This window comes from Vibrio sp. 10N.222.52.C3, assembly GCF_041474195.1.
Taxonomy (GTDB): Bacteria; Pseudomonadota; Gammaproteobacteria; order Enterobacterales; family Vibrionaceae; genus Vibrio; species Vibrio crassostreae_C.
In genome coordinates this window covers 1-55,184 of record NZ_JBFRTQ010000073.1, presented here as the reverse complement: position 1 = coordinate 55,184, position 55,184 = coordinate 1, and the positions used below count along the sequence as shown (strand labels likewise).

46 protein-coding genes are annotated in these 55,184 nt (G+C 46.0%); 16 read left to right on the top strand and 30 right to left on the bottom strand.

What is annotated here, in order from left to right; genetic code table 11:
* Window positions 1-103 precede the first annotated feature (103 nt).
* From AB4517_RS11945 to pilM, 18 genes are all read right to left on the bottom strand, one after another.
* A complete protein-coding gene (locus tag AB4517_RS11945) occupies window positions 104-895 on the bottom strand; it encodes a DUF1338 domain-containing protein (RefSeq protein WP_004729652.1) in 792 nt (263 codons plus the stop codon).
* A 257-nt stretch (window positions 896-1,152) separates the two neighbouring features.
* Window positions 1,153-2,610, bottom strand: a complete 1,458-nt coding sequence (gene astD / locus AB4517_RS11940) for a succinylglutamate-semialdehyde dehydrogenase (RefSeq protein WP_017071310.1) — start codon at window positions 2,608-2,610, stop codon at window positions 1,153-1,155.
* A 39-nt stretch (window positions 2,611-2,649) separates the two neighbouring features.
* Window positions 2,650-3,669 (bottom strand): arginine N-succinyltransferase, encoded by a 1,020-nt coding sequence (astA, locus tag AB4517_RS11935; RefSeq protein ID WP_017061116.1) that lies wholly within the window; start codon window positions 3,667-3,669, stop codon window positions 2,650-2,652.
* A 107-nt stretch (window positions 3,670-3,776) separates the two neighbouring features.
* The gene (locus AB4517_RS11930; protein ID WP_372148399.1) at window positions 3,777-4,988 is read right to left on the bottom strand and encodes an aspartate aminotransferase family protein; all 1,212 of its coding nucleotides are present in this window, start codon (window positions 4,986-4,988) and stop codon (window positions 3,777-3,779) included.
* Window positions 4,989-5,452: 464 nt separating this feature from the next.
* Complete coding sequence (locus AB4517_RS11925) at window positions 5,453-6,031, bottom strand: aminodeoxychorismate/anthranilate synthase component II (protein ID WP_009848915.1); 579 nt, start codon at window positions 6,029-6,031, stop codon at window positions 5,453-5,455.
* Between the two features lie 200 nt (window positions 6,032-6,231).
* Complete coding sequence (locus AB4517_RS11920) at window positions 6,232-8,826, bottom strand: ExeM/NucH family extracellular endonuclease (protein WP_372148398.1); 2,595 nt, start codon at window positions 8,824-8,826, stop codon at window positions 6,232-6,234.
* A 385-nt stretch (window positions 8,827-9,211) separates the two neighbouring features.
* The gene (trpS, locus tag AB4517_RS11915) at window positions 9,212-10,228 is read right to left on the bottom strand and encodes a tryptophan--tRNA ligase (protein WP_016796005.1); all 1,017 of its coding nucleotides are present in this window, start codon (window positions 10,226-10,228) and stop codon (window positions 9,212-9,214) included.
* A gap of 150 nt (window positions 10,229-10,378) precedes the next feature.
* Window positions 10,379-11,065, bottom strand: coding sequence for a phosphoglycolate phosphatase (locus tag AB4517_RS11910; RefSeq protein ID WP_017061120.1), 687 nt, complete (start codon window positions 11,063-11,065; stop codon window positions 10,379-10,381).
* Window positions 11,066-11,167: 102 nt separating this feature from the next.
* Window positions 11,168-11,842 (bottom strand): ribulose-phosphate 3-epimerase, encoded by a 675-nt coding sequence (rpe, locus tag AB4517_RS11905; protein ID WP_010435263.1) that lies wholly within the window; start codon window positions 11,840-11,842, stop codon window positions 11,168-11,170.
* Window positions 11,843-12,043: 201 nt separating this feature from the next.
* Window positions 12,044-12,892 (bottom strand): Dam family site-specific DNA-(adenine-N6)-methyltransferase, encoded by an 849-nt coding sequence (locus AB4517_RS11900; protein ID WP_048605377.1) that lies wholly within the window; start codon window positions 12,890-12,892, stop codon window positions 12,044-12,046.
* A 69-nt stretch (window positions 12,893-12,961) separates the two neighbouring features.
* The gene (locus tag AB4517_RS11895) at window positions 12,962-14,479 is read right to left on the bottom strand and encodes an AAA family ATPase (RefSeq protein WP_372148397.1); all 1,518 of its coding nucleotides are present in this window, start codon (window positions 14,477-14,479) and stop codon (window positions 12,962-12,964) included.
* 79 nt (window positions 14,480-14,558) lie between these two features.
* The gene (gene aroB, locus AB4517_RS11890) at window positions 14,559-15,647 is read right to left on the bottom strand and encodes a 3-dehydroquinate synthase (protein ID WP_017061124.1); all 1,089 of its coding nucleotides are present in this window, start codon (window positions 15,645-15,647) and stop codon (window positions 14,559-14,561) included.
* A gap of 25 nt (window positions 15,648-15,672) precedes the next feature.
* Entirely contained in the window at window positions 15,673-16,191 is a 519-nt protein-coding gene (aroK, locus tag AB4517_RS11885; protein ID WP_017061125.1) for a shikimate kinase AroK, read from the bottom strand.
* Window positions 16,192-16,367: 176 nt separating this feature from the next.
* The gene (locus AB4517_RS11880) at window positions 16,368-18,086 is read right to left on the bottom strand and encodes a type IV pilus secretin PilQ (protein ID WP_032545762.1); all 1,719 of its coding nucleotides are present in this window, start codon (window positions 18,084-18,086) and stop codon (window positions 16,368-16,370) included.
* Between the two features lie 35 nt (window positions 18,087-18,121).
* A complete protein-coding gene (locus AB4517_RS11875; protein WP_371724729.1) occupies window positions 18,122-18,640 on the bottom strand; it encodes a pilus assembly protein PilP in 519 nt (172 codons plus the stop codon).
* Window positions 18,627-19,256, bottom strand: coding sequence for a type 4a pilus biogenesis protein PilO (locus tag AB4517_RS11870; RefSeq protein ID WP_372148396.1), 630 nt, complete (start codon window positions 19,254-19,256; stop codon window positions 18,627-18,629). Before AB4517_RS11870 ends, AB4517_RS11875 begins: the two co-directional genes overlap by 14 nt.
* On the bottom strand, window positions 19,249-19,848 hold the full coding sequence (locus AB4517_RS11865) for a PilN domain-containing protein (protein WP_017061129.1): 600 nt from the start codon (window positions 19,846-19,848) through the stop codon (window positions 19,249-19,251). Before AB4517_RS11865 ends, AB4517_RS11870 begins: the two co-directional genes overlap by 8 nt.
* Window positions 19,832-20,857: a type IV pilus assembly protein PilM gene (gene pilM, locus AB4517_RS11860; RefSeq protein WP_017061130.1), complete on the bottom strand. Its 1,026-nt coding sequence runs from the start codon at window positions 20,855-20,857 to the stop codon at window positions 19,832-19,834. Before pilM ends, AB4517_RS11865 begins: the two co-directional genes overlap by 17 nt.
* 151 nt (window positions 20,858-21,008) lie before the next feature.
* Between pilM and AB4517_RS11855 the strand changes: the two genes are divergently transcribed.
* Window positions 21,009-23,570 (top strand): penicillin-binding protein 1A, encoded by a 2,562-nt coding sequence (locus AB4517_RS11855; protein WP_032546261.1) that lies wholly within the window; start codon window positions 21,009-21,011, stop codon window positions 23,568-23,570.
* Window positions 23,571-23,681: 111 nt separating this feature from the next.
* Here AB4517_RS11855 and oxyR read toward each other — a convergent pair whose 3' ends face one another.
* The gene (gene oxyR / locus AB4517_RS11850; protein ID WP_017061132.1) at window positions 23,682-24,575 is read right to left on the bottom strand and encodes a DNA-binding transcriptional regulator OxyR; all 894 of its coding nucleotides are present in this window, start codon (window positions 24,573-24,575) and stop codon (window positions 23,682-23,684) included.
* On the opposite strand from oxyR, the gene AB4517_RS11845 reads away from it, so the two are divergent.
* From AB4517_RS11845 to AB4517_RS11835, 3 genes are all read left to right on the top strand, one after another.
* On the top strand, window positions 24,574-24,753 hold the full coding sequence (locus AB4517_RS11845; RefSeq protein ID WP_372148395.1) for a hypothetical protein: 180 nt from the start codon (window positions 24,574-24,576) through the stop codon (window positions 24,751-24,753). The genes oxyR and AB4517_RS11845 overlap by 2 nt on opposite strands.
* A gap of 44 nt (window positions 24,754-24,797) precedes the next feature.
* Window positions 24,798-25,526, top strand: coding sequence for a glutathione peroxidase (locus AB4517_RS11840; RefSeq protein WP_372148394.1), 729 nt, complete (start codon window positions 24,798-24,800; stop codon window positions 25,524-25,526).
* A gap of 275 nt (window positions 25,527-25,801) precedes the next feature.
* Window positions 25,802-27,268 carry a dihydrolipoyl dehydrogenase gene (locus AB4517_RS11835; protein ID WP_102370803.1) on the top strand — a complete coding sequence of 489 codons (1,467 nt, stop codon included), beginning with the start codon at window positions 25,802-25,804 and terminating at the stop codon, window positions 27,266-27,268.
* 323 nt (window positions 27,269-27,591) lie between these two features.
* Here the strand turns inward: AB4517_RS11835 and AB4517_RS11830 are convergent, their stop codons facing one another.
* Window positions 27,592-27,939, bottom strand: a complete 348-nt coding sequence (locus tag AB4517_RS11830) for a RidA family protein (protein WP_004729674.1) — start codon at window positions 27,937-27,939, stop codon at window positions 27,592-27,594.
* Window positions 27,940-28,026: 87 nt separating this feature from the next.
* On the opposite strand from AB4517_RS11830, the gene AB4517_RS11825 reads away from it, so the two are divergent.
* Window positions 28,027-28,275 carry a DUF3624 domain-containing protein gene (locus AB4517_RS11825; protein ID WP_029235423.1) on the top strand — a complete coding sequence of 83 codons (249 nt, stop codon included), beginning with the start codon at window positions 28,027-28,029 and terminating at the stop codon, window positions 28,273-28,275.
* Between the two features lie 255 nt (window positions 28,276-28,530).
* Here AB4517_RS11825 and argH read toward each other — a convergent pair whose 3' ends face one another.
* From argH to argC, 4 genes are all read right to left on the bottom strand, one after another.
* A complete protein-coding gene (argH, locus tag AB4517_RS11820) occupies window positions 28,531-30,405 on the bottom strand; it encodes an argininosuccinate lyase (RefSeq protein ID WP_017068842.1) in 1,875 nt (624 codons plus the stop codon).
* A 347-nt stretch (window positions 30,406-30,752) separates the two neighbouring features.
* The gene (locus AB4517_RS11815; protein WP_017061137.1) at window positions 30,753-31,964 is read right to left on the bottom strand and encodes an argininosuccinate synthase; all 1,212 of its coding nucleotides are present in this window, start codon (window positions 31,962-31,964) and stop codon (window positions 30,753-30,755) included.
* A 113-nt stretch (window positions 31,965-32,077) separates the two neighbouring features.
* Entirely contained in the window at window positions 32,078-32,866 is a 789-nt protein-coding gene (gene argB, locus AB4517_RS11810; RefSeq protein ID WP_372148393.1) for an acetylglutamate kinase, read from the bottom strand.
* A 12-nt stretch (window positions 32,867-32,878) separates the two neighbouring features.
* Complete coding sequence (gene argC / locus AB4517_RS11805) at window positions 32,879-33,883, bottom strand: N-acetyl-gamma-glutamyl-phosphate reductase (RefSeq protein ID WP_017063685.1); 1,005 nt, start codon at window positions 33,881-33,883, stop codon at window positions 32,879-32,881.
* Between the two features lie 153 nt (window positions 33,884-34,036).
* On the opposite strand from argC, the gene argE reads away from it, so the two are divergent.
* The 3 genes from argE to AB4517_RS11790 all read left to right on the top strand — a co-directional run bounded on the left by argE (window position 34,037) and on the right by AB4517_RS11790 (window position 38,950).
* Window positions 34,037-35,173, top strand: coding sequence for an acetylornithine deacetylase (gene argE, locus AB4517_RS11800; protein ID WP_372148392.1), 1,137 nt, complete (start codon window positions 34,037-34,039; stop codon window positions 35,171-35,173).
* A gap of 252 nt (window positions 35,174-35,425) precedes the next feature.
* Window positions 35,426-38,062, top strand: coding sequence for a phosphoenolpyruvate carboxylase (gene ppc / locus AB4517_RS11795; RefSeq protein ID WP_017071318.1), 2,637 nt, complete (start codon window positions 35,426-35,428; stop codon window positions 38,060-38,062).
* A gap of 348 nt (window positions 38,063-38,410) precedes the next feature.
* The gene (locus AB4517_RS11790; protein WP_017061141.1) at window positions 38,411-38,950 is read left to right on the top strand and encodes a PadR family transcriptional regulator; all 540 of its coding nucleotides are present in this window, start codon (window positions 38,411-38,413) and stop codon (window positions 38,948-38,950) included.
* 124 nt (window positions 38,951-39,074) lie between these two features.
* Here AB4517_RS11790 and metF read toward each other — a convergent pair whose 3' ends face one another.
* The 3 genes from metF to AB4517_RS11775 form a co-directional block, all read right to left on the bottom strand.
* Window positions 39,075-39,974: a methylenetetrahydrofolate reductase gene (gene metF, locus AB4517_RS11785; RefSeq protein WP_004729683.1), complete on the bottom strand. Its 900-nt coding sequence runs from the start codon at window positions 39,972-39,974 to the stop codon at window positions 39,075-39,077.
* Between the two features lie 297 nt (window positions 39,975-40,271).
* Window positions 40,272-42,683: a bifunctional aspartate kinase/homoserine dehydrogenase II gene (locus AB4517_RS11780; protein WP_372148391.1), complete on the bottom strand. Its 2,412-nt coding sequence runs from the start codon at window positions 42,681-42,683 to the stop codon at window positions 40,272-40,274.
* A 2-nt stretch (window positions 42,684-42,685) separates the two neighbouring features.
* Window positions 42,686-43,867 (bottom strand): O-succinylhomoserine (thiol)-lyase, encoded by a 1,182-nt coding sequence (locus AB4517_RS11775; protein ID WP_017063681.1) that lies wholly within the window; start codon window positions 43,865-43,867, stop codon window positions 42,686-42,688.
* A 208-nt stretch (window positions 43,868-44,075) separates the two neighbouring features.
* On the opposite strand from AB4517_RS11775, the gene metJ reads away from it, so the two are divergent.
* The gene (gene metJ, locus AB4517_RS11770; RefSeq protein ID WP_004415993.1) at window positions 44,076-44,396 is read left to right on the top strand and encodes a met regulon transcriptional regulator MetJ; all 321 of its coding nucleotides are present in this window, start codon (window positions 44,076-44,078) and stop codon (window positions 44,394-44,396) included.
* A 166-nt stretch (window positions 44,397-44,562) separates the two neighbouring features.
* Here metJ and AB4517_RS11765 read toward each other — a convergent pair whose 3' ends face one another.
* On the bottom strand, window positions 44,563-45,852 hold the full coding sequence (locus tag AB4517_RS11765; protein ID WP_017061144.1) for a malic enzyme-like NAD(P)-binding protein: 1,290 nt from the start codon (window positions 45,850-45,852) through the stop codon (window positions 44,563-44,565).
* Between the two features lie 334 nt (window positions 45,853-46,186).
* On the bottom strand, window positions 46,187-46,405 hold the full coding sequence (gene rpmE, locus AB4517_RS11760) for a 50S ribosomal protein L31 (protein WP_004737142.1): 219 nt from the start codon (window positions 46,403-46,405) through the stop codon (window positions 46,187-46,189).
* Between the two features lie 332 nt (window positions 46,406-46,737).
* Here rpmE and priA point away from each other — a divergent pair, with 332 nt between their 5' ends.
* From priA to AB4517_RS11745, 3 genes are all read left to right on the top strand, one after another.
* Window positions 46,738-48,939: a primosomal protein N' gene (gene priA / locus AB4517_RS11755; RefSeq protein WP_372083260.1), complete on the top strand. Its 2,202-nt coding sequence runs from the start codon at window positions 46,738-46,740 to the stop codon at window positions 48,937-48,939.
* 240 nt (window positions 48,940-49,179) lie between these two features.
* Window positions 49,180-50,184 carry a DNA-binding transcriptional regulator CytR gene (gene cytR, locus AB4517_RS11750; protein WP_017061147.1) on the top strand — a complete coding sequence of 335 codons (1,005 nt, stop codon included), beginning with the start codon at window positions 49,180-49,182 and terminating at the stop codon, window positions 50,182-50,184.
* Window positions 50,185-50,306: 122 nt separating this feature from the next.
* A complete protein-coding gene (locus AB4517_RS11745; protein WP_017061148.1) occupies window positions 50,307-50,846 on the top strand; it encodes an SPOR domain-containing protein in 540 nt (179 codons plus the stop codon).
* A gap of 108 nt (window positions 50,847-50,954) precedes the next feature.
* Here the strand turns inward: AB4517_RS11745 and AB4517_RS11740 are convergent, their stop codons facing one another.
* Window positions 50,955-51,215: a hypothetical protein gene (locus tag AB4517_RS11740; protein ID WP_017061149.1), complete on the bottom strand. Its 261-nt coding sequence runs from the start codon at window positions 51,213-51,215 to the stop codon at window positions 50,955-50,957.
* A 298-nt stretch (window positions 51,216-51,513) separates the two neighbouring features.
* Here AB4517_RS11740 and hslV point away from each other — a divergent pair, with 298 nt between their 5' ends.
* The 4 genes from hslV (at window position 51,514) to rraA (ending at window position 55,126) form a co-directional block, all read left to right on the top strand.
* Window positions 51,514-52,062, top strand: a complete 549-nt coding sequence (gene hslV / locus AB4517_RS11735) for an ATP-dependent protease subunit HslV (protein ID WP_004729692.1) — start codon at window positions 51,514-51,516, stop codon at window positions 52,060-52,062.
* 58 nt (window positions 52,063-52,120) lie between these two features.
* Entirely contained in the window at window positions 52,121-53,461 is a 1,341-nt protein-coding gene (gene hslU, locus AB4517_RS11730) for an HslU--HslV peptidase ATPase subunit (RefSeq protein ID WP_017061150.1), read from the top strand.
* A 155-nt stretch (window positions 53,462-53,616) separates the two neighbouring features.
* Window positions 53,617-54,534, top strand: coding sequence for a 1,4-dihydroxy-2-naphthoate polyprenyltransferase (locus tag AB4517_RS11725; protein ID WP_017061151.1), 918 nt, complete (start codon window positions 53,617-53,619; stop codon window positions 54,532-54,534).
* A 73-nt stretch (window positions 54,535-54,607) separates the two neighbouring features.
* Window positions 54,608-55,126 carry a ribonuclease E activity regulator RraA gene (gene rraA, locus AB4517_RS11720; RefSeq protein ID WP_017061152.1) on the top strand — a complete coding sequence of 173 codons (519 nt, stop codon included), beginning with the start codon at window positions 54,608-54,610 and terminating at the stop codon, window positions 55,124-55,126.
* Window positions 55,127-55,184: the final 58 nt, after the last annotated feature.

Sequence of the window (55,184 nt, the reverse complement as noted above, 5' to 3'; positions counted from 1 at the left end):
CGAGATACGAGATACGAGAAGAACTCACAAAATCCTATTTGTAAACTTCCTCGAAGCGAAGCGTACTCGCATATCTAGGATAAGTCCGTTCTCGTAACTTTTATTAACCGTTGGTGCTCTCAAAGATCTTGTCAGCCGATGCTGCAACAAATCCTGTATAAAGCTCACCATTCGCCATCGCATAACGCTTAGCGAACTCGTAGAAGCCACCAGGAATCACCTCGTTGCCTTCAACAAATGAAACTGGGACTTTGTCTGCCATTGTAGATGATTGCTCTAATAAGACCTCTGGAGAGCCTTTAACCTGACCGCCAGATGCATTGATAGTGAAACCTGAATCACTCAAATAGTCATTCACAGTCTGTACTTCATCGAACTCATTGAGCTGGTTCACACTCACCGTAAAGTGGTTTGCACCGTAACCATGAGCCGCTAGCCAAGACGCGTATTCACTCTCTTTTGCTAGAACTTGGAAATCCGCGAAGCTCAGATCCCAAAGGCGACCACCAAATAAGAACTCATGACCTTGAAGCTTGCTTGCGTCCACTTGCTCAACCAACTTAGCAACGATCTGTTGTAAGTCACTTGAACACTCTTCTACCTTCAACTCACTAATGAACACTTTCGGTTGGTTTGGGTCTGGGTGCTCGTAGTGCTTAGCCACTAACTTCTTGCTCTCAAACAAGTAGTCGCCACAAGCCTTGTAGCCTAATTCAAGGAAAGGCTTAGCCAGTGTTTCAATACCCAGCGGCGCAACATTGAAAGTTCGCAGTGCAATGTGATCATTAATCAGGGCTTCGTCTTCTTTCAGCAGATGATGAACTTTCTCAGCCGATGGGCAAAGCCTGTGAATGTAATCGTCCCATAGTGATTTAAAGAGTAGATCGGGCGTCATGGTGACTCCTTGTCAGAGGTTCTAGCAAGCTAGTAATTTGGATTAGAGAGGGAGAGGCTGGACTCAGAGTCAGCAGCCATCAGCCTGTGACATACTTGTTCTATTATTATCTACCGCCCAATCTAGGTGTCGGACGTGATGGAAAAAGGAAGCGATAACACCACTTCCTTATTACACAATTAACCAATGAACCTGTTATTCATGAACCTAGAGCTCATAAGCTTGTGATTCATCAAGTTATAGCTTAAAAGCCAAAACTACAGCTCAATACCTGGACTAAACGTAGCCGGCAGTTGAGTTTCACCACCTTCCATTGACGCCATAGGGTAAGCACAGTAATCAGCTGCATAGTACGCACTTGGACGCAGGTTACCTGAAGCACCTGGGCCACCAAATGGTGCATCACCACTTGCGCCTGTTAGCTGGCGGTTACGGTTAACAATACCCGCACGGATATGGTCAACGAAGTATTCCCATTCAGAATCATCTGTTGATACAAGACCCGCAGACAAACCAAAACGAGTGTCGTTAGCTAGCTCAACCGCTTGCTTTAGCGATTGGTAACGAACCACTTGTAGCAGTGGACCGAAGTACTCTTCATCCGGCAGCTCAGCAATGTTGGTTGCGTCGATAATACCCGGAGAAACAAACGCCGCTTGACCCGCTTTTGCTTCTACTAGGCTGACGCCGCCTAACGATTGTAGATTCGCTTGCGCGTCCAGAATGAACTTAGCCGCAGCTTCAGAGATCTGAGGACCCATGAAGGGTGCAGGTTCAGCGAATGGCTGATCAACACGAATCTTTTGCGTCGCTGCAACCAGTTTGTCGAGTAGCAGATCGCCCTTCTCGCCAACTGGAACATACAAGCGACGAGCACATGTACAACGTTGACCCGCACTGATGAACGCCGATTGGATAATGGTGTATACCGTTGCGTCTGCGTCACCATATTGGTCACTGATCACCATAGGGTTATTGCCACCCATCTCTAGTGCCAGCATCTTGCCCGGTTGGCCCGCGAATTGACGGTGAAGGATATGCCCAGTATTAGCGCTACCTGTGAACAGCACGCCATCAAGACCTTTAGCATCGGCCAGTGCGATACCTGTCTCTTTAGCGCCTTGTACTAGGTTGATTACGCCAGCAGGAAGACCCGCTTCTTGCCATAATTTCATCGCAAACTCACCCGTCCAAGGTGTCTGCTCTGAAGGCTTAAATACCACGGTATTACCCGATAGCAGTGCAGGAACAATATGACCGTTAGGTAGGTGACCAGGGAAGTTATAAGGACCAAATACTGCCATCACGCCTAATGGACGGTGACGCAGTACAATCTGGTTGCCTGCCGCTTCACGAGAAGCTTCACCGGTACGCTCATGGTAAGCACGAATTGAAATAGCAATCTTGCCCGCCATTGCGCCCGCTTCAGTGCGAGTTTCCCAAATCGGTTTACCCGTCTCTTTCGCGATGATTTGCGCGATTTCTTCGCTGTTCTCTTTAACTTTCTCAGCAAAGTTCAACACGATCGCTTCACGCTCTGCAAAGCTCAGTTTTTTCCAAACCAAGAAGGCTTCACGAGCTGCTGCTACTGCAGATTCAACCTGTGCTGGTGTCGCGCTATCACCCTGCCACACTACTTCATTGTTGTATGGGCTTACTGATGTCATGGCGTCACCTTGACCTGCCACCCACTGTCCTGCTATCCACTGAGTCATACTTCTATCCTTAAAATCTTCGACAGATAATCGCCGCTCTTATTGAGCCAACATGCGAACGAATTCGCCTTCTTTTACTTCAAGAGCGCTTGCTACTTCAGATGATAAAATCACTGTGTCGCTTGCTTGGTCATACGCACCTTTCGCGGCTACTGCGCGGAAGTTCTCAAACGAGGTATTACCAATTAGGAAGTCTTTAGAGCTAGAGTGCTCTGCAATTTGAACCTGTGCTCGAATTGAGTGACGCACAGATTCGATGTTTCTTAGATCACACTCAACCGTTGGGCCTGCATCAAAGATGTCGACATAACCACGGTTGGTGAAACCTTCACGTTCCAGCAACTTAAGTGCAGGGCGCGTATTGTCATGTACCTCTCCGATCACCGCTTGAGCTTCTTTGCTCAGTAGGTTCACGTAGATAGGTAGCTTAGGCATTAGGTCAGCAATGAAGCCTTTCTTACCAATACCGGTTAGGTAATCGGCAAGCGTGAAGTCAATCGAGAAGAAATGTTCTTGCAGCCATTGCCAGAAAGGAGAATTGCCTTCCGCATCTGATACACCACGCATCTCAGCAAAGATCGTTTTTGAGAAACGCTCTGGGTGCTCAGCCATCAGTAGGAAACGACACTTAGACATCAGTCGACCGTTTAAGCCTTTGCGGTAATCAGGACGTAAGAACAGCGTACAAATTTCGCTGCAGCCTGTGTAGTTATTACCAAACGTCAACAGCTTAACCACGTTATTCACTTTAAGGCGCTGTGAAGAGTGAACCACTTTACTGATGTGGTACGAGTAAAAAGGCACATCCCAGCCAATGGAAGCTTCGATACCCGTTGTACCAGCAACTTCGCCAGTTTCAGCGTCGAAACCCACCATTAGATAGCCTTCATCACCGGGTTCGGTCACGTCTGCTTTCGCAAAGCTGTATTCAGAATGGGTAATTCGGTTAGTTAACAATTCTTCGTTAACCGGAAGAGATGTGAATCCATGACCTGATTCAACTGCACAGGTGTGCAGCGCATCGTAATCAGACAGTTTTATTGGGCGAACAACTAGCATCAATATTCCCTCCAGATGCAAAATAGGCCCAAAACCAGAAGCTTGGGCCTTTAGCAGTACGTCATGAGATCGCTCTAATGGCGATCATTCCTATGACGCCGCTCAGGCTAAACTAGCGTAGCGATTGCTTTGTCTAGTTTTGATAAACCTTCTTCAATTTCTTGTTTAGTGATAACCAGTGATGGAGTAAAACGAACCACGTTTGCACCCGCAACCAGTACCATTAGGCCTTGCTCGCCTGCTGCTACTAATACGTCACGCGCACGCCCTTGCCATTCGTCATTCAGTGCAGTACCTAACAATAGGCCTTTACCACGAATCTCACTGAAAATTTGGTATTTGTCGTTAATCTTAGTTAGACCATCACGGAATAGCGCTTCACGCTCTTTTACGCCTTCTAGAGTCTCAGGTTGGCTAACTACGTCAACCACTGCTTCAGCTACCGCACACGCCAGTGGGTTACCACCGTATGTAGAACCGTGCGTACCAACCTTAAGGTGTGTAGCCAGTTCAGACGTCGTCAGCATTGCGCCGATAGGGAAACCGCCACCTAGAGACTTCGCTGTGCTTAGAATGTCTGGCGTCACGCCCAGACCTTGGTAAGCATAGAAGTTACCAGTACGACCATTACCTGTTTGTACTTCATCAAAAATCAACAATGCATTGTGCTTGTTACACAGCTCACGAACCGTGTTCACAAACTCAGAGGTTGGAGAGATGATGCCACCCTCACCTTGCAGAGGTTCCATCATGATTGCACATGTGCGATCAGAGATGTGCGCTTCTAGCGCGGCAATATCATTGTAAGGCAGGTGAGTTACATCGCCCGGTTTAGGACCGAAGCCGTCAGAATAAGCTTCTTGACCACCTACAGTTACAGTAAAGAAAGTACGACCGTGGAAACCTTGTTTGAATGCAATGATTTCAGATTTCTCAGGACCGTGAACATCCGCAGCCCAACGACGAGCTAGCTTAAGTGCTGCTTCGTTCGCTTCTGCACCAGAGTTCGCAAAGAATACTTTTTCTGCAAAACATACGTCAGTTAGCTTCTTCGCTAGACGCAGTGCAGGTTCGTTAGTCATTACATTACTTAGGTGCCAAATCTTGTTTGCTTGCTCGGTAACAGCATTAACCATTGCTGGGTGACAGTGACCCAAACAGCTCACAGCGATACCACCAGCAAAGTCGATATACTCTCGGCCTTGTTGGTCCCAAACGCGTGCGCCTTCCCCTTTTACCGGGATCATTTCCATTGGGTTATAACAAGGCACCATCACCTCATTAAAAAGACTACGTTCTACATTATTTTCCACTGTCATCGTACATTCCTTCTCGATACCGCAAGCTTCGCAAATAAGCGTAATGGTTCATAAGTGAGATAAAGATATTTTGTCCCGCCATAATCCCGCTGCAGCATTATATTTACATTTAATTAACCTTTTCAATAGTAGATTATTCTTTAGCCATCCCTAACAACCAGCTAAACGTCACTACCTATGACTATTTATGCATCAAACAATCTGTTTTATGAAGCTTTTTTTAACTAAACGTCTATCCATCAACAGCAAAGCCTTACTGGTACAGCGGTATAAGGGGGTCGAGAGGAAATAAGGCGAATAATATTGCATAGACTAAAAACTTAGCCTGAAGAGGGAGAAATGTTATAAAAAGTGATCGGCGTCAGAGGGATGAAGACGCGGCGCGCCCGAATTAAAACGCTTAACGAACGAGGTAATACGTTTAACTGGCTTATTTGAACGAATGAAAAGCCAAATTTAAACACTCAACGCGCTAAGAAGTTAGCAAGAAGCTGGTGTCCTTGCTCTGTTTTAATCGATTCAGGGTGAAATTGGACGGCATCAATCGGCAAGGTTTTGTGTTGATAACCCATGATCTCATCCATGCTGCCATCTTCAAATTCCGTCCAAGACGTCAGTTCAAAGCAGTCAGGAAGCGTGCCATTTTTCACCACTAGGGAATGGTAACGTGTCACAGTTAGAGGGTTATTAAGCCCTTGAAAAACGCTCTTACCATTGTGGCGTATTGGAGAGGTTTTACCGTGCATCACTTGTCTGGCTCGCACTACTTCACCACCAAACACTTGAGCAATGGCTTGATGACCAAGACACACACCTAAGATCGGCAGTTTACCCACGAAGTGTTCAATGACTTGCAGAGAGATTCCCGCATCATCAGGCGTACAAGGGCCTGGCGAGATAACAAGATGGCTAGGATTCAGCGCTTCAATACCGGCAATATCAATCTCATCGTTGCGAACAACTTTTACAGTTACCCCTAACTCACAGAAATACTGATACAAGTTATAGGTAAAAGAGTCGTAGTTATCGATGATAAGTAACATGGGTCGAAATCGTTTGCTAAATACTAAATGATTGGGAGATATAGGGGCGGTATTGTGCAATACCCATGGCGAAAGGCAAGTGGAAACTGCATTTCGTCAACAATTAAGGCCAACCTAAGTTGACCTTAATTATTTACAGATAGCCTTAAGTTATCTGCATTGGCTTGCTTGTATAGCAAGCCAATCTATTTGTGATTGAGCTACTTGCGACGACGCCACATTGCTAAACCAAATAGTGACATCAGAGCACCGAAGCCAAATGAACCACCTACTCGCAGTTCAAGAACAGCAGGATCATGATCCGATGAACGGAAGTGATCTTGGTACTTAGGTAGGTCACCTTTGAACTCTTCGTTGTAGTCAAACAACGTCGACTCACCACCATTGATGTGCCAATCGGTCGCATCGACAACCCTATCTTTCAGGCTGTCACTGATCAACAAATGATCCAAGGCACCAACTTCATCATTGTATGAGTAGCTCCAGCTGTCCGGGTGCTTTTGAGCCACAGCATTAATGTAGCCGTAGTTCTTAGTAATCACCGCACCGTTATCACCAAACTGCTCGACGCCGTCAATGTAAGTGTTACGCGCCGCTTTGATTTGCTTACCGTATTTCTCTTCAGAGTAATCCGTAAGCACCAGCATTGGATCTTCCATGCCGTACGAGTTCATATCCCCCAGAATCACTTTATGGCCTTTGATGCCGTCTAGCGCTTCACCCAAAGCAACTGCTGCAGCAACACGGAAGTTCTCACATGAGCCTTGCTTGTCGGCATCAACACCACCTTGACCGCCCTGTTCAACCGGTGCTGCATCTTCCCAACACTTAGAGCCTTTCGATTTAAAGTGGTTAATCGCTACGGTGAGTTTCTCTTTGGTACCTTTAACCTTGAAGGTTGGCGCTAACGAGTCACGCTGGTAGTTCTTACCATCTTCAATCACCTTACCTGAATCGTCTAACACTTCTGGTGCTTGTTGGCTTGGCATAGCTATAACACGGCTGTCTTTAAGCTTAACTACTTTCTTACGGTAGATAACACCTGTTGTAATGACATCAGTACCAATCGAGTCCATCTCGTCGGTCACACCATCTTCGTTCGAATCGACAGCTACAAAGGTATAGCGGTCTTTCTTACGCTCAATGCGATCATTCAGTTGGATAACGAGCTGGTGAATGGCAGAGCCTTCACCAAAGCCGTTGTTCTCAATTTCCATCAAACCAATAATGTCAGCGTCTAAGCGAAGAATCGCATTCACAATCTTCTCTTGCTGCATCTCAAACTCGGTGATGGTGTTCGCACCACGGTTGTTGCCGTGTTGGTTCGCGTCACCGCCAAATGGAGAGTTGAAGTAGTTCAAAACATTGAAAGTCGCGATGCGAAGGTCGCCTTCGTCCATGTCTGGTTTATCGGTACGCGGATCGTTACGAACAAAGTTTTCAGCCGAGATCTGGTTAGTTGTCACTAAGCGGTACTCACCGTAGCTGTAGGTAAGTACGCCTTCTAGACCAACAATGGTGTCATCAATACGAATATAGTCTTCTGTTGAACCATCTTGATCAATATCGGTACGGCCAAAGTCTGGATAGAAAGGAACTTGTCCATCACCCGCTTTTTGATCGGTTTCAACGAAAAGACGACGGTCTGCGTTATCTTCCGTTTGTTGTTTCGCGTCTTCAGAACCTGCTGCGAAAAGCTGGTTCGGTTGCATGTTAATACGCTCATGCACCAGTACCATGTTGTTACGACGACCTGAGTAGTCATAGCCAAAGGTACGAGTCACACGCATATCAAGCGCTTCGGTCGTTTTCACCAACATGCCTTCGTAGCGTTCAAGCGTTGCAGCAAAGTTCTCATCACTGTCTAGCGCTTCTATCGCCGTTGCTTCAGGTGCTTGTTGTTCGCCCTGTTTTAGCCATTGGTTGTTTTCAACTTTAAGCTGAGTATGGCTGTAATATTCTTGAACCTTACCTTTCACACACACTACGTCGCCCGCAGCCAGTTCTGAGCTCGATTGATTCGTGTGGATAAATAGACCTTCAGAAGTACTTGAATTGAAGTCATCATCAAGTGCTTGCAGGTAGAAACCTTTGGTTATGCCTGTAGTCACCGCACTCACAACACCTTTGACGAAATACTCATCGTCAGTGATGTAAGGATAGCCATCAATGAACGGCGATGTTGCACCCTCGCCTTGGATCTCTTGAATGGTTGTGAATACTGGGTCAGAGCCATCTTGTGTACAAGTGAACGCTTCTGGCAGTTCAACACTGTCTAATGAACCTAAGCCTTCAATGCTGTCTTTTGGTAACGACACCCACTGTGAAGCATCGAATGTCGCAGAAGGTGTTTGTGTCGCTCGAACCAAAGTAACATCTTTACCCCAATCCACATCGCCCATCAAACCAACAATATCGTGTACCGAGTTATCTGAATTCAAGATAGCCAGCGGGTCGTCACCGTTATGGTTAGCAATCGACGCATTGAGAATGTCAGCGACGGCTTTAATCTCATCACTCGCACTCGTATGAGCGACAACAAGTACCTCACCAGGCGCTAAAACGTGTCCATCTAAAGGTAAAGTGGCGCCCCATGAGCCGTTGCCATTCGCAGACTTCGCCAGCGAGTAACCATCTAAATTCATGCTGCTATCGCCGTTATTAGCAATCTCAACCGCTTTGTTGTAGCTGCCGCCTTCCACATATTGTGAAATAAACAAATCAGCGTGTGCACTTGCTGTTAGCAAGCTACCAATTGCCACTGCTAGCAATGAAGGTTTGTGTAAAAGAGCCATCCGTTTCACCTGAGTTCATCGATTTATAGTTACTGCCGTCTATGGGCAGTCATGTATTTTGTGGTAACTATCAGGTTTATTTATGAAAGGAATAAGTCAGTTAGCAAGAAAATGAGGAACTTATCACTTAATAATCATCAATTGTTTGGCACGTTATGTATTTCCAACATAAATAGAAATAAGCAAGATTTTATAAACTCCAAAGAGAAGTAATAAGATCGCCTACACAGCATTAATATTATGAATATGTTAGCGAGATAATGCTTAGATCATCAATTCAAACAAGAGATTTACTGGGAGAGCAAATAGAACGGGCACTAAAAAGCCCAAAGTAAACAGCGTCTACTTTGGGCTTCAATTCTGAAACGAGTGGCTTTAGCTCACCCTACGGGCGAGTAACAAAACCGACTGCTTCGTATGCTTTTTTCAGTGTCACGGCTGCGCGCTCAGAGGCTTTTTCTGCACCCGCTTTCATTACTGCGTCCATGTAAGCACGATCAGCACGGATACGGTGATATTCAGCTTGAATCGGCTCAAGCATCTCAACCAATGCTGCGCCTACGTCTTTCTTGAACGGACCGTACATTTCAACGCCTTGGTACTGCGCTTCGATCTCTTCGAACGTTTTACCTGTCGCTGCAGAGTACAGACCCATTAGGTTAGAGATACCCGCTTTGTTTTCCCAATCGTGAGCAATGCGTGGTGGTGTTTCTGCATCGGTTTGCGCTTTGTTGATCTTCTTGATGATCGACTTAGGTTCTTCTAGCAAAGTAATCACGTTCTTACGGTTGTCGTCTGACTTAGACATCTTCTTCGTCGCATCTTGCAGGCTCATTACACGTGCATTCACTGTTGGAATGTAAGGTTCTGGTACTTGGAAGATTGGCGTTTCAGGACCGTAGATGTTGTTGAAGCGAGTTGCGATATCACGCGCTAACTCTAAGTGTTGTTTCTGGTCGCTACCTACAGGCACTTGATGAGCACCGTAAAGCAGGATGTCTGCAGCCATCAACACTGGGTAGTCGTATAGGCCTACGTTTACGTCGTTTGAGTGACGTGCAGACTTATCTTTAAACTGAGTCATACGGCTCAGTTCACCCATTTGTGTGTAACAGTTAAGAAGCCAACCAAGTTGAGCATGCTCTGGTACGTGTGACTGAACAAATAGCGTGCTCTTCTTTGGATCAACACCGACAGCAAGACAGATTGCTAGTGCGTCTAGAGTCGCTTCATGCAGTGCTTTCGGATCTTGGCGAACCGTAATTGCGTGAAGGTCTACAACACAGTATTGGCAATCGTAATCATCTTGCATCTGTTGCCATTGACGTAGAGCACCCAAGTAGTTACCGATACTTAGTTCACCAGATGGTTGAACACCACTCAATACGATGGGCTTGCTCATGGTTTTAATTCCTTTGCTTATTCGCTAAGTTTATTGAACGCTTAGCTTCTTAACTTAAATATAGAAAAGCCGCACAGCTCTTCTGTACGGCTCATCCAGTGTACTCATTGATAAGTATTTTGCTAGTAGGTTAGCTAACTTTTGTCCGCTTTATGCTGAAACTAGAACGACATCTAGTAATTGCGCGACGTTATCCGCGACATAGTCAGGGTTTGATGCTGAAATCGGCTCGCCGTGGTTATAACCGTAAGTCAGACCAAACGAGTGACAACCTGCATTCTTAGCCGCTTTAATGTCGTTGCTTGAATCGCCAACCATCAACATCTCTTCCGCTTTTACATTGTGCTTTTCTAGCAACCAGTTCAGAGCGACTGGGTTCGGTTTTTTCTCTGGGAAAGAGTCGCCACCCAACACATCAACAAAGTACTTATCAATACCGTGTTGCGCCAGTACGTCTGGTACAAACTTCGATGGCTTGTTGGTAACCAGCGCCATAGTGAAGCCGGCTTTATCCAGCTCAGCCAGCGTCTCTTTAACCGATGGGTAAAGGTGACTTAGCTTGTGACCGCCCTGCTCATAGAAATCATCAAACAGGATGCGTGCTTTTTTCAGTAGCTCTGGCTCTAGGCTTGGGTCAACCGTCAAGTTACGGCTGAGTGAACGTCCGATAAGAACATCAGCACCATTACCTACGTAGTCGCGAACTTGTTCTTCGCTCACTGAAGGGAAACCCAACTCCTGACAAGCTTGGTCAGCAGCAACGGCCAAATCAGGCACGCTGTCTAACAAGGTTCCATCCAAATCAAAGGCGATCAGTTTTATTGAGCTTAATGACATCTTACTTTCCTATTTATTATGTTCGTCTTATGAGTTGAGCTATAAGACGTAAAAAAGGGGCAAATTAGCCCCTTAATATTCAATCTATCTGTAGTTTTACGATTATGCGTTTACTTTTGCAAGCTCTGCACGCATCTCATCAATCACTTCTTTGTAATCTGGTTGATTGAAGATAGCTGAACCCGCAACGAACATATCTGCGCCCGCTTCTGCGATTTCACGGATGTTATCAACCTTCACGCCGCCATCAATCTCAAGGCGAATGTCACGGCCTGACTCATCAATCAGCTTACGAACAGCACGTAGTTTATCTAGCGTGTGCGGAATGAAAGATTGACCGCCGAAGCCTGGGTTCACAGACATCAGTAGAATCATGTCTACTTTGTCTAGGATGTAATCTAAGCAAGAAAGCGGCGTTGCAGGGTTAAGAACCACACCCGCTTTACAGCCGTGCTCTTTGATTAGCTGTAGAGTGCGATCGATGTGCTCTGAAGCTTCAACGTGGAAGGTAATCATTGATGCGCCGGCTTTAGCAAACTCAGGCACGATGCTGTCTACTGGCTTAACCATAAGGTGAACATCGATAGGAGCCGTAATACCGTAGTCGCGCAGCGCTTTACAGATAGGCGCGCCAAAAGTCAGGTTAGGTACGTAGTGGTTGTCCATCACATCGAAGTGCACAACATCAGCACCAGCTGCGAGTACTTTTTCTACGTCTTCACCAAGACGAGCAAAATCTGCAGACAAAATCGATGGAGCGATTAGAAAATCTTTCATACCAAACCTCTTAAGAGTGAGTAAATTGCGAATATCACCGCCTTGGTGACATCTCATACACAAATACAAGACTCAATCCCAAGACTATTTGGTGTGCAATTCTACCTAAGCACCTAAGCAGATCCTAGCAGTTCGAAAGATTAGTTTAAGAAAGTATCCGTTGGTCACTCAATTTAATGAGTTTGGCGGATATTCTGACCATTACTGTTCCGCTGATGCGTGCTGCTGGTTTTTCTCTTTATGGAAAAGCGCCAATAGCTCATCAACTTTATTACGGCCAGCGCCATTGCGGCTGATGGTACGTTTCACCTTAACCACGTTCAACTCCGCACCATGATATAAGCGACGAGTTAATGTCGTATCGTGGTTTGAAATCAAAACAGGAATACCGCGTTCCATCGCTGCTTTTTCAGCAACATCCGCCAGTGCAGCTTGGTCATCTAAGCTAAAGCCATTACCTGCGTAAGAGGTAAAGTTAGCCGTGTTCGACAGTGGTGCGTATGGAGGATCGCAGTAAACCACACAACCTTTACGCGCGCGGCTAAAGGTTTCATGGTATCCCTCACAGACGAAGGTGGCCTTTTTCGCTTTCTCGGCAAAAAACTCCAGCTCAGCTTCTGGGAAGTAAGGTTTTTTATAAGAACCAAATGGAACGTTAAAACCGCCCTTCTTGTTGTAACGACACAGGCCATTGAAACCAAATCGGTTCATATACAAGAAAGCCAACGAACGATACATGACGTTATCTGTACCATTGAACTCAGCACGAATATCTAAGAAGGCTTCTTTGCGGTTGTTCTCAGGACAGAACCAGCGCTTCGCTTCCGTGATATAAGTTTCAGGATCGGTTTTAAGCAGGTTGTACAGGTTGATAAGATCGGGATTGATATCTGCAAGCAGGTACTGTTCAAAGTCAGTATTCAGAAATACTGAGCCGGCACCGACAAACGGTTCTACCAATTTACGAGCAGGTGGCAGGTGACGTTGGATGTCTTCAACTAGGCCATATTTACCACCAGCCCATTTTAGAAAGGCACGCTGCTTTTTCATTTACTGCTCTATCTATCAACTCAAAAATAAGGCTGCGGAATGTAACATATTTTGAGGCTAAGCTCAGGGTTATTTCGCACGTTCTATCTCTCGATGTACTTGATTCATCGATTTTGCCCAAGGTTCCAACTGTTGAAGTGGTTTTGATAACGCACTTACCGCGTCTCTCGCTACTTGAATCGTTGGGTAATCTTGATAAGTGATAATAAACCACTTGGTGTCGTTGCGAAGTGTTGGGTAAATACGAACCTTGTTCTCAAGGTCATACTCTTCAATGAAAGATTGTACGTCTTCCAATGAGGTCATCGCACTCAACTGCAAAGTATAAGCTCGCGGAGAGATAGCTTGTAACTCTTCGCGAGAAAATGAGAATGTAATTTTCTTAGTCGGTGGCGTGGACTGTGTTAGGTCTGTTGCTTCATCGGCTGAAGGCTGTGACTCCACTTTGTCTGCATCTGATTGCGAACTCACCGCGGCACCTGTGTTTTCTTCAACAGCAGCATCAATCGCACTGGTATCGGCACTTTCAGGTTTATCATCAAGCAAGGCATCAACCACATCAGAGGTGATTACGACACGCTGCTGATCTTGTTCGACTTCTCCAACACTCGCGGTATCTTCAACGACAGTCGGTGGCAAAGATGAGCTGTCGTCATCAGCACCTTGATAACTCATGTCAGCTTCGGCTTCAGAATCGTCCATTCCGTCGATTCCAGCTTGCTCGGTACCACTTTCCACTTCAAAAGTTGGGATAGCTGTCTGTTCAATCGGAGCGATAAGAGATTGCGCTTTATCGTCAGGGGTTGGTTGACTGAACATCCACCAATAACCACCACCAATTAAAATCAACAGCAAGGCCACCACAATCGCGATATTGATGGGCGAGCCAATAATTGAGCGAATAATAATCCTTTTTTCCACTTTCAATTCTCCTAAAGCCATTAACTCACCGGGCAGAGGTTGCGCTTTATTAAACGCACGTCGCACGCAAGTTTCAGACTCATCATCAACATATCGAATCACCAGTGATTCAAAGAAATGTTCAGCTTCTGGTTGCGAAAGGTCATCGATCTCAAGATCGATAGGTTTGTGTTGTTGACCGTAGCTCAAACGCGTTAATAACGTATCTAAGTGGCCAGGTTCCGAGAAGAGAACGATATTGATCGTCCATTGAGGGTTTGATTGAGCTTCCAGTACCAACATCCATAATTCGGATACCAATAGCTCAGAAAGTCGTTGGGCATCATCAACGACGATAACCACATTACACGGTTCTCCATCCAGTAACCTTGTTAGGCTATCCGATAAAGAATCATGTTGATTAAACAGGGGATCAGAAACAATTTGGCTAAGAATGAGCGCACGGCGTTGTTGATCGTCTTGGCTTGGATGACAAAGCAGTAAACACTGATTTTTTTCTGTCGACCATGCTTCAAGATAACGCTGAGCCAACCAAGATCGGCCAGAGCCAGCTTTGCCCGCCACCGTCACAAGGTTTGAACCAAAGTTAGTCAAAAGCTGTAAGCGCTCTAGCAGCTCAACTTGAGATTCTAACTCTAATACTCTTAATTCATGAGCCAAACTCATTGGGGATCCCTACTGATAAGATCGATCAGTAAAACGCTTCAGTTGCCTAGAGTTTAGCTAGGCAACCTCACAACCAAATTTAAAGAGTACGGCAGAAATCGATCGCTTGTTTAATGATGTCTTGAGGCACATCAGCAACCACTTCAGCAGTACCAATACTTGTTGGTAATACCAAACGCAACTGACCAGACAGCACTTTTTTATCGCGCATCATGTGCTTCATAAAGTCTTCAAAAGACATGCTTTCTGGCGTATGGATTGGTAGTTTCGCATTCTTGAGTATAGAAATAATTCGCTCAAGTTGCTGCTGAGAGATCAGTCCCTGTAATTGAGCTGTTTTAGCTGCCATTACAGTGCCTGACGACACAGCTTCACCATGTAGCCAATTACCATAGCCTAGTTCTGCTTCAATCGCATGACCAAATGTATGACCTAGGTTCAATAACGCTCTGATTCCTGACTCTTTTTCATCTAGAGCCACCACTTCAGCCTTAATTGCACAACAACGAGCAATCGCGGTAATCAGTGCTTCTTCATCAAGTTGATAAAGTTTCTCTAGATTCTGCTCCAACCAATCAAAGAAGGCTTCATCGTAAATGATGCCGTATTTGATCACCTCAGCAATGCCAGCTGCAAACTCACGCTCTGGAAGCGTTGATAAACAGTTGGTATCGATGATCACAGATTTCGGTTGGTAAAAAGCGCCGATCATATTCTTACCAAGAGGATGGTTTACTGCGGTTTTACCACCAACAGAAGAGTCCACTTGAGAAAGAAGGGTCGTCGGGATTTGAATGAAATCAATACCGCGCTGGTAACAAGAGGCAGCAAAACCGACCAAGTCACCGATAACACCACCTCCTAAAGCAATCACCACCACATCGCGGCTGTAATTTCCTTCAAGCATGTAGCTCATCACTGAATTGAACGTTTCAAGGGTTTTGTACTGTTCACCGTCTGGCAGCTCGAGAAGAGATGTCTGACAGCCGACTTGATCCAATAGCGATAAAATTTTATCAGCATAAAGAGGCGCTACTGTCACATTACTGATAACAACAACTTTCTGCTTACCTGATAAAAAAGAAAGGTACGCCGGGTCTTCAAATAACCCGGCGCCAATAGAGATAGGGTAGCTACGCTCAGCTAGATTGACCGTAATCCGTTCCATGGGTTTGCTCTCCGAAAAAATGAACTTAACGTTCTTCTAGCATTTTTACGATCTGGTTGGCTACCACTTTTGCACTTTGGTCGTCAGTACGAACTGTGTAGTCCGCCACTTCTTCGTATAGTGCGTTGCGAGATACAGCTAGATCTTCTAGCACATCACGCGGGTTGTCTGTTTGAAGTAGAGGGCGTTTCTTGTCGCGGTTAGTGCGAGCAAGTTGCTTTTCAATTGTTGTCTCTAGGTATACAACAATGCCTCGTGCAGATAGACGGTTACGGTTTTCTTTGCTCAACACTGAACCACCACCTGTCGCAAGAACAATACCTTGTTCTTCTGTCAGATCATTGATTACAGATTCTTCGCGCTTACGGAAACCTTCTTCGCCCTCAACATCAAAAACCCATGCGATGTCTGCGCCAGTGCGCTCTTCGATCACAGTGTCAGAGTCTAGAAACTCCATATGAAGTTGGGAAGCTAGGTGTCTACCAATTGTACTTTTGCCGGCGCCCATTGGGCCAACAAGAAAAATATTGCGTTTCTCAGCCATGTTTTTAGCAGTAATTTACAACGTTAATTCAATGACATCGCCACAAGGTAGGTCAGTACAAGTACTGAAATTAAAAGGCCCGTGGCACCGATTCCTCACAGATAATTCGTGATAAGACCCGAAATTATCAAGGTTAGGTGCCACTAATGCAACTTTATTTTTAATCTAATTGTTCATTACTGAATCACAACTTTGGGTGTGACAAAAATAAGTAGTTCACTTTTACCCACATTTTCATAGCTGCGACGGAACAATGCGCCCAAAACTGGCAGGTCCCCCAACAGAGGAACTTTATCCACTGTACTGCTCACGCTGTGCTGAAATATCCCGCCAAGCACGACAGTTTCACCATTATTAACAAGCACTTGCGTACCTATTCTTTGCGTATCAATGGCGACCGCTTCACCGGTTCCAGTTTTTACCACTTGCCCTGGCCTATCTTGAGTCACGCTCAAATCCAATACCAAACGATTATCGGGCGTGATCTGCGGTGTCACCTTAAGACTCAACACGGCTTTCTTAAATGCAACCGACGTAGCGCCACTTGAAGATGACTCTAAGTAAGGAATTTCAGTACCTTGCTCAATATAAGCCGGCTTTTTATTGGTGGTGATTAAGCGTGGACTAGAAATGATTTCAGCTTTTGACTCTTGTTGCAGTGCCGACAGTTCAAGATCGAGTAAGGTATCTGAACCCAGTTTGGCCACCTGAAACGCAATACTCGAGGCGTTCGGCGATGTTGCCCCTAAATTGACGTTGAGATAGTCATCAATCACGCTGCTGCCGCTATCGTCGTCATACGGCGTAATCGCTGATGGGTGGTTACCTTCGATTGAGCCACCAACGGTGAAGCTTCCGTTGGTTGAGGAAACGCCCCAGCGCACGCCAAGCTCATCAAGATTACCCTCAGTAACCGTGACAATACGTGCCTCTATCTGTACCTGCTTCACGGGAATGTCTAACGATTCAATGATGCCTCGGATCACGGCAATGTTTTCTTCCAATTCACGAATGAGCAGTGAGTTGGTGCGCTCATCAATGGTAATCGAACCACGATCGGACAACATGCTGACCGCACCTTCACCTCCAATCATGTCAGCGATGTCGGTGGCTTTAGCAAAGTTAATCTTGATGATTTCCGATTTAAGCTCCCCTAACTCCTCTTCTAAGCGCGATTTCTCTAACGCTTGTTGCTCTCGAAGGTCGAGCTCCGCTTTCGGCGCGACCAAGATAACATTGCCATCAACACGCTTATCCAAGCCTTTAACTTGCAAGATAATGTCGAGAACTTGCTGCCAAGGTACGCCATCTAAGCGTAACGTCAGGTTTCCGGCTACCGAATCAGACACCACGAGATTGAAGTCGTTGTAATCGGCAATCAGTTGCAGGACATTTCGTACCGGGATATCCTGGAAGTTAATCGATATCAGCTTGCCCTCTTTCTCTAGAACGCTTTTTTCTTTGGTCGCTTCATCGAGCACCGGTTTGCTGATCACCACCTCAATAAAGCGCCCCTTTAGGTTGTATTCATACTGATAGTCATTGCTAATCGTCGCTAGAAGCCGAGTGCTTGGTGTCTCTTTATAGACTTCAATGCCTTCAACCAAGGTAGCGAAATCCTTCACATCCAGCAGGTAGAGCTTGTCATCATCAACTTGAGTATTGATTAGCTCGATACTTAACCCTTCCTGAGCTCGTTGAACATCCACCACTGCTGTGCTGGTCGCCAGCTCAATAATGATGACGGCGTCTTTATCCTTATTGACCCTAAAATCAATATTCTCCAATTTGTTCGGTAAGCTCTCGGCATGGCTGAGCACGCTAACAACCAACATCACAGACACAGCAAAACCTTGTAGAGCCTTGCTCACTAATCCACTTATTCCTTTAATCATATTTACATCTCATATCCACATCATGTGACATTGGTTTACTTCAGAGCCAGCCTAACGTTGCGCTTATGCCAACAACCTAAGCCATCTGGAAGAGTTTCATTAATCTGAACGTATTGGCTCGTCACCTTAGTAACTCGGCCATTGTTTAAGCCGATAAACTGGCCTTTCTTGACGTTTACCACGTTGCCTTTGGGTGTTTGCACTAAGCCAAACACGCTTGAGCCACTGCCCATCACGCCTCTTAAACGAAGCTTACTCAGCGGGTACCTCTCTAACTTGCCATTACGAGAACGGGCGCTGGGTTGCCAACAGTCTTTCTTCACCAAAGGCTGGTTTTGCACAATGGCTTCTTTAGGCAGTTCAAAGGGAGGACGAAAGGCACGGCGCTGATAAGTCGCCGCCGTGAATTCAGTTGCTGGGACAAGTTGCTCGACGTCTTTTCTCGCCTTGGCTTCAACCTGCGCCACAAAATCTTGCAGTGAGTCTTGATTAGCTTTGCAGCCTGACAACGCAAGCATCAATACGATTGAGTAAAACGCGCTATTGGGTTTCATCATTAACCTCCGATTTAAACTGGTAGGTATAAGCTCGAACCCTAAAGTGCAGCGTGCTACTTTCTTGACTGACTCGCTGCCAATTCACATCATCAAAGCTAATAATGCGCGGCAACTTGGCGATGGCAGCAGAGAAGTCACCAATCTCGTGATAGTCACCTGTCAGCTCAATATTGAGAGGCAATCGATAGAGAAACTCTTTATTCTGCTTTTGCCCCCAATCAATTCGCGTGAAGGTCAGCGCGTTATCTAAGCCGAGCTCATTCACTGAGGCCAGCATGCTGGCCAACTCCTTTTGAACTGGTAGCTGCTCTAATAGATAATCGTAGCGACTGGTTAGCTCATCCAACTGGCTCTGCAACTTAGGCAAGGCTGCAACCTTATTCGCCTTTATCCTCAAGGTCGTTTTTAAGGTCTGCTCCTGTTGCTTCATCTGTTTCAGTTCCTCGTCGAGCGGCAGCAGATACAGCCAAGTGCCAACACCTTGGATTAACACCATCAACACCAGAATCACGAGAAGCTGAGGCAACAATGGCCATTCGGTGATCTCATCAACATCGAGATCTTGCAAGCTCATCCTGTTTTGCCTACTAATCCTATTTTGAAGGTTAGCCATGATGCGCCCCCTTATCTTTTCTGCTCGCGGTTGTGTTTTCTAAAGACACAGGGCTAAACACAAAAGAGACCTTGAAGGTCTGAAACTCTTTATTGAAGCGCTTGCGGTTATGAACGATAGAGTGCATCTCGACCCCTTTCAAAGAATCTGAACGTTCGAGGTTGTCCAACATGGTGGCGAGACGAGCAGTGCTGTCGCTGATGCCCGACATTTCAATCTCCTGACCATTCATCTTTATCTTGTCGACATAGACACCCTCTGGAATCAGCTCCGGCATCAAGTTCATGAAGTCGGTGGTCTTATTACGGCCAAGCTGCAGCGACTCAACCACATCAAGTCGAGTCAGAATGGCTTTGTGTTCTTGCTCTGCGACTTTTAACGACTGAATTTGTCGGTCGAGCTCAGCAATGTACTGATTGAGGTAATTGAGGCGAGCTTGCTGCTTGGCTTGTTGATCGTGAAAATAGTGACCAACCGCCCATTGCCCTATAAGCGCAATGATGACGCCAAGAATGACCAGATGGATAAAACGCTTCTTGTGCTGAGCACGAATCTCATCACGCCACGGCAGCAGGTTAATTTGATGCAACATGCTTCTCTCCCTGCCACTTGAGCCCACTCATCGCCATACCCGCCGCGATACCAAAGTGTTGCCAGTCAATCGGCAGTCGGCGTCTCTTGGCGACCTTATTCTCAAATAAAGACAAAGGATTCAATGACTCGCAGCTCAACTGAAAATGGCGTTCTAGCTCTTCGGTTACCATAGGGATGCTGGCGCCCTCGCCCATCAACCAAATCCCTGAGATAGGTTGCTGCGCATTTCCCGATGAATAGAGCTGCAATTGACGCTTGAGCTTCTCAATCAGGTTAACAATGAATTGATGTGTCTCTTCCATAGTACCGAACACGCTCTCGATATCACTCGGGTCATCTGAGCTGCGAAGATCTTGAGTGCCAAAGGCGATGTCTTTATAGAAAGGCGCCGAATTCTGCGGGATAACCCCTAGCGAGGTTTGGTCGATTCCAACATCCACTAGCAACCAGTTTTTCTTATCGGGATACAGGCGCGAGGCCAATTGCCAGATATTAAGTAGCCCATGCGCCTGTGTATCCACCACCACAGGTTTGAAGCCAGCCTTGGTTAATGCATCCGCTCGGCTATCCACAACTTCTTTACGAGTGGCGTATACCTGATAACTGCTTGTCGAACCTTTACCAAATCGTTTGTCTTCCAGCTTTACAAAATCTAAACTCAGCTCCTCGATAGGAAAGGGAGATTGATGGGCGAAGGTTTGATAGATAGAAAACTCTTTTTCTCTGTCTTCTAACTCACTCTCTATTTGCAGTACTTTGCTGATCACCGTGTTATCAGGTACCGAAATGGCGACGTTGCGACAGCCAAAAGGCAGTCCTTTCCTAAGTTCTTTAAGTTTCTTAACAGTTTTCTGATACTCCAAAGTATGGTTAGCTGTAAAAATGTCGTCCGAAATCGGCAGCTCTTTGTATCCCACTAGGGCATACAACTCCCCCACGGGTTTTAGTACCACGGCTTTGATGCTGTGATGATTTATATCTATACCTGTAATTAATGATGAACCCATGTGACCTAGCTCCTGAAGTGCCAAGCATTTCGTTGATTATCTAGGGGTTGTGATTATTAGTTAAATAAGCGTTAATAAACGAAAGCTAAGTTTTTAGCCTAGAGTACAAGGGTTTGCTGCTTATCAGCCTTAACTAATCAGGGATTATCCGGTGAAGTTCATAAAGCGATTATTCATATTTACATTGATTTGCATGATTCTTGGAGTCAGTACAATTTTCGGGTTTTATTTTTACGTAAAACCAGAGTTGCCTGATGTTGCCACTTTGCGCGACGTAGAACTCCAAACGCCGATGCAAGTCTTCAGTCAAGACGGTAAGCTGATCTCTCAATTTGGTGAAAAGCGTCGTAATCCAGTCACTTATGACGAGATTCCTCGCCACTTAGTTGAGGCTCTGATTGCCACCGAAGATAGCCGTTTCTATGAACACCCAGGTATTGACCCAATCGGTATCACACGTGCAGCACTCGTGGTTGCAATGTCGGGTTCAGCCAAACAAGGTGCTAGTACCATTACTCAGCAGCTTGCGCGTAACTTCTTCTTATCTAATGAGAAAAAGATTATGCGTAAGATCAAAGAGATCTTCATTGCGATCCACATTGAGCAACTTCTTAGTAAAGAAGAGATCATGGAGCTTTACGTCAACAAGATCTTCCTTGGTCACCGTTCGTATGGTTTTGGCGCGGCAGCACGTGTTTACTTCGGTAAAGATCTTCCTGATCTCACGCTGAGTGAAATTGCGACCCTTGCGGGTATGCCAAAAGCACCTTCGACAATGAACCCTATTTACTCTGTTGAGCGCGCGACTAACCGTCGTAACGTTGTATTGCGTCGTATGTTAGACGAGAAATACATCACTCAAGCAGAGTTCGATGACGCTCGTAGCGAAGAACTTATCTCGAAATACCACGGTGCAGAGATCGAACTAAGCGCACCATATGTTGCTGAAGTTGCACGTGCTTGGATGGTGGAACGCTACGGTGAAGAAGCTTATACATCAGGCATGAAGGTCTACACGACCGTTGATTCGAAACTGCAAAAAGCAGCGAACCAAGCCGCAATTAAGAACCTACTTGGCTACGATGAGCGTCACGGCTACCGTGGTGCTGAAAAAGTATTGTGGCAGACTGCGCAATCAGCGTGGGATCAAGAACAAATCGTTAAACACCTTAAGTCTCAACCAACCTATGGTGACCTAGTCCCTGCTGTTGTTACCGCGGTTGATTCGAAAAGTGCTCAAATTTGGGTTAAGAACCAAGGTGAAGGCACTATCGAATGGCAAGGCATGAACTGGGCGCGTAAATTCCTAACGGATAACCGCCAAGGACCAGCGCCTTCTCAAGCGAAAGAAATTCTGGCGGTTGGTGAACAAATCTGGGTTCGCCATGAAGCCGTTACCGGCGATGAAGTCTCTGAAGAGCCGACAGAAGAGTCAGCGACTGCAGAATCAGAAACACCGATTGTATGGCGACTAAGCCAAGTACCGAATGCGAACACAGCATTTGTTGCAATGAACCCGAACAACGGCGCGGTATTGTCGATGGTCGGTGGCTTTAACTTTGTCCACAACAAGTTCAACCGTGCAACGCAATCTATTCGTCAGGTGGGTTCTGGTATCAAACCCTTTATCTACTCAGCAGCGATTGAGAAAGGCTTAACGCTAGCCTCACTGATCAACGATGCACCGATTAACCAATGGGATAAGAGCCAAGGTACCGCATGGCGACCAAAGAACTCGCCACCGACTTACGTGGGTCCAACTCGTTTACGTATTGGCTTAGCTCAGTCTAAAAACGTAATGGCGGTACGTGTACTGCGCGAAGTAGGTCTAGATGATACTCGTAACTACCTAACTCGATTTGGCTTTGATATTGATGAAGTTCCGCGCTCTGAAACCATTGCTCTGGGTGCGGGTAGCTTAACGCCAATGAAAGTAGCTCAAGGTTACTCAGTATTCGCTAATGGCGGCTACTACGTTGAACCTTTCTACATCAGCCGCATTGAGACACCATTTGGTGAGACTGAATTTGAAGCGACACCAAAAGTGGTTTGTAAAGACGATTGCCAACAGCAAATGACCTCAGACCCAATGGCTGATGAGTTTGCAGAGCAAGATGTGGATGCCAAAGTACAATACGCACCTCAAGTTATCTCTGAACAGAACGCATTCCTTGTTCGTGAAATGATGTACAGCAACATCTGGGGTGGCGGTGATTGGAGCGCAGGTACGGGTTGGAACGGTACAGGTTGGCGTGCACAGCCGTTGAAGCGTCGTGACATTGGCGGAAAAACGGGTACCACCAACGATTCGAAAGATACTTGGTACAGCGGTTACGGCCCTGGCATGGTTGCAACGGTATGGGTTGGTTTTGATAACCACAACCGCAACCTAGGCAGAACCAAAGCGAACTCAAATCTTGGTAAGAACCAAATTACGGGTGCAGAAGCTGGCGCGAAAACAGCAGAACCTGCATGGGTTGATTTCATGGGTACGGCGTTAGCGGGTGTTCCTGCTGAGCGTAAAGAGATTCCTGAGAACATCGTCCGTGTTCGTATCGACCGTGAAACTGGCTTACTGACCAACAAGTTCGATAGCTCATCAATGTTCGAGTACTTCGAGAAAGGCACAGAGCCAACCGAGTACATCACTGAACGTTTCAATGATGACATCTACTCAACCTCATCAGGTGAAGCAGTAGAAGAACTGTTCTAACTAAGGTTTGTAGAACCTAGTAACATGAACCAACAAAAAGGGTTGATATGCATTCATATCAACCCTTTTTTTATATCTATATCTGACCAGACTAGGCTCTAAATTCAAGCGCTAAGCCGTCTTCTCCAGTTGAGTTCGAATCGTCTCAGCCAATTGCTCGAAACGTCCCTTCAATGGAGAGCCCGGACGGTAGGCAACAACAATGCGACGTGAAGGTGTTGGATTCACAGCAGGTACGTAACACACACCGTCTTTCTGCTTCTCTTTCGGCACCGATAGCTGAGGAAGCAAGGTAATCCCCGCCCCCGCCGCGACCATGTTACGCAGCGTTTCTAAGCTGGTTGCCTTAAAGCGCTCATCATCTTTGGCGCCCGCAGCAAAACAGAAGCCCAAGGCTTGGTCTCTTAAACAGTGACCGTCACCTAGCGCAAGTACGGTTTGTCCATTCAGCTGCAGCATATCGACAGTGTCTTGCTGAGCCCACTCGTGGTCACATGGAACGGCAACACTTAACGGCTCGTCATACACATCGATCTCTTTGAACACCGCCGTTTCATCAACCGCAGCCAGTACTAAGCAATCAAGCTTGCCATCTTCAAGTTGGCTCACTAACTGATGGGTCTGAGCTTCATGCAGGTAAAGCTCAAGATCTGGGAAGCTCTCTTTAAGATGAGGAACAATCTTAGGCAAGATGTAAGGACCCACGGTTGGAATAAAACCAATGTGCATTGGCCCCGTCATCGCTTCACCGTGTCCACTCGCCATATCTTTAAAAGTTTTCACTTCATTGAGAATACGCTTGGCTTGTTCAACAAGTTGTAACCCTGATTCTGTAAATATCACCTTCCTTGGACTACGCTCGGTTAACTGAAGTCCAATTTCATCTTCGAGTTTGCGTATTTGACCGCTTAGTGTCGGCTGACTGACAAAGCACGCTTCTGCCGCTTTTCGGAAGTGTTTATGCTCTGCGAGCGCCACCAAGTATTCAAAGTCACGAATATTCATGATCAGTCTCTTACCTCAGGTTTTAATAAGAACAAGGGGTTTCATAGAAACATTTAAAAGAAAAATGCTCTTGATAGAATTTACCTATCAAAACCATAACATCAAACGATTCGAGCTATCAAAGAATTTATCTAATAATGGGCTCAACAAAACGAAACAGAGCAACGAAAAACGTTAAGCTCTAATAGAACAAAATTAAAAATACTATTTAAGGAAATCAATATGTTTGCATCTAAAGAAGGTCAATCAATCCCTCAAGTAACATTCCAAACTCGCCAAGGTGATGCATGGGTTAACGTAACTACTGAAGAGCTATTCAAAGACAAGACAGTTATCGTATTCAGCCTACCAGGTGCGTTTACGCCAACATGTTCGTCAAGCCACCTACCTCGTTACAACGAGCTACACTCTGTATTCAAAGAAAACGGTGTTGATGACATTCTGTGTGTTTCAGTAAACGACACATTCGTAATGAACGCTTGGAAAGCAGACCAAGAAGCGGAAAACATCACATTCATCCCAGATGGTAACGGTGATTTCACAGACGGCATGGGTATGCTAGTTGAGAAAAACGACATCGGCTTCGGCAAACGTTCATGGCGTTACAGCATGCTGGTTAAAAACGGCGTGGTAGAAAAAATGTTCATCGAAGAAGACGTACCAGGCGACCCGTTCAAGGTTTCTGATGCAGACACTATGCTGAACTACCTTGCTCCTGAGCACAAAGAGCAAGAGTCAATCACAGTATTCACTAAGCCAGGCTGTCCTTTCTGTATGAAAGCAAAACAGAACCTAATCGACAAAGGTCTGAACTACGAAGAAGTGGTTCTAGGTAAAGATGCAACAACAGTAAGCCTACGTGCAATCTCTGGTCGCACTACCGTTCCTCAAGTATTCATCGGTGGCAAACACATCGGTGGTAGTGAAGAACTAGAAACTTTCCTAGGCTAATCGCTTCATCGCCGATATAGGCTTAGAAGTATCAGCTAACCCACCCTCTTGTGGGTTAGCTATTCCAAACACTCTTATCTGAGTTTTGGGAAAAAGAATATAGCTGGTGACTCGCCTGTCTTTTACTAACCTATAGTTAGCAATAAAATCAGAGTCACAAGCTAAACCTAATAAAACAGAATCACAAAACTGACCCGTTATCCTGACTCTCAAAAAAATCACCAGAGTTGGAGGGGTTCGTTCAAACTAAATTCAGCCATTGCGAGAAAATTATTATGAAACAAGTCAATGTAGATGTAGCTGTTATCGGGGGCGGTACGGCAGGTTTAGGTTCTTACCGCGCTGCAAAAGCACACACTGACAGTGTCGTGATGATTGAAGGTGGCCCTTACGGTACAACCTGTGCTCGTGTTGGTTGTATGCCATCTAAACTGCTTATTGCAGCTGCGGAAAGCGTACACCAAATCGAGAAAGCTCCGGCTTTTGGCGTTCACCCACAAGGCGATATCGTGATTAACGGTCGTGAAGTGATGGAGCGAGTGAAGTTTGAGCGTGACCGTTTTGTTGGTTTTGTTTTAGAAGGCGTTGATGAAATCCCAGAGCAAGACAAGATCTCTGGTTACGCAAAATTCTTAGACGATAACACGCTACAAATTGATGACCACACGGTTGTCACCGCTAAGCGTATTGTTATCGCGACCGGTTCTCGCCCTGCATACCCTGCCGTTTGGAATGAACTTGGCGATCGCCTGATCATTAACGACGACGTGTTCAGCTGGGATGATTTACCAGAATCGGTTGCGGTATTTGGCCCTGGTGTTATTGGTCTTGAGCTTGGTCAGTCACTGCACCGCTTAGGTGTGAAGACCAAACTGTTCGGTTTGGGTGGTCAAGTTGGCCCAGTAACTGATCCAGAGATCATGGCTTATGCAGATAAAGCTTTCAATGAAGAGTTCTATCTCGATGCCGACGTGAAAATCGAAAGCATGAAGCGCATTACCACTGAATCGGGTGAGCCACGTGTCGAAATCCAGTTCATCAATAAACAAGGTGAATTAGAAACTAACGTCGTTGAATACGTACTAGCAGCAACAGGTCGTCGCCCTAACACTGACAAGCTTGGCTTAGAGAATACCTCTCTAGAGCTTGATGAACGTGGTGTGCCAATCGCAGACCACTACACGCTACAAACATCACTACCATCAATATTTATCGCTGGTGATGCGAGTAACCAACTGCCTCTACTGCATGAAGCAGCAGACCAAGCTCGTATTGCGGGTGACAATGCAGGTCGCTTCCCAGAGATTCGTGCAGGCCTACGCCGCTCTAAAATCTCGGCAGTATTCTCTGACCCGCAAATCGCGATGGTTGGTGAAACCTACAAAGAGATCACCACACGCTTGGGCACATGTGGCTGTTTCGCAACGGGTGAAGTGTCTTTCGAAAACCAAGGTCGTTCTCGAGTGATGCTGCGCAACAAAGGTATTCTGCACGTATACGGCGAGCAAGGTACAGGCCGCTTCCTTGGTGCTGAGATGATGGGACCAAACGCAGAACACTTGGCTCACTTGTTAGCATGGGCACACCAGAACAAGATGACGGTTTCTGAGATGCTAGACATGCCGTTCTACCACCCAGTAATCGAAGAGGGTGTACGAACTGCCCTACGTGACCTGAATGCGAAACTGCACCTAGGCCCAGAGATGGTGAAACACTGTCTGGATTGTGGCCCGGGCTGTTAATCTCAGACTAGCGCCAGTCAATTAGCAGTTAACAAACGTTAAATACTAAAAAGGAAAGCCATTGGCTTTCCTTTTTGTTTTTGGCAACGAGTAAACTATAGATTCCCGATTACGCTCCTTCGTCGCTCTCGGGAATGACAGCAATTTTCATACACGTCTAGGCGAAGCTAACCAGAATAACGGAGCTTTTCAAAACGCGTCTAAACTGAAGCAAATCAAAGTGACGCATCAGCTAAACCAAAACTAAACTCGTCATTCCAGAACCGAGGGACGAGGTATCTGGAGTCTCTTGAAGCCATAGCCTGTCGCTAAATACTTAGCAGTTACTTCTCAGCAGCAATCACAGAGATTTCAACAAGTAGCGCTTCGCGAGCCATATCGCCAGTCACACATGCGCGAGCTGGAGCGTGACCTTCTGGTACCCATGCATCCCAAACTGCGTTCATTTCTTGGAAGTCTTTCATGTCTTTCAAGTAAATCGTTGCTGACAGCATGTGCTCTTTGTCGCTGCCTGCTTGCTCAAGTAGCGCTTCTACTTTATCTAACATGGTTTGAGTTTGTTCAGTGATGTCTTTAGTTGCATCAGCACAAACTTGGCCACATAGGTAGATAGTACCGTTGTGTTTAACAATACGGCTCATACGTTGCTTGGTTTCTTGGCGCTCAATCATCGACTTTCTCTCTCTGTGTCACCGTGATCCAATATCTTGTGACGTGTTATTATCAGGGCAACAAGCATAACGCGAATCAAACCTAAGATGACATGCATTCATTGCAATAAAAGTGAAAAAATCCGTAACAAGCTCGGTCGCTGCCAGCGTTGCATGAATCAGCTGATGGTGTTGTCGATTTTGAGTTGGGGAGTATGGTGGCTGTTTTTCAGAGAAGACCCAAAAACCATCAATGCCATCGCGTTGATGATGGCCGCTTTCGCGTTCAGTGGCTTGCTGTCGTTGCATTGGGTCATGAAGTTTGTGGTGCTACCGTTAAAGGGCAAAAAACGTTAGCTGGAAGTCTTTATTGGATAAAGAGTAGTGATTAGAGACAGGGCTAAACAATCCGATAATTCATCATAATTTTCGAGCTATTGTCATTTCCCGAACAGCAGATAGAAAAAAGCCCCAGAACCAATCGATTCTAGGGCTTTCTTAGAAAATTCTAAGAAAAAGCAGTGGTACTTTAATAGACCGGGCTTTTCTTAGTTTGTTCCCAAAAAAGATCAGATTTTTGATCTTTTTTTTAGGAGCTATAAAATCAATGCCTTATGCAACATTAACCTTAGCAATTATCTGCTCTACCAAGTTCACTTCCAATGCCACTTCATCACACGCATGTTGACGAGGACACTGGTCACAATCTTTCAGTACCTTCTCAGGCAGCAGAGATTTCGATGTTGGTAAGAAATCATGCTTCATAAAGAACTCAGGTGTACGAGTCAGCACAAACACCTTCTTGATGGCCATTTGTCGCGCTTTCTCAACCAAGTGCTGCACAATTGCGGTACCCTGCCCTTGACCTTGCCAGCCAGCTTCGACACCCAGTGAACGGATTTCCGCTAAGCCAGAGTCATAGACATAAAGCGATGCACAACCGGTCACCTCACCATGATGTTCTGCGACGGCAAATGAGCCAATATCACGCACCAGTTCATTACGAGAGCGAGGCAGGTTTTCACCCATGTTCGCCCAGTAAGCAACCATGCCTTCCAACGCTTCAATGTCAGTCAAACGAGCAGGACGAACCTTAACGATAGAGGTATCACGCTGCGCCAAACGCTTCTCAGCTTGGTCCACCGCGTAAGCCACTTGCTTCGGTGACACACCACCTAACGCACTACGTTTTTCAAGACACGATTCAATGGTCAGGATGTCGTACACATCCTCTTCTATCACCTCAGAGAACTCTTTCATATCTGCGATGGTTAATTCTTCTAATGCACAGCCTTTAGCAATCGCCGCCACTACCGTCACACCAACAATATGGTGAGCTTCACGGAAAGGAATCCCTTTCGCTACTAGGTAATCAGCCAGTTCAGTTGAGTTCGCGTAGCCTTGTTTCGCGGCTTCAAGTGTACGTTCGCCGTTCACTTTAATGCCGTCAAAACAGAGTGCTGCCATTTCCATACAATCATTCCAAGTATCTAAAGCGTCGAACAGACCTTCTTTATCTTCTTGCATGTCTTTGTTGTACGCCAAAGGCAGAGCTTTTACTGTCATCATCATTGCCGCTAATGAACCGTAAACACGGCCAGTTTTGCCACGGATAAGCTCTAGCGCATCTGGGTTTTTCTTTTGTGGCATCAGAGATGAACCTGACGTCACGGTATCCGCTAACTCGATGAAGTTTGATTCACCTGAGTTGTAGAAAATCATATCTTCTGCAAGACGCGAAAGGTGAAGCATAGAGATAGAAGCAATCGACATTAGCTCCATCACATGGTCGCGGTCAGAAACTGAATCTAGAGAGTTGCGCGTTGCACGACGGAAACCTAAGTTGTGAGCTAACTCTTCACGGTCCATCGGGTAAGCTGTTCCAGCAAGGGCACCAGAACCCAGCGGACATGTGTCTAGACGCTTAATCGCATCATTCAAACGTGAATAATCACGCTCAAGCATTTCAACGTAAGCCAAGCACCAGTGAGCAAAAGTTACCGGCTGAGCACGTTGTAAGTGAGTGTAGCCAGGCAGCACGGTTTCTTGATGCTGAGAAGCAACGTTCACCATTTGGCTTTGTAGGCGATCCAATGCCAGTAGCAGTTGGTTACCTTGCTGACGACACCATAGTTTCAGGTCTGTCGCCACTTGGTCGTTACGAGAACGGCCAGTGTGAAGTTTTTTGCCCAAGTCACCGACTTTGCCGATAAGTTGCTGCTCAACCCAGCTGTGAATATCTTCTGCATCAGAACGTAGAATCTGTTCAGGATCTTCCATCACCTCAAGTTTTAGCTCATTCAGCGCTAACTCAAGCTTCTGTTGCTCTTCTTCTGTTAATACGTTGACCGACAGTAGAGCTTTAGACCAGGCAATTGAGCCCACAATGTCTTGCTCAGCCAATCGGTAATCAAAACGAAGAGAATCGTTAAAATCTTTGAACCGGGTGTCTGCTGCTTGGGTAAATCTACCGCCCCATAATGCCATTGTGTATCTCCTAATTGCACAGTGCTCACTGTTTTTGCAAATGATAATTCTGATTAAGATTCAGTATTTTTCTGATGGTTTAAACTTACGGCAATTCAAAATGAAAATAAAGTATTAATTCATTATTTTCACATATTTATTCACCAACAGTTCAATCCATTGATTATTTTTAGCGTGGAGCGCGAATTATATGCCATCCGATAGGAAAAACCGAAGCTGATTTATTAGGCAAATAGAAAGTAAAAAGCCCACTCACTAATCAATAGTGAATGGGCTTTGCATAATAATGTCTGTTTACTAACCTTCAATCTTTCATCAAAGGCTAGCTCACTAACTCATTGTTAAGATTACTTTTGGCTATTCAAAGCACGGATACGGCTTGATAGCGAGTAAAGGCGGATGAAGCCTTCAGCATGGCTTTGGTCGTAAACTTCATCTTCACCAAAGGTTGCAAACTCTTCTGAGTACAGGCTGTTGTCAGAACGCTTCTGAGTCACCGTTGCATGGCCTTTGTAAAGCTTGATAACCACTTCACCATTCACGTCTTGTGCTAGCTCTTCTGTCGCGGCAAGGATTGACTTACATAGTGGAGTGAACCAACGACCATCGTATACAAGGTGAGAAGCCTTAACACCGAGCTCTTCACGGAATTCGAATGCCGCTTTATCAAGAACCAGTTGCTCTACTGCACGCAGTGCTTCCATCATGATTGTGCCACCCGGAGTTTCGTAACAACCACGAGACTTCATGCCAACAAGACGGTTCTCTACGATATCGATACGACCAACACCGTGCTTAGCACCTTTCTCGTTTAGGTAAACCAGTGCGTTGTATGGCGTCATTGTTTCGCCATCAACCGCAACCACTTCGCCTTTTTCAACTTTAAGCGTCACTGTTTCAGATTCGTTTGGCGCTTGCTCAGGGTCTACAGTCCAAGCCCAGCAATCTTCGTTAGGTGCATTCCATGTGTTTTCTAGAACGCCGCCTTCTGTTGAGATGTGCCATGCGTTTGCATCACGCGAGTAAATCTTAGTAAGAGAAGCGGTACAAGGGATGTTACGCTCAGCCAGGTAATCTAGACACTCTTCACGACTCACTAGATCCCATTCACGCCATGGTGCAATTACGTGTAGATCAGGTGCTAGTGCAGCAAATGCGCCTTCAAAACGAACTTGGTCATTACCTTTACCAGTACAGCCGTGACACAGTGCGTCTGCACCTACTTTACGTGCGACTTCAACCTGTGCTTTCGCGATGATTGGACGCGCCATCGACGTACCTAGTAGGTATTTACCTTCGTAGTAAGCGCCCGTTTTCAGCGTTGGGTAGATGTAGTCAGCAACCATCTCTTCTTTAAGGTCTGCGATGTAACACTCAGATGCACCAGAAGCTTTTGCTTTCTCTTCGATACCAATCAACTCTTCGTCGCCTTGACCAACATCCGCAACAAACGCAACCACTTCACAGTCATAGTTCTCTTTCAACCATGGAATGATTACTGATGTGTCTAGACCGCCAGAGTAGGCTACTACAACTTTCTTTACGTTAACTTTGCTCATTTTCTTTCTCCTAGTTTCCATACTGCACATGGCGGTCAGCGTTGGAAATGACTTCATAATTATATGTTTATTTAATTTGTCTAAATTCTTTAAGTAGTGACTCGTTGTGAGACCTAATGAGGTAAAAACTGTGTTCCTATGCTTTTACCTGAAAACAGTTGTGTTAGCTTTTCTGGGTATCGCCAAGTGGCAACTTCGATTGGTCGTCCAAGGTCGTTAGCGGCTTCTAGTGCAGCTTGAACCTTAACGATCATGCCGTCGGTAATCACTTTGCCGGCAATAAGGTCATCGGCTTGCTGTTGATTAAGACTTGGAATGAGGTGGCCTTTGCCATCCAACACACCACTTACATCAGAAAGCAGTACCAGTTCAGCATCAAGTGCGCCCGCAACGGCAACCGCAGCTTGGTCGGCATTGACGTTCATCAGTTGACCTTGCTCAGTAAGACCAATTGAGCTAATGATAGGCAGTGCGCCCGCATTAAGAATCGCTTGCAGAACGGTTGAGTCGCCCGGCTCCGCTTTTCCTACCGCGCCCAGTTCAGGGTTCAGTTCGCTCACTTTGCATAAACCACCGTCTGCTAGGCTTAAACCAACGGCATTGGTACCGTCTTTAATTGCCTGACCTTGAAGTAGTTTGTTGGCCGTGCCCGCTAGTGCACCAGCGATCACAGGGATCTGATCATAAGGAGTAACACGTAGCCCTTCTTTCTTAACGGTTTCTAGATTCAACTTATTCATCAAATCATCAACAAGGTAACCGCCACCGTGAACAATCACGATTGGTCGTTGTGCCTGTTGTTGGTAAGCAGAGATAGCACCAAATAACTTGCTAAGTGTTTCACCACAAGATAGCGCTGCGCCACCTAACTTTATGATTAATGGTTGATTATTAAGGCTCATATCTAGATTTCCTTACACTAACGCAGTTAATGGCGCAAAACCATAACGTAAATTTAAACACTGCATCGCTTGGCTAGATGCACCCTTTAATAAGTTATCAATCGCTGAAACAACGATGATGTGTTGACCTTGAACCTTCCAACCTAAGTCGCAGAAAGGTGTCTGTTCTACATCTTGAATTCTTGGCAGTGTCTCTTCGAGTAGTCTCACTGCTGGTTTACCTTGGTAAGCTTGTTCAAAGGCATCTTGTATCTGTTGTTCTGTCACGCCTTCAGCCAGTTTCATGGTGATGGTCGCTAAAATACCGCGCTTAAAGTTGCCGAGGTGTGGAGTGAAAATCACATCACATCCTAAATGTGCAGCCATTTCAGGTTGATGACGGTGATTGAAGACGCCATAAGCTTGCAGGCTTACTTCGCAGAAGCTGTTAACCATCGTCGCCTTGCGGCCTGCACCAGTCACACCGCTGGTTGCGTTAATCACTGGCCATTGGTTTTCATCCAGTAATTTGGCTTCAACCAAAGGCTTAATCGCCAGTTGTGATGCGGTTGGGTAACAACCCGCGACAGCGACAAGCTGAGCTTCTTTAATTTCTTGTTCGTTCCACTCAGCTAAACCGTAAGCCGCTTTGTCTAGCCATTGTTCGTGTTGATGTTCAAAACCGTAAAACTCTTGATAGAAGTTTTCGCCTTTAACTCTGAATGCACCCGATAGGTCGAAGACTTGGCAATCGTTCTCTAGAAAAATTGGCGCTAGGTCGTGACTGACTTCGTGTGCCGTTGCTAAGAAAATCACATCAGATTGTTTAGCTACTTCTTCCGGATTTGTTAAAGGTTGTACTGGCATATCAATCAAGCCAGCTAACTTACCGTGCAGTGCCGCAATAGGTTTACCTGCGTCTACACTATTGGCTGAGACATATAAACCTGATAGCGTGAGCTCAGGGTGTCTGTTTATCATTAGAGCCAGTTCTGCTCCTGTGTAGCCGCTTGCGCCAATGATCGTGGTTTTCAACATCTCAACACATCCATTTTTGAGGTAAGTTACATTTCAAATTTGACTATTCATACTTAATTTTTAGCTTTATTTGATTTCTTATGCATTAAATATGATTTAATATGTGTTTTACCGACTTATGGTTTTCCTGTCAATAGTAGAAGTGAAGTTATTATGCAATTACCGAGTTTTCTTGAGGTCTACAAAGGCCTAATTTCCACAGACTCTATTAGCTCGACCGATCCAAGCTGGGATCATGGCAACGAGAAAGTGATCGAAAAAATGGCTCAATGGTTTAAAGACGTAGGCTTTAGCGTTGAAGTCGTGGAAGTCGAACCCGGCAAGCATAATATGGTCGCTAAGATGGGATCGGGCGAAGGTGGCTTGCTACTCGCAGGACACAGCGACACAGTGCCATTTGATGAAGGACGTTGGAACTTCGACCCTCACGCACTAACAGAACGCAACAATCGCTTCTATGGATTAGGCACAGCCGATATGAAAGGCTTTTTCGCTTTCGTTTATGAAGCGGCAAAGAAGATGGATTGGAGCAAACAGACCAAGCCGCTATATGTATTGGCAACCTGTGACGAAGAGACCACCATGCTGGGTGCGCGTCATTTCACTGAAAATGCACCGTTTAAACCGGATTACTGCATTATTGGTGAGCCAACCAGCCTTGTGCCGATTCGTGGCCATAAAGGCCATGTTGCTAACGCTGTGCGAGTAACGGGTAAATCAGGTCACTCTTCTGATCCTGCATTAGGTGTCAACGCCATCGAGATCATGCATGAAGTGTTGTTCGCTTTAATGCAACTGCGTGACAAGCTAGTCAAAGAGTATCACCACCCGGGTTTCGCAATTCCAAGCCCCACTCTAAACCTTGGCCATATCCACGGTGGCGACAGTGCCAACCGTATCTGTGGTTGCTGTGAGCTGCACTATGATGTGCGTCCTTTGCCAGGTATCAGCCTAGATGGCTTGGATAACATGCTGCGCAGCGCACTTAAAGAAGTGGAAGCAAAATGGCCGGGCAGAATCGAGATTACGCCACTGCACGAACCTATCCCAGGTTATGAGTGCCAACACGACCATCCATTTATTGGTGGCATGGAATCCGTTTGTGAGATTGAATCGCAAACCGTCAACTACTGCACTGAGGCACCTTTCCTTCAAGAACTTTGCCCAACCTTAGTGCTGGGTCCAGGCTCAATCGACCAAGCTCACCAACCAGATGAGTTCCTAAGCTTCGATTTTATCGATCCAACGATTGATGTTCTGAGTAAGTCGATCCGCAAATATTGTTTCTAGTTATTACTTTTCTTCCAATATTTTCGTATAAAAGCTACCCGAAAAGGTGGCTTTTATTCTGTTATCCCAGACACAGCCTGATCTTGTAATTAAATTTCACTTTAATTCCGAACTATTGGGAAATTTACTTCTCCCGCATTTCGAAAACTAATAATTGCAAACTTAGAATGCTTTATTTGACTAGATACAGCACTTTTCGCTAGATTGTGTACTTAACAAGGAACAATGGATGTAATTTTTTTACGAGGCAGGATGACAATGAACGAGAAATACGCCGCTCTCAAGAGTAACGTAAGCATGCTGGGACGCTTGCTAGGTAACACAATCCAAGATGCACATGGTGACGTTATCTTAGAGAAAGTGGAGACTATCCGTAAACTTTCCAAATCCGCCCGCGCAGGCAACAAAGCTGACCGTGACAGCCTAGTTGAAGAAATCAAAAACCTGCCGAACGAACAACTCACTCCTGTTGCTCGTGCATTTAACCAATTTCTCAACCTCACCAACATGGCAGAGCAGTACCACACCATCTCTCGCCACTGTGAGGAGCATGTTTGTGAACCAGACGTGCTGCAATCTCTATTTTCCAAATTAAACCAGAATGACATCAGCAAGCTAGACGCGGCTCAAGCCGTTCGCGACCTGAACATTGAACTCGTTCTGACTGCACACCCAACAGAAATCACTCGTCGCACCATGATCAACAAGCTAGTTAAGATCAACGAGTGTCTGTCTAAATTAGAATTAAGCGACCTATCACACAAAGAGCGCGTGAAAACCGAACGCCGCCTAGAGCAACTGATCGCTCAAGGTTGGCACTCAGATGTGATTCGTCAGCAACGCCCTACGCCACTTGATGAAGCGAAATGGGGCTTTGCGGTTGTTGAAAACTCACTTTGGGAAGCTGTACCAGATTTCCTACGTGAAATGGACGGCCGACTAAAAGGCTACCTTGGTGAAGGTCTACCAATTGATGCGCGCCCGGTACACTTCTCATCTTGGATGGGCGGTGATCGCGATGGTAACCCATTCGTAACGCACACCATCACCAAAGAAGTACTGCGCCTATCTCGCTGGAAAGCCGCTGACCTTTACCTAGGTGACGTAAACGAGCTGATTACCGAACTATCGATGACTAAGTGTAATGATGCCGTTCGTGAACTAGCGGGTGATGAGCATGAAGCTTACCGAGCAATCCTAAAGAGCCTACGTACTCTGCTGAACAACACGTTAGAAGTGCTCGATGCAAAACTGCATGATGCTGAAGTACCGAAGAAAGAAACACTACAGAACATCGACCAACTTTGGACACCGCTTTACGCATGTTACCAATCGCTGCACGAATGTGGCATGGGCGTAATCGCAGACGGTTCTCTGCTTGATACTCTGCGCCGCCTAAAAGCGTTCGGTGTACACCTAGTTCGTCTCGATGTTCGTCAAGAAAGTACTCGTCACTCAGATGTACTGTCTGAACTGACTCGCTACCTAGGCATTGGCGACTACGACCAATGGAACGAGCAAGACAAGATTGCTTTCTTAACCAATGAATTAAGCTCTAAGCGTCCGCTTCTTCCTCGCGATTGGGAGCCATCTGAACAGGTTAAAGAGGTTTTAGACACCTGCAAGGTTATTGCTGCTCAACCTCGTGAAGCCTTCGGTGCTTACGTAATTTCTATGGCTCGTACTGCATCAGATGTACTGGCTGTTCACTTACTACTGCAAGAATGTGGCTGCCCGTACCGCATGGACGTTTGTCCATTGTTCGAAACGCTAGACGACTTGAACAACTCAGAAGCAGTAATGAAACAGCTAATGAGCATCGACTTGTACCGTGGCTTTATCCAGAACCACCAAATGGTGATGATCGGATACTCTGACTCAGCGAAAGATGCGGGCGTAATGTCTGCAGGTTGGGCTCAATATGATGCAATGGACAAACTGGTTAAGGTTTGTGATGAAGAAGGCATTGAACTGACTCTATTCCACGGTCGTGGCGGTACGGTTGGTCGTGGTGGTGCTCCGGCGCACGCTGCTCTTCTTTCTCAGCCACCTAAGAGCTTGAAAGGCGGTTTACGTGTAACAGAGCAAGGCGAAATGATCCGCTTTAAACTTGGCTTACCAGACGTTGCTGTAAACAGCTTCAACCTTTACGCAAGCGCGATTCTAGAGGCGAACCTTCTGCCGCCACCTGAGCCAAAACAAGAGTGGCGCGACCTAATGGAAGTGCTATCTCAAGTATCTTGTGAGGCTTACCGCAACGTGGTTCGTGGCGAAGAGAAATTCGTACCTTACTTCCGTCAAGCGACACCTGAACTGGAGCTAGGTAAACTGCCTCTTGGCTCTCGCCCTGCGAAACGTAACCCGAACGGCGGCGTAGAAAGCCTACGTGCGATTCCATGGATCTTCTCTTGGAGCCAAAACCGTTTGGTACTGCCTGCATGGTTAGGCGCTGGTGAAGCGATTCAGTACTCTGTAGATCAAGGCCATCAAGCCCTGCTCGAAGAGATGTGTCGCGAGTGGCCGTTCTTCTCTACCCGTCTCGGTATGTTGGAAATGGTGTACTCGAAGTGCAACATGGAAATCGCTAAGTACTACGACCAACGCCTTGTTGACGAAGAGCTATTACCATTAGGTGAGTTACTGCGTGAACAGCTGCAAAAAGACATCAAAGCCGTGCTAAATGTTGAGAACAACGAGAACCTAATGCAGAGCGACCCTTGGGGACTTGAGTCAATCCGCCTACGTAACATCTACGTTGAGCCACTAAACATGCTTCAAGCTGAACTGCTTTACCGTACTCGTAAGTGTGAAACACCACCAGCAGAGCTTGAAGAAGCGCTAATGGTGACGATTGCAGGCATTGCAGCAGGCATGCGAAACACTGGTTAATTAGTGATTCCTACCATTCAACAGACAAAAGGTCGCCTAGTGCGACCTTTTTATTTCACAAAATAAGCAATACTGAGTTTTTTGTCAGTTTTTTGGGTTATTTTGTCCATGTATTCTACTTTATGCTTATTATTTAGATATACTACTGCTCCGCTGCGGAAACACTCCAAAAAATAATCTGCAGCATCTTGACCAATAAACTGGTCAACCTAGGTGATAAACGGCTTTGTAAGGTGACATAACCAACCGATGAGTTGGTGCTACTTAGACATAACCAATATAACGTGCCATTAGAAGCACACTTGTTGTTTAAGTATTTGTTTACTGTTTACCATTTGGATTTCAGACATGTCATTACCACACGTAATTCTAACCGTTTTAAGTACACGCGATGCTACTGGTTACGATATCACAAAAGAATTCTCCGCAAGCATTGGTTACTTCTGGAAAGCTAGCCATCAACAAGTTTACCGCGAGCTAAATAAAATGGCTCAGAACGACCAGGTAACTTGCGTGCTTGAGCCTCAAGAAGGCAAACCTGATCGTAAAGTTTACTCTATCACTGATGCTGGCCGTGGCGCGCTAGGTGAATGGTTTGAACAACCAACTGCACACCCAACCGTTCGTGACGAGTTCTCAGCTAAGCTAATGGCTTGTGCTGTACAACCTTCTGACGCTTACCGTGTACAACTTGCTGAGCTAGTAGAAGAGTCTCGCAAACTGGTTTCTCACTACCGTGAAATCGAAGCAGCTTACTACGCAACGCCATCGACACTAGACAAGCAAGCACGCCTTGAGCGTCTAACACTTCGTCGTAACCTACTTATCCGTGAAGCATGGATTGTATGGGCTGAAGAAGTACTGCTTGAACTTGGCGCTCTAGCTTAAGTTAAGCTAGAAAAGCAAAAGGCTTGAACTCTATGAGTCCAAGCCTTTTTTGTATCTATAGGATTTGAAATGTTACTGCCAGAGGCTTTTTACAAGTGCTTAGGCTTTACTTCTTAGACTTTTCTTACAGCGCAGCGACTTGCGGACGAACACCTAGCGTATGGCAAAGTGCATAAGTCATTTCTGCACGGTTTAGCGTGTAGAAGTGGAAATCTTTCACACCTTCACGGCTCAGTGTACGAACCATATCAATTGCTTGGCTAGCACCAACAAGCTGACGAGTCGTTGGATCATCATCCAAACCTTCAAACTGCTTCGCCATCCAGCCCGGTACTTTTACGTTGTTCATCGCAGCAAAGCGAGATGCTTGCTTGAAGTTAGAAACCGGCAGAATGCCCGGTACAATCTCAACATCAACGCCAGCCGCTACACAGCGGTCACGAAAGCGTAGGTAGCTCTCTACATCAAAGAAGAACTGAGTGATGGCACGGTTGGCACCCGCATCCACTTTACGCTTTAGGTTAATAAGATCAGATTGAGCGCTTTTTGCTTCAGGGTGAACCTCAGGGAATGCCGCTACTGAGATATCAAAATCGTGGCGAGATTTAAGCAGCTCGACTAGGTCAGATGCGTACATCTCTGGCGCGCCGCCGCCTGCTGGAATATCACCACGTAGCGCAACAATACTCTCGATACCATTTGCCCAGTAATCGTCGGCAATTTGAATCAGCTCTTCACGGCTTGCATCAATACACGTTAGGTGCGGTGCAGCCACTAGGCCGGTTTGGTTTTTAATTTCTTTAATGATTGAGTGGGTACGGTCACGTTCACCCGAGTTTGCACCGTAAGTTACCGATACAAATTTTGGTTGAAGTGTTTTAAGGCGGTGAACAGAGTTCCACAGGGTCTCTTCCATCTTCTCACTGCTCGGTGGAAAAAACTCAAATGACACATTGATGTTGTCAGAAAGCTCAGCGATATTCTGATTTAAAGCGTCGATATGACTAGCGTGTGTGTATCCCATCTTACTCTCCCTGTGGCAAAAGCAACCACTAAAAACTCAAATCCTTAAACGACGTTTAGACGTCTATATGTCTGTAGAATGTATTGAATACGATTTAATGTCAACAGATCCATTATGAATTTTTCTCAAGTAGATCGTGAGTAAAACTCAAGTCGTTAGATGGGTCGCAAAGCAGAAATAATGTAGAAAAAAGGCTGAAAAACACATCGTGCTTTCAGCCTTATTTATCTTAGTGAATAGTATGCCATTTACGTACTAAAACAATTGATCTGAGTTTCAAACCAACCGATATGAGTATCAGAACAGGCTAGACATTCTGTTTAAATCAGATTGAATTGCACCTGCCGTTACTTCACGACCGGCACCTGGGCCACGAATAACCAATGGATTATCTTTGTACCATTTGCTCTCAATCGCAAAGATGTTGTCGCAAGGCAACAAGTTCGCCAGAGCATGTTCTTTAGACAGTGCTTCAACGCCTACGGTTGCCTTACCGTTCTTCTCCAAACGCGCTACGTAACGCAGAACTTTCTGTTGAGAGTGCGCTTTCTCTAAACGCTCAGCCAGCTCTTCGCTCAGTACAGAAGCTTTGTCGAAGAAGTCATCCACAGATAGATCTTGCAGCTCTGCAGGTACGAGCGATTCCACTTTTACGTTTTCAGGTTCGATATCCAAACCAGATTCACGCGCCAGAATCACCAGCTTACGCATCACGTCTGAGCCATCTAGGTCAGCACGAGGGTCAGGTTCCGTAAGGCCTTGTTGCCATGCTAAGTCAACCAACTCGCTGAACGGCACGGTGCCATCAAACTGTTGGAACAACCAAGACAACGTGCCCGAGAAAATGCCAGACAACGCAATGATGTCATCGCCACTTTCACGTAGGTCACGTACCGTGTGGTTAATCGGCAATCCAGCACCCACTGTCGCGTTGTACAACCAATGACGGCTGATCTTAGCGAAAGCATCTTGTACTTGATGGTAATACTCGCTCGATGCAGAACCTGCCACCTTGTTCGCCGAGATTAGGTGAATACCTTGTTGTGCGATTTGCAGATACTTTGCTGCAAGCACTGGGCTCGCAGTCACATCCAGAACCACTGCTTCATCATAACCTTGAATAGAGCCCAAACGCTCTAACCAGTCGTTACCATTGTTAGCAATAGCTTCGTCGTCAAAGCGCTTACCTACCGAAGTCGCATCAATGCCTTGATCGTCGAACCAATAGGTTTGGCTATCAACCACGGCAACCAATTCAAAGTTCATTCCACGGCGCTTTTCAAGTTCCGCTTTTTGCTCAGCAAACAGGCTTAACCAGCTTGAACCAATATTGCCCTTACCACACAAGGCAATCGCAACACGCTTCTGCGCTTGGAACAGTTGAGAATGAATGCCTTTCACTAGACTTGATGTTTCACTCTTACGAATCACAGCCACCAAGCTTAAGCCTGAGTTCGCTTCTGAGATAAACTCAACCGGCGAGCTCTTGAGCTGTTGATAGAAACCGTAGCAATGGTTCGGGTTCTTAGTCACACCCGCCCCCACTGCAGCAATCAGAGAAAAACCTTCTTTCAGTTTAATCTCAGCTTCAATCGCGTGGTCTTGTAGATATTCTAATGCACCACCAGCGATCTCTTCCGTGTAAGCAAGGCGCAAGCAGTGTTGATCCGGTTCAAGCTCATAAGCAAGCGGCTCAAGTTGAGCACGCTTAAGCCCTTCAAGCACTTCACTCTCTAGACGGTCGAAATCATGGCCGTGACCAAAAGTCAGTTGCACGATAAGAACTTCATCCAAAGAGGTAATGATTTTTGCACCACGCCCCGATGCCAGTACTCGCTCTATCTGTGTAGAGCCCGCCTCTGGCTGGTAGCTGCAACGTAAGCTTAAGTCCATAGCACTTTGAGCCACAGGCTGTAGCGTTCGGCTATGAAGCACTGGAGCCGCTAGACGAGCAAGTTCACTCGCTTCATCAAGGCGAAGCAGAGGTAGTAAGCATGCATCCGATACCAAACGAGGGTCAGCGCTGTATACACCAGCTACATCACTCCAAATCGTTACGCGTTCAACCTCAGCCAAAGCACCAATCACGGTAGCTGAGTAATCCGAACCGTTACGGCCGAGTAGAACCGTTTCACCCTCAGTGTTTTGAGCCATAAAGCCAGTAATCACGACACGGCAATGTGCATGCTGCGCCAAGGCTTCTTTGATCAGAGGGTAAGAACGTGCGCGGTCAACTTCAGGTTGAGCACCCACTTCTGCACGCAAAAAGGCACGTGCATCTTGAGCAACCGCTTGTAAATCATGTTGGCACAACAAAGCGGCTAACAGACGTGAAGACCAAACCTCACCGTGTCCTAGCACTTGTGCTTTTTGCGCTTCGCTCAGAGGAGCCGTTAGCTCACCCAAAGCGGTAAATTCTTGTTGAATGGTGGCCGTTAGATGAGCCGCAGACTCGCCTTCAAGCAGTGCTTCAATCAGCTCAAGTTGGAACTGACGAAGTGCTTGCAAACATTCATGGGCGATACGACCATCTTTGTCGAGCGCTTCAACAAATTCAATCAAACGGTTGGTTGTTTTGCCTGCTGCCGATACCACCACCAAATCAGATGCTGATGAGTATTCTCTAAGAATGTTGACCACGCGTTGGTAACATTCAGGATTCGCTAAACTGCTGCCACCAAATTTATGTAGCTGGCGAAAGGTTGCCATTATTAACCCTCCCCTTCAGCGATAAAGCGCTGTGTTCTTTCAAACGCTTGCTTGAGGTCATCGATTAGGTCTTCTGCATCTTCAAGGCCAACAGATAGACGCAGTAGTTGCTGAGAAACACCCGCTTCTGCTAAGGCTTCTTCACCCATCGCGCGGTGAGTCATCGATGCAGGGTGACAAATCAGGCTTTCAACACCGCCCAATGATTCTGCCAAAGAAAACAGCTCTAACTTATCAACAAAGTATTTAAGCGCCTCGAATGAGCCCGCAAACTCAAAACTCAGCATGGAACCAAAGCCCGATTGCTGTTTCTTCGCGATATCATGACCCGGATGTTCAGGAAGGCTTGGGTGGTAAATAGTGCCAACAAGATCTTGTTGCTGCAGAGACGCTAGAATTTCACGTGAGCTTTCTTCGTGAACTCGCATACGCGCACCTAGCGTACGAATACCACGTAAAGTCATGTAGCTATCAAATGGTGTGCCGGTCGCACCAATACAGTTGCCCCACCATGCTAACTCTTCAGCGTGTTCTTCTGTCTTAGTGACCACAACGCCACCAATAACATCTGAGTGTCCATTGATGTACTTAGTGGTTGAGTGGATAACAAAATCAGCACCCAGCTCTAAAGGCTTTTGGAACACAGGTGTCAAAAACGTGTTGTCGACAGCAACCAGAGCACCAACCTCTTTCGCTTTACGGCAAGTTTCTGCAATATCAACCACGCGAACCAGTGGATTCGATGGGGTTTCAATTAAGATCAACTTTGGCTTAAGCGCGAGCGCCGCATCCAGCGCTGCTTGATCCGATTGATCAACGAACAGAACTTTGAAGTCACCTTTTAGCGAGCGAGTGTTAAACAGACGGTAAGTACCGCCGTAGCAATCGTGCGGTGCAATAATAAGATCATCGCCGCCTAAGAAAGCCGAAACCCATAAGTTAAGCGCCGAAGTACCACAGTTAGTCACAACCGCGCCTTTGCCTGATTCAAGCTCAAACAGTGCCGTCTCTAATAAACCGCGGTTTGGGTTACCAGAACGGGTGTAATCGTACTTTGGCACTTCACCAAAAGCGGGAAACCCATAGTTAGTCGAAAGATAAATGGGTGGGACAACGGCATGGTGTTGCGTGTCTGACTCGATACCAGTACGTACTGCGATTGTTGCTGGCTTCCGGCTGCTCATAGGTGCTTCCTTACAAGTTTTGCGTCTGAGAATCACAGCGGCTTGTCGGCATTTTGCGGCTGTGTTAGATATATGTTATTCACTTTACTTTCATAAACGTGAGACGTCAACACTTCTAGACGTCTATATGTCTTTGCTTATGGCAGTAAATCCCGCTAAAATCACCACTATTAATTTATTCTAACAACTAAAGTGATGAAGGTACGCAATGGCCGACTGGAATGGTGAATACATAAGCCCATATGCTGAGCATGGAAAGAAAAGCGAACAAGTAAAGAAAATTACAGTTTCTATCCCTCTAAAAGTGTTAAAGGTTCTTACTGACGAGCGTACTCGCCGCCAGATTAATAACCTACGCCATGCAACAAACAGTGAGCTACTGTGCGAAGCCTTTCTACATGCGTACACAGGCCAACCACTACCAACGGATGAAGACCTTCGTAAAGACCGCCCAGACGATATTCCTGCTGAAGTGAAAAAGCTGATGACAGAGATGGGTATCGAGTTCGAAGCGTTTGACGAAGAATAAAAACAACTCAGTCACTGCCTTCATTATTGATTCGCTCTAGCTGAACCTTATTTATCACATCGCGCATAGCTTTTTATGATTGCGCTGTGAATGATAGACATAAAAAAACCGACTCCAGATGAGTCGGTTTTTTATTATTCTTTTTGGCTCAATAGAGCAACAGCTATTAAGCCATATAGTTAGCAGGCATCTCGATACGAGCTACGCCAGATTCAACAGCCGCTTCCGCAACTGCTCGTGCTACGCGAGGAAGTAGACGTGGGTCCATTGGCTTAGGAATGATGTAACCCTTACCGAACTCCAGTGCAGTCTCGCCCGCAGCTGCTAGTACTTCAGCTGGAACTTCTTCTTTCGCCAGTTCACGAATCGCTTTAACCGCCGCTAGCTTCATTTCGTCATTGATTTCGCTCGCACGCACGTCTAGTGCACCACGGAAAATGAATGGGAAACAAAGTACGTTGTTTACTTGGTTAGGGTAATCACTGCGGCCTGTACCCATGATTAGGTCAGAACGAACTTCGTGTGCAAGCTCAGGCTTGATCTCTGGATCTGGGTTTGAACATGCAAACACAACAGGCTTATCAGCCATCAGCGTTAGTGCTTCAGCAGGCAGTAGATTCGGCCCCGATACACCCAAGAACAGGTCAGCGCCTTCGATAACATCTTCAAGCGTACGCTTATCAGTGTTATTTGCGAACAGCTCTTTGTATTCGTTTAGGTCATCACGACGAGTATGGATCACACCTTTACGGTCAAGCATGTAGATTTTTTCACGCTGAGCGCCACACTTAATCAGTAGTTCCATACAAGCAACCGCCGCTGCGCCAGCACCTAAACAAACGATCTTACACTCTTCAAGTTTCTTACCTTGAAGCTCGATCGCATTCAGCATACCCGCTGCCGTTACAATCGCAGTACCGTGTTGGTCATCGTGGAATACCGGAACATCACAACGTTCAATCAGGCGACGTTCAATCTCAAAACAGTCTGGTGCTTTGATGTCTTCCAGGTTAATACCGCCGAATGTATCTGCGATATTCGCAACTGTATCAACGAACTCATCGATTGTGCGGTGTTTTACTTCAATATCGATAGAATCTAAACCAGCAAAACGCTTAAACAGGAGCGCTTTGCCTTCCATAACAGGTTTAGAAGCAATAGGGCCAAGGTTACCTAGGCCAAGAATCGCTGTACCGTTAGAGATAACTGCAACCATGTTGCCTTTACCTGTGTACTTATAAACGTTATCAACGTTCTGTGCGATCTCGCGAACAGGCTCAGCCACGCCTGGGCTGTATGCAAGTGCTAGGTCTTCTGCAGAGTTTGCAGGCTTCGTCAGTTCTACGGCAATTTTGCCTGGAATTGGGAACTCATGGTAATCAAGAGCTTGCTGACGGAATTGTTCTTGAGGTGATAATTCTTGAGAGGATTGAGCTTGGCTGCTGTCTTCAGACATAGGTGTAGGTTCCTAGGATATTATTATTTGGGGGATCTTGTTCATGTTAATGGATGTACTTCAAAGTTCCTAGGTGGTTGAAGCCTCTGTCTCATTAAAAAACGAGATTTCACTACTAATAAGACCAGTGAGCAGTTGAAATTACTATCGCTTGTTGAAGTTTCGTGCTGAATTTTGGTGAAGAGAGATACGCAAGGAATTGCCCTGAAATAGAATAGAGAGGCAACTTATCGTTGGGTGAGAGTGATGCTTGAATAGAAGTCAGTGCTTTCTCAAATTACAGGCAACAAAAAAGGACACCGAAGTGTCCTTTTTCATGTCTAAATAGCGAGAATTACTTCTTGCTAGAAAGAGCACCGAAACGCTTGTTGAAGCGATCAACACGGCCGCCAGTATCTACGATACGTTGCTTACCAGTGTAGAACGGGTGACATTTGTCACATACGTCTAGGTGGATTGATTCTTTTGCTAGCGTTGAGTTGAACTCAAATGTGTTGCCGCAAGAACAAGTTGCAGTAACTGCTTTGTATTCTGGGTGGATTCCAGCTTTCATGGGATAACCTCAAGTAGGCCGTGTCGCTATACGATTCTAAGCCGCACACCACACGTAGTTTAAAAAAAGAAATAAAGACACCGCATCGACACAAAAGAGTGATGAAGCCATACCTTTAAGGCGCAGTATAGTAATGAATCTATAAAGCAGGATCAACTGATTTGATACATTTTTCACCAATTCTCTCTTTATTTCCTTTATCGCCCTGAGATTTCGAGCTGTCGTTGTCTGTATACGTTAACTCGCCGCCTTCATCCAAACTGCTTCTCGAATTTAACCGCCTTATCCTTTAGACTGTTCGCTCTCGTCAACTCAGATAAAGCCGTCCCTTTATGCGTCCAATGATTGCCCGCGTGGCACTGCCTGTTCCACTCGACAAGCAGTTCGATTACAAGATTCCTAGCCATCTATTTCCGATTATTGGTGGACGAGTCTCTGTGCCTTTTGGACGACAAACCTTAACCGGTATTGTCACGGCTCTGGTTAACGAATCTGAATTCGAGCTAGACAAGCTCAAACCCATTAAAGCCTTATTAGACAACCAACCCGTTTGGCCGGAATCTGTCTATTCACTGTTAATGTGGTGCAGTCAATTTTATCAGTACCCTCTTGGCGAGACCTTTGCTAACGCCCTTCCGAGCGCTCTAAGAAAAGGCAAAGCCGCCGACTTCGCAACGCTGGTTGAGTGGCAGTTAACTCCATCAGGCAAAGACCAACTGATGCAAGGTTTTGGTCGCGCAGTCAAACAAGCCAAAGTGATGCACATGCTTGAGCACGGCCCCGTTCCCCATCAAGAGTTCATTGATGAAGAAGTTGGCAGCGCCGTACTCAAGACACTAGAAGAGAAAGGCTGGATTGAATCGGTAGAGAAAAAGCCGAAGCGTCAGGCGTGGCCAGTTGATCTTGAAAACGACCAAGACAAACCTAAGCTCAATGCCGAACAAGCCATCGCGATTGCGACCGTAAATAGCCAAACCGACTTTGGTTGTTTCCTGTTAGAGGGCGTTACTGGCTCAGGTAAGACCGAGGTTTACCTGAATATGATTAAGCCGATTCTCGATCAAGGTAAACAAGCGTTAGTGCTCGTGCCCGAGATTGGTCTCACTCCTCAAACGATTAACCGCTTTAAGCGACGCTTTAATGTGCCTGTTGAGGTTATCCACTCAGGTTTAAACGATTCAGAACGCCTGAATGCGTGGTTATCGGCGCGCGATAAAATAGCAGGCATCGTGATTGGTACCCGTTCAGCTCTGTTCACGCCATTTGCTGACCTAGGTATTATCATTGTCGATGAAGAACACGACGCGTCTTATAAACAGCAAGATAGCCTGCGCTACCACGCTCGTGATGTGGCGATCATGCGTGCTCATAAAGCACAGATTCCAATAGTGTTAGGCTCGGCGACTCCGGCCTTTGAAACACTGCACAACGCTCAGATTGGTAAATACAGTTATCTCACCCTTACTTCACGTGCGGGTGTTGCACTGCCAACCACCAATAAAGTGCTAGATGTAAAAGGTGAATATCTGGAAAGTGGTTTGTCTGCGTCACTCATTGCCGAGATGCAACGACACCTAAAATCTGGCAACCAAGTGATGTTGTTTCTCAACCGCCGAGGATTTTCTCCGGCATTGATGTGTCACGATTGTGGTTGGACAGCCGAGTGTAAGCGCTGTGATGCGTACTATACCTACCATCAATACAGTAATGAAATGCGCTGCCACCATTGTGGCTCGCAACAGCATATCGTGCACAATTGCCAAGGTTGTGGGTCTGCGAACTTAGTGACTGTGGGTGTCGGTACCGAGCAGTTAGAGGCTCAGCTTGGCCAACTATTCCCTGAATACAAAACCATTCGTATTGACCGTGACAGCACCCGCCGTAAAGGCAGCTTAGAAAGCGCACTAGAGTCGATTCGTAAGGGGGAATATCAAATTCTTATCGGTACGCAGATGCTTGCTAAGGGCCACCATTTCCCTGATGTGACACTCGTGGCGTTATTGGATGTCGATGGCTCTTTATACAGCAGTGACTTCCGAGCCTCTGAGCGTCTTGCTCAGCTTTTTATTCAAGTGGCTGGTCGTGCAGGTCGTGCTAGTAAGCCAGGTGAGGTGATCTTACAAACGCACCACCCAGAACACGGGCTGCTGCAGGCGCTACTACATAAAGATTATAACCACTTTGCTCAAACGGCCTTGGCAGAGCGTAAACAGGCTATGTTGCCACCTTATACCTTTATGACGCTGTTTAGAGCAGAAGCGAACGACACGCGCTTGGTGGAAGAGTTCTTACGTCAAGTTCGTCACACATTGGAATCGCACCCGCTGTTTGATCAATATTGCATGGTGTTAGGGCCAACCCCGGCTCCGTTAGCAAAACGAGCGGGCAAATCTCGCTGGCAGTTAATCTTACAAACTCAGACGCGCTCGTTAATGCAGAAGCTATTAATGAGTGCCAAGCCGGCCATCAATATGTTACCTGCTGCGAAAAAAGTCCGTTGGTCACTCGATATTGAGCCGCAAGATTTGAGCTAAACCCACTTGGGTTAAAACTAACGATAAGTTTGTTCACAAATATTTCATATTTATCGTGAGCAACTTCACACTAGTCATGTGATTTTTGTTAATCTAGCCGTAACTTTACACGGATTAAACGAATAAAATATTGCAATAAAAAAAGTGTTAGCAACACTTTCATAATATCTATTCGATTACATTTATTATTCACGCCTTAGATGCTTAGGCGGCAAAGGAACTTAAAAGAGGGTTTAATTTATGGCGACAATGAAGGATGTTGCCCAGCTAGCAGGCGTCTCAACAGCCACGGTATCACGTGCATTGATGAACCCTGAGAAAGTCTCAGTTTCGACTCGCAAACGAGTGGAAACAGCAGTACTTGAAGCTGGATACTCACCCAATACATTAGCTAGAAACTTACGTCGCAACGAATCAAAAACCATCATCACTATTGTTCCTGACATCTGTGACCCTTATTTCGCCGAGATCATTCGTGGTATCGAAGATGCCGCAGTAGAAAATGATTACCTTGTTCTACTGGGTGATAGCGGCCAGCAAAAGAAGCGCGAGTCTTCGTTTGTTAACTTAGTTTTCACCAAACAAGCCGACGGCATGTTGCTGCTGGGTACTGACCATCCGTTTGATGTCAGCAAACCTGAACAAAAGAATTTACCGCCGATGGTAATGGCGTGTGAGTTTGCCCCTGAGCTTGAACTGCCTACGGTACACATCGATAACCTGACCTCTGCCTTTGAAGCGGTGAACTACCTAGCTCAGTTAGGTCATAAGCGTATTGCTCAAATTTCAGGACCAGTATCGGCAACACTGTGTAAGTTCCGCCAACAAGGCTACCAGCAAGCGCTGCGTCGCGCCGGAGTCTCAATGAATCCAGCCTATAGCACGGTCGGTGACTTCACCTTTGAAGCGGGCGCTCAAGCGGTTCGTCAATTACTGGCACTTCCTGAACAACCTACAGCTATCTTCTGTCACAACGATGCGATGGCGATTGGTGCGATTCAAGAAACGAAGAAGCTGGGCTTGCGCGTTCCTCAAGACCTATCGATTGTCGGCTTCGATGACATCCAATTTGCTCAATACTGCGATCCACCGCTAACCACCATTTCTCAGCCTCGTTATGAGATTGGACGCCAAGCGATGTTGATGATGCTTGATCTATTAAAAGGCAACGATGTGCAAGCAGGTTCGCGTCTGCTTGAAGCTAAATTAGTGGTTCGAGGCAGTACAGCGCCACCTCGAATATAACCCTTAGAAATACCCTTATAAATCTGCGGCACATTTTGATGTGCCGCTTCCATTTCTGCACTATTATCCTCGCGCAATCTGGATTACCATGAGGGCAGAATCAGCAACTATTGAATTGTCTTGTGGCTAATAGAGATTATGTAAAGCGCGGTCGTGGCACGAAAAAACCGACCAAAAAACAAGCCCCTCGCCGTAAACCTTGGCGCAGTGGTCTTTTGGCGATCCTCCTTGCCGGTGGTTTTGGTTACGGACTTTACCTATTGAGTAATGATCCTGAGCCGCCTGCACCAACGCCTGTGGCAACCAAACCAAAACCTAAGCCAAAACCAGCGAAAGTGATTCCGCCGCCTCCTGAAGAGAAGTGGGACTACGTTGAAACGCTGCCAAGCCGCGAGATTGAAGTAAAAGCCAAAGAGCAACAGATCTCTAAGATCCCTTACATCATGCAGTGTGGCGCTTACAAAACCTCGTCGCAGGCAGAAGCACGTAAGTTGGATATTGCCTTCCAAGGTATCTCAAGTGAGATCCGCAAGAAAGATGGCAGTAGCTGGTACCGTGTGGTTTTAGGGCCATACAAGTTGAAGCGTGACGCAGAACGCGATCGCCATAAGCTGCAACGAGCGAAAATTGAACCTTGCGCTATTTGGAAAGACGGGTCTTAATCAACTCAATATATAATAGGGGGAAGAGGATTCCCCCTATTGCTGTTTGAAAGCGTTCAATAGTTCATCGCACAAGCAATACCAGTATGTTAATCAAAAGAGTGCGTTTTAACGAAACTGAGGTACTTGTTCGTAGTACTCAAGCCCAAAGTCAGTCAGGTAGACCTGCTCCTTATTTATCTCGATGTAACCAAAAAAATCCAAGTGCGCTAAAACGTTAGGAAATGGACGTTTAAGAAAAACGTTAACCGAGTTTTTTAGATGTTCTGTTGAACACTCGCCCGCCTCCTGATACATCAGATGATGCAGTATAGACAGCTCATCCAGATCCATATCTCTATTAAAAAAACTGATATTGTCACTATTCATCACACTACTCCTTATGCAGTGAATACCACTGATTAGTGAACATCATTCCTTATAAATCAAACAAAAAGTGTTAACCATTTCACGTTAGAAATTTGTTTTATCTTTTTTTATATTTATCACAAACTATTAACCCACCAACCCTTGCCACACATAGGCTCAACAGGTAATGGATATTTGAAATAACTGGTAACATTTAGTTTTTTTGATATGACATACCATTAAAAGTGGCACTTGAATTCATGATAGTGGAGCCACATATAAGTAGTAACCATAAATAATAATCAAAAGAGGTCGACTCGTGACTACCATTGTATCTGTACGTCGTAATAATAAAGTCGTCATCGCGGGTGATGGACAAGTATCTCTGGGCAATACAGTAATGAAGGGCAACGCCCGTAAAGTACGTCGCCTATACAACAACAAAGTACTGGCCGGTTTTGCTGGCGGTACGGCTGATGCTTTCACGCTATTCGAAAAATTTGAAAGCAAGCTGCAAATGCACCAAGGCCATCTCACCAAAGCGGCAGTTGAGCTAGCGAAGGATTGGCGTAGCGACCGTGCTCTACGTAAGTTAGAAGCACTGTTAGCAGTAGCGGATGAGACCGCTTCACTGATCATCACAGGTAACGGTGACGTAGTTCAACCTGAGAACGACCTGATTGCGATCGGTTCGGGCGGAAACTTCGCTCAAGCAGCCGCTACTGCACTATTAGAAAATACTGATTTAGATGCGCGTGAAATCGCAGAAAAGTCGCTGAACATTGCAGGCGACATCTGTGTCTTCACCAACCATCACCACACTATTGAAGAACTAGAAAGCACCGTTGAGCTGCCAAAGCCAGAGTAACGACCGCTTCCATCAATAACGTTGTATTCAACAGTGATTAAAGAATTAAGGAAAAACCATGTCTGAGATGACTCCTCGCGAAATTGTTCACGAACTCAATCGCCACATTATCGGCCAAGACAACGCTAAGCGCTCAGTGGCTATCGCTCTTCGTAACCGCTGGCGCCGTATGCAGCTTGAAGAAAGCCTACGTGTTGAAGTATCGCCAAAAAACATCCTGATGATTGGCCCAACGGGTGTAGGTAAAACTGAAATCGCTCGCCGCCTAGCGAAATTAGCAAACGCGCCTTTCATCAAGGTAGAAGCGACTAAGTTCACCGAAGTGGGTTACGTTGGTAAAGAAGTTGAAACCATCATCCGTGATCTAACGGACGTTGCGATCAAGATGACGCACCAACAAGCGATGGAAAAAGTACAATACCGCGCTGAAGAACAAGCTGAAGAACGCATTCTTGATGCCCTTCTACCACCAGCGCGTGATGCTTGGGGTCAGAACGAGCAATCAACTGAAGACACAACCTCTTCAAACACTCGTCAGATTTTCCGCAAGAAACTGCGTGAAGGTAAGCTAGATGACAAAGAGATTGAAGTTGATGTAGCCGCACCGCAAATGGGCGTTGAAATCATGTCACCTCCAGGCATGGAAGAGATGACAAACCAGCTGCAAGGCATGTTCCAAAACCTAGCGGGCGACACCAAGAAAAAGCGTAAGATGAAAATCAAAGACGCATTCAAAGCACTGACGGAAGAAGAAGCTGCGAAGCTTGTGAACCAAGAAGAGCTGAAAGAGAACGCGATCTTCAACGCTGAAAACAACGGCATCGTATTCATCGATGAGATCGACAAAATCTGTAAGCGTGGCGACAGTTCAGGCCCAGATGTATCTCGCGAAGGTGTTCAGCGTGACCTACTGCCTCTTATCGAAGGCAGCACAGTATCAACCAAGCACGGTATGGTTAAAACTGACCACATCTTGTTTATCACATCAGGCGCATTCCAAGTGGCTAAGCCATCTGACCTGATCCCTGAGCTACAAGGTCGTCTACCAATCCGCGTAGAACTTGAAGCACTATCAGCACATGACTTCAAACGCATCCTAACTGAGCCAAAAGCATCTCTAACAGAGCAATACATTGCCCTAATGAAAACAGAAGATGTCAACATTGAGTTCACTGAAGATGGCATCAACCAGATTGCGGACGCAGCATGGCGCGTAAACGAAACCACTGAGAACATCGGTGCGCGTCGTCTACACACAGTGATGGAGCGTCTAATGGATGAGATTTCATTCGAAGCAACAGACAAAGCTGGCAGCAAGCTAGTGATTGATGAAGCTTACGTAACATCGAAACTTGGCGAATTCGTTGAAGACGAAGACCTAAGCCGCTTCATCCTGTAGCACACCAAACTCTAACTTATTGCTCTATCTCAAAGAAATAGCAGCTAATAAGCGAATTCAAGGCCCACTTTCGAGTGGGCTTTTTATTACCCGAAAAATGGGCGTATACTCAAATCACAGTATGAAACGAAGACTTACAAAGAATTAGACCTACGATGAAACAATCTCTACTGATCTGGCTTGATGCCGCACGACCAAAAACTCTGCCTCTCGCACTTGTCTCTATTCTTACAGGAAGTAGTTTAGCGTTCGCCGGTGGTCAGTTTTCTTTATCGATAGCCCTACTGGCATTTTTAACCGCCACCCTATTACAGATTTTATCGAACCTAGCCAATGACTATGGCGACGCCGTAAAAGGCACAGACAACGAAAATCGTCTGGGGCCAACACGTGCCATGCAATCTGGCGCGGTAACAGCGAAAACCATGAAGCAAGCGATCATCCTCAACATCGTGTTTACTATGGTCGCTGGGCTGATTCTTATTTTTCATGCCTTAACCTCGATTGAAAGTATCTTATCTTTCATTGCGTTAGGCATATTAGCCATTGTTGCTGCCATCGCTTATACCGTCGGTAATAAGCCTTATGGCTATATTGGCCTTGGCGACTTATCGGTATTTATCTTCTTCGGTTTATTAGGTGTTTCAGGGACTTACTTCTTGCACACTGGCCATGTTGAACCAAGCCTATTCCTTCCGGCATTGGGCTGTGGCTTGATGGCGGTTGCGGTACTCAATATCAACAACATGCGTGATATCGAAAACGACAGCGAATGTGGTAAGCGCACCATGGCGGTTCGCCTAGGGCAACGCAAAGCCAAACACTATCATTTTGCTCTGCTTGGCCTCGCCCTTGCGTCTTTCGCTATCTACCTGCTTATTCAAGAAAAACCGGTCTGGATCAGCCTGCCGTTTTTGCTGAGCATTATTATTGTTTACAAGCATGGCAAAGCCGTTTGGGAAACCGAAAAGCCAGCGCAAATTGCACCAATGATGCCCGTGATTGTGAAATGCTCACTGGTCACTAACCTATTGTTTGCAGGGGTTGTCGTAGCTCAAACTCTATTGAGTTAAATGAGACTAATCATTGCAAAGGGATCAAGCGCCGATATACTCAAAGTAAGCTCATTGTTCAAAAGGTATACTAATGGAATACAACACTTCAGCACTGTGCGACATATATTTGGATCAAGTTGATGTCGTGGAGCCAATGTTCAGCAACTTCGGTGGACGTGCATCCTTCGCAGGACAGATCACGACATTAAAGTGTTTTGAAGACAACGCTTTGATTCGCTCTGTACTAGAGCAAGACGGTCTGGGGCGTGTGTTGTTAATCGATGGGGGCGGCTCACTACGTAAAGCGCTGATCGATGCTGAGATAGCCCTACTTGCCGAAGACAATGAGTGGGAAGGGATTGTGGTTTACGGGTGCGTTCGTGAAGTCGATGAGCTTGAAGACATGAACCTAGGTATCCAAGCCTTGGCTTCTATCCCTGTTGGTGCGAGCCAAGAAGGTGTCGGTGAATTAGACGTTCCAGTGAACTTTGGCAGCGTGACCTTCTTACCTGAAGATTACCTCTACGCAGACAACACTGGCATCATTCTTTCTGCCGAACCTCTAGATGTAGAACTCGATTTGGATGTCGAGGAAGAAGACGTCGAGTAACTCTCACTCAGCTTCAAATAATAAAACAAATCATAAGAACACAATCGAGTAGGAGGAG

Excerpts from the sequence above, each read along its gene's own strand:
- AB4517_RS11780 (WP_372148391.1), bottom strand. The coding sequence starts at position 42,683 with ATGGCAACCTTTCGCCAGCTACATAAATTTGGTGGCAGCAGTTTAGCG.
- AB4517_RS11740 (WP_017061149.1), bottom strand. The coding sequence starts at position 51,215 with ATGAATAGTGACAATATCAGTTTTTTTAATAGAGATATGGATCTGGAT.
- AB4517_RS11880 (WP_032545762.1), bottom strand. The coding sequence starts at position 18,086 with ATGATTAAAGGAATAAGTGGATTAGTGAGCAAGGCTCTACAAGGTTTT.
- rpe (WP_010435263.1), bottom strand. The coding sequence starts at position 11,842 with ATGAAAGATTTTCTAATCGCTCCATCGATTTTGTCTGCAGATTTTGCT.
- aroB (WP_017061124.1), bottom strand. The coding sequence starts at position 15,647 with ATGGAACGGATTACGGTCAATCTAGCTGAGCGTAGCTACCCTATCTCT.
- trpS (WP_016796005.1), bottom strand. The coding sequence starts at position 10,228 with ATGAGCAAGCCCATCGTATTGAGTGGTGTTCAACCATCTGGTGAACTA.
- metF (WP_004729683.1), bottom strand. The coding sequence starts at position 39,974 with ATGGGATACACACACGCTAGTCATATCGACGCTTTAAATCAGAATATC.
- AB4517_RS11920 (WP_372148398.1), bottom strand. The coding sequence starts at position 8,826 with ATGGCTCTTTTACACAAACCTTCATTGCTAGCAGTGGCAATTGGTAGC.
- argH (WP_017068842.1), bottom strand. The coding sequence starts at position 30,405 with ATGGCATTATGGGGCGGTAGATTTACCCAAGCAGCAGACACCCGGTTC.
- AB4517_RS11925 (WP_009848915.1), bottom strand. The coding sequence starts at position 6,031 with ATGTTACTTATCATCGATAACTACGACTCTTTTACCTATAACTTGTAT.
- rraA (WP_017061152.1), top strand. The coding sequence starts at position 54,608 with ATGGAATACAACACTTCAGCACTGTGCGACATATATTTGGATCAAGTT.
- AB4517_RS11835 (WP_102370803.1), top strand. The coding sequence starts at position 25,802 with ATGAAACAAGTCAATGTAGATGTAGCTGTTATCGGGGGCGGTACGGCA.
- AB4517_RS11845 (WP_372148395.1), top strand. The coding sequence starts at position 24,574 with ATGATCAGTCTCTTACCTCAGGTTTTAATAAGAACAAGGGGTTTCATA.
- AB4517_RS11830 (WP_004729674.1), bottom strand. The coding sequence starts at position 27,939 with ATGATTGAGCGCCAAGAAACCAAGCAACGTATGAGCCGTATTGTTAAA.
- oxyR (WP_017061132.1), bottom strand. The coding sequence starts at position 24,575 with ATGAATATTCGTGACTTTGAATACTTGGTGGCGCTCGCAGAGCATAAA.
- astA (WP_017061116.1), bottom strand. The coding sequence starts at position 3,669 with ATGCTAGTTGTTCGCCCAATAAAACTGTCTGATTACGATGCGCTGCAC.
- AB4517_RS11725 (WP_017061151.1), top strand. The coding sequence starts at position 53,617 with ATGAAACAATCTCTACTGATCTGGCTTGATGCCGCACGACCAAAAACT.
- astD (WP_017071310.1), bottom strand. The coding sequence starts at position 2,610 with ATGACTCAGTGGATAGCAGGACAGTGGGTGGCAGGTCAAGGTGACGCC.
- AB4517_RS11815 (WP_017061137.1), bottom strand. The coding sequence starts at position 31,964 with ATGAGCAAAGTTAACGTAAAGAAAGTTGTAGTAGCCTACTCTGGCGGT.
- AB4517_RS11790 (WP_017061141.1), top strand. The coding sequence starts at position 38,411 with ATGTCATTACCACACGTAATTCTAACCGTTTTAAGTACACGCGATGCT.
- AB4517_RS11840 (WP_372148394.1), top strand. The coding sequence starts at position 24,798 with ATGTTTGCATCTAAAGAAGGTCAATCAATCCCTCAAGTAACATTCCAA.
- ppc (WP_017071318.1), top strand. The coding sequence starts at position 35,426 with ATGACAATGAACGAGAAATACGCCGCTCTCAAGAGTAACGTAAGCATG.
- AB4517_RS11775 (WP_017063681.1), bottom strand. The coding sequence starts at position 43,867 with ATGAGCAGCCGGAAGCCAGCAACAATCGCAGTACGTACTGGTATCGAG.
- AB4517_RS11895 (WP_372148397.1), bottom strand. The coding sequence starts at position 14,479 with ATGAGTTTGGCTCATGAATTAAGAGTATTAGAGTTAGAATCTCAAGTT.
- AB4517_RS11900 (WP_048605377.1), bottom strand. The coding sequence starts at position 12,892 with ATGAAAAAGCAGCGTGCCTTTCTAAAATGGGCTGGTGGTAAATATGGC.
- AB4517_RS11765 (WP_017061144.1), bottom strand. The coding sequence starts at position 45,852 with ATGTCTGAAGACAGCAGCCAAGCTCAATCCTCTCAAGAATTATCACCT.
- argB (WP_372148393.1), bottom strand. The coding sequence starts at position 32,866 with ATGAGCCTTAATAATCAACCATTAATCATAAAGTTAGGTGGCGCAGCG.
- AB4517_RS11910 (WP_017061120.1), bottom strand. The coding sequence starts at position 11,065 with ATGTCATTAAGCTCAATAAAACTGATCGCCTTTGATTTGGATGGAACC.
- AB4517_RS11930 (WP_372148399.1), bottom strand. The coding sequence starts at position 4,988 with ATGACAGTGGAAAATAATGTAGAACGTAGTCTTTTTAATGAGGTGATG.
- aroK (WP_017061125.1), bottom strand. The coding sequence starts at position 16,191 with ATGGCTGAGAAACGCAATATTTTTCTTGTTGGCCCAATGGGCGCCGGC.
- priA (WP_372083260.1), top strand. The coding sequence starts at position 46,738 with ATGCGTCCAATGATTGCCCGCGTGGCACTGCCTGTTCCACTCGACAAG.
- hslU (WP_017061150.1), top strand. The coding sequence starts at position 52,121 with ATGTCTGAGATGACTCCTCGCGAAATTGTTCACGAACTCAATCGCCAC.
- AB4517_RS11865 (WP_017061129.1), bottom strand. The coding sequence starts at position 19,848 with ATGTTGCATCAAATTAACCTGCTGCCGTGGCGTGATGAGATTCGTGCT.
- argE (WP_372148392.1), top strand. The coding sequence starts at position 34,037 with ATGCAATTACCGAGTTTTCTTGAGGTCTACAAAGGCCTAATTTCCACA.
- cytR (WP_017061147.1), top strand. The coding sequence starts at position 49,180 with ATGGCGACAATGAAGGATGTTGCCCAGCTAGCAGGCGTCTCAACAGCC.
- AB4517_RS11875 (WP_371724729.1), bottom strand. The coding sequence starts at position 18,640 with ATGAAACCCAATAGCGCGTTTTACTCAATCGTATTGATGCTTGCGTTG.
- rpmE (WP_004737142.1), bottom strand. The coding sequence starts at position 46,405 with ATGAAAGCTGGAATCCACCCAGAATACAAAGCAGTTACTGCAACTTGT.
- AB4517_RS11870 (WP_372148396.1), bottom strand. The coding sequence starts at position 19,256 with ATGGCTAACCTTCAAAATAGGATTAGTAGGCAAAACAGGATGAGCTTG.
- pilM (WP_017061130.1), bottom strand. The coding sequence starts at position 20,857 with ATGGGTTCATCATTAATTACAGGTATAGATATAAATCATCACAGCATC.
- AB4517_RS11945 (WP_004729652.1), bottom strand. The coding sequence starts at position 895 with ATGACGCCCGATCTACTCTTTAAATCACTATGGGACGATTACATTCAC.
- argC (WP_017063685.1), bottom strand. The coding sequence starts at position 33,883 with ATGTTGAAAACCACGATCATTGGCGCAAGCGGCTACACAGGAGCAGAA.
- metJ (WP_004415993.1), top strand. The coding sequence starts at position 44,076 with ATGGCCGACTGGAATGGTGAATACATAAGCCCATATGCTGAGCATGGA.
- AB4517_RS11825 (WP_029235423.1), top strand. The coding sequence starts at position 28,027 with ATGACATGCATTCATTGCAATAAAAGTGAAAAAATCCGTAACAAGCTC.